Below are 56,321 nucleotides of genomic sequence, written 5' to 3' on the forward strand. Positions count from 1 at the left end.
CCTTGCAGTTTATGAGATAAGACCTGCACAAGCAGCGAAAGCCTCTTCCAAAGCACGCCGGCAGCCTGCTGATAATAAGCGCCGTGGCAATGAACTGGCCAAGGCCGCTCACTAAGGGCGTGCCTTAATCCTGCTGCGCCGCTGGCTGTCACTTTGTATGTATCTGTTTCAGACATAGGTTCGAGATATGAATGCTGTTCAAGCTTGGTGAGCGACGCTGAAATATCGCTTCTCGAACATTGCGCCGCCATTCCAAAGTATTTTGCAGTCTGAAATAAGCCGGCATCTTGAATGGTTTGTGACGATCTTTTGCCTTTGAATAGGTGAAAAACAGCGCTTCCCGACCGTTCTCCGTTTATTTTAAAAAGGCAATCGAGAACCATAATATCGAAGTAATTTAATGACAACCTATCCACCCACATTCTTCCTGACAAAAATCGTTGATTTGCTCTCTTTATTTTAACAGATTTTAAACAGAAATCGACGTTTAAAGTCATCATTAAGGGGGATGTTATGTAGATAACCCCTTATGTGATAAGCATTCTCAATCATTTTTCTGTTGAAATGTGGCAGCAACATCATTACAATAAGTAAGAGGAATAGGTGTTAAATTGATTAAATATAAAGATTGATCCATTTGTTCCACCAAGAACAATCTGGGAGGTTTTATTCATGGCAAAGTACACAATCGTAGACAAAGATACATGCATTGCATGCGGCGCTTGCGGTGCTGCTGCACCAGACATTTACGATTACGATGATGAAGGCATCGCGTTCGTAACGCTTGATGAAAACAAAGGCGTTGTCGAAGTTCCTGAGGTACTGGAAGAAGATATGATTGATGCATTTGAAGGATGTCCTACTGATTCCATCAAAGTGGCGGATGAGCCATTTGAAGGCGACCCGCTTAAATTTGAATAGAAGAAACAAAAAAAGCTCCCCTGCGGGAGCTTTTTTATTTAATGGATATGTGCGCGCTGCTGTTCAATCCATGGCTTAAGCTTGATGAAGATAAGTGAGAATACAATCGTAATCACAATGCCTTTTATGATGTTAAAAGGTAGGATACCAGCGACGACCGCTGTTTTCAGCGCGCTGTCAGATAATGCCGGCGAATGTAAAAACCACGTGTATGCCGGGAGAATCAGAACATAATTTAAAATACTCATCAAAATGGTCATTGCAGCTGTGCCTAGAAGCAGGCTGACAGCCAAGCCCTTTGCTGAGTTCAGTTTCTTAAATAAGAAAGCAGTCGGCAATATAAAGAGTGTTCCTGCGATAAAATTCGCAATTTGCCCTACAGGAACTCCGGCCATGCTACCCTGAATGATATATTGAAGAACGTTTTTTATCGCTTCTACGGCAATACCCGCCAAAGGTCCGTAAATCAGAATGGCAATAATAGCGGGCACGTCGCTAAAATCAATTTTTAAATAATCCGGAAGACCCGGAAACGGGAAATTCAACAGCATCAAAACAAATGCAATGCTGCTCAGCATACTGATCACAACTAATTTTTTTACTTTCACTTCACTCTCTCCTTTTCGATCACATCTTACTCGAAAACGGAAAGGTTCTTTTCCAGCCAATAAAAAAACCGCTTCATGTATAAAAGCGGGGTTTCGAAAATTAGGCTAGGCAAAGAAACGTTTTAAAATACAATTTCAAAACGCTTATGAACCTCCATCTTCTCCCATCCAGACTGTACTGTCGGCTCCGGAATCTCACCGAATCCTGCTGTAAAAACAGCTCGCGGGCTTAGAGCAATTGGCTCATCACCGCCGGTAGGGAATTTCACCCTGCCCCGAAGATTGATCATATGAATTTAGTTCCATTATAAACGATAACTGGTTGGCTGTATAGAGAATTGCTTCAAATTATATATAATACCTGAAAGCTATAAAAACATTGATTTTTAAGCTTTCCTTTTATCCTTTACTGCGTCAATACACGTTGACACTCTATTGAGAATATGTTAAATTATCAGATATTTAGTTTGTCAATTTAGGAGGAAATCTAACGATGTTTCGAGTATTGGTCTCAGACAAAATGAGCAACGACGGCTTACAGCCACTTATTGAATCAGACTTTATTGAAATTGTTCAAAAAAACGCAGCAGATGCAGAAGATGAATTACATACTTTTGATGCTCTTTTGGTGCGAAGTGCGACAAAAGTAACAGAAGACCTTTTCAAAAAAATGACTTCTTTAAAAATTGTCGGAAGAGCCGGTGTCGGTGTAGATAATATCGATATTGACGAGGCGACTAAACACGGAGTAATCGTGATTAACGCTCCAAACGGCAACACCATTTCGACAGCTGAGCATACATTTGCGATGATCTCTTCTTTAATGAGACACATTCCTCAGGCTAATATTTCAGTAAAATCCAGAGAGTGGAACCGCACAGCTTACGTCGGTTCAGAGCTTTATGGAAAAACGCTTGGGATTGTCGGATTAGGCCGAATCGGAAGCGAAATTGCACAGCGTGCGAGAGCGTTCGGTATGACCGTTCACGTTTTTGATCCTTTCCTAACTGAAGAAAGAGCGAAAAAAATCGGCGTAAACAGCCGTTCATTTGAAGAAGTGCTTGAAAGCGCGGATATTATTACCGTTCACACGCCTTTAACAAAAGAAACAAAAGGCTTATTGAACAAAGAAACGATTGCAAAAACGAAAAAAGGTGTTCGCTTAATTAACTGTGCGCGAGGCGGTATTATCGATGAAGCAGCGCTTCTCGAAGCTTTGGAAAGCGGACATGTTGCCGGTGCAGCGCTTGACGTTTTTGAAGTTGAACCGCCAGTAGACAATAAACTAGTTGATCATCCATTAGTCATTGCGACTCCTCACTTGGGAGCATCGACGAAAGAAGCTCAGCTGAATGTCGCGGCTCAAGTATCAGAAGAAGTTCTACAGTTCGCAAAAGGTCTACCTGTCATGTCAGCTATCAACCTGCCTGCCATGACAAAAGATGAATTCGCTAAAATTAAGCCTTACCATCAAATCGCAGGAAAAATTGGCAGCCTAGTATCCCAATGCATGAAAGAGCCGGTACAGGATGTTGCCATTCAATACGAAGGCACAATTGCCAAACTTGAAACATCGTTCATTACAAAAAGTCTTCTGTCAGGCTTTTTAAAACCGCGCGTGGACTCAACTGTTAACGAAGTCAATGCCGGGGGTGTCGCAAAAGAACGCGGCATCAGCTTCAGTGAAAAAATTTCCTCTTCTGAATCTGGATACGATAACTGCATCAGCGTAAAAGTGACAGGAGACCGCAGCACCTTTACTGTAACGGCTACGTATATTCCTCATTTCGGAGAACGTATTGTCGAGATCAACGGATTTAATATCGATTTTTATCCGACGGGTCACCTTGTATATATCCAGCACCAGGATACAACAGGTGTCATCGGCCGAGTAGGACGTATTCTCGGAGATAACGATATTAACATTGCAACCATGCAGGTTGGCCGTAAAGAAAAAGGCGGAGAAGCCATCATGATGCTTTCCTTTGACAGACATCTTGAAGATAAAATTGTGAAAGAACTAACAGATGTTCCTGATATTGTGTCTGTGAAGCTCATTGATCTTCCATAATCCCAAAAAACTCAAGCTTTATAAGCTTGAGTTTTTTTATTGTTCTATTTTCGTGTGTTTTTATGCAAAATCTCTAAGACATTCCTCAGCTCAGAAACAGGTATTTGACCAGGTGCCGATGCCTCTTCTCCCGCGCCAAAAGTGCAAGCTGATCCAAAAACCTCACCGCTCAGCCTGCTGATCAGCCCTGCATCAGCCATTGACATTGTAATAATCGGACGGTCTGCATATACTGTTTTCATTGTATACGTCGCATCAAGCAGCGTTAAGAGATCTCCTGTATCATTCGGCATGACAGCCATTTTTGGAATATGCGCCCCTAAATCCTGCATTTTCCGAAGTCTTGAAAGAATCTCATCTTTCGCAGGCGTTTTCTCAAAATCATGATTTGATATCACCACATAGACATTGTTTTCTTCCGCCAGTGATACTAACGCTTTGACATTTTCATCTCCTGAAAATAATTCAATGTCAATAAGATCGATGTCTTTTGTTTGGACTGCCGCTTCCAGCAAAGCAATGTATGAGCTTTCATCCATTTCCATGCTCCCGCCCTCTTTATGAGTTCTGAATGTGAATAGAAACAGCTTGTCCGCTAAAGACACCCGAAGCTTAGAAATCATCTTTGTGACGGCTTCTCTGTCATTTGCTTTTTCAAATACGTCGACTCGCCACTCTACAATGTCCGGATTGAGTAATTTTACAGCTTCTGCTTCGTTCAAAATTTGTTTTTCCGTTTTTCCCATCAGCGGAACGATGATTTTCGGCATCCCTTCTCCGATGGAAACTCCTTTGATTGTTAACACGTTCACTTGTCTCAAATCCTTTCAATCGTTACCTTGTTTTATTATACACGCACAACTATTTTTTTGAAAATTTCTATTATATGAATCACAACTAAAAAAGAGCCTGAAAAGGCCCTTTTTTAGTTTAAGGAAATCGGATTTGGAGCAGCTGGTACCGAAATTGCATCTGATACGTCATATCTGCCGATTTTTCTTGTTCTGGTTTCCGTAAAAGTCACTTCTGTAAAGCCAAACTCTTTAGCTGTTAAAAGAAGTCCCTCAAGCATTAAGATACCGGCAATAGAATCGTCAACTTCTGAGTCTTTTGAGAAACGGATATATAAGTGTTTCTGTTTCTTCGTTACAGATTGGACTGCACCCGCTTGAATTAGAGGTGTTGTCTCTTTTTGGCTGCTCGATTCCATATCCTTAATCGCTTCTTTTACTGTATCAAATGTTTTGTCTGACGGAACGAGAAAGTCTTGTCCTTGTTTATTTTGGTACAAGTAATAGGCTCTTTTCGACTGTTTTGGAATACGGATTTCCGTGTAAGTTCCATATGAGCCAATGATTGCACCGCCCTCATTTTGATCCGATAAAAATTTGACTTTTTCATAAGGACTCCATTTTAAGGATTCTTTCAACATTTTTTTTAACAGTGTATCATCTTTTACTGAAAAAGCCTCAATGGGCTGATGGACTCGTATACTTAATTCCTTTTGCCTTTGATTTTCCTTTACCTCCACTTCATCTATGAAGGAGGGGATCGTAATGGCATGATCAAGGATACCCAGTTCACCACTTTCAAACAGCATATCCTGTATCGTTTGGTCTGCGTTTGTTTTTTTGATGCTGATGGGTATAATTGCAGATGTTTCGGCATCAGCAATCGCTACAGTGATGTAATTGTTCTGTTCCTTTTCAGGAACAACAAATGAAGTCTGATCCAGGGATGAAGCAGCTTTTGGGCTGTCTGCTGTCTCAGTTTTCGTTACAGCGTTCTCTTGGGACGCTTCTTTTTGTTGAGGCTGTGCCTGGTCAAAGAAATGAGGAGAAATAATGAAGGCGATAAAAACCGCAATTGCAGCGGCACACGCGGGGCCAATCCACCTAACAGCGGGCTTTTTTTTGCTTTTTGCCATCGTCAGCCGCTTGTAAATATCCTGAGGCGAACGATGGTCTTTAACTGCCGGAAGTTGACTTAACAACTCCTTTATCTGTTCTTCGTTCCATTCTGACTTCATCATCCATTAGCTCCTCCCTCAAAAGCTCCATATGTTTCCGAAGTACTTTGAGCCCTCTGTGTTGGGTCGTTTTGACTTTGCTTTCCGAGAAGCGCAGAGCATTGGCTGTTTCCTGAATTGAATATCCCTGAATAAACCGCAAGATAATCACAGCTCTTTGATCGATCGTGCATTGATCAAGCGCAGCATAAATTTCCCGAACATTTTCATGTTGAACCGCAAGTTCGTCCGGAAGCAATTGCTGATCTCTGACATCTTGTGTATCCCAATCAAATGTGCCGAGTATACGCTGTCTGATCGTCTGCTGTTTACGGAACCAGTCTATCGCAACATGGCGCGCGATCGACAAAAGCCATGTTTTTTCACTGCTTCTTCCTTCAAACGTATGATAAGAATTTAATACCCGGATATAAACCTCCTGAAGAAGATCTTCTGCCTGGCTTTTATCCTTTACCATATAAAATAAAAATTGGTACAAATCTTGATGATATGTGTCATATAACAATTGAAAGGTTTCTTCCATTTGAAACCCCTCCGTTCACTTTTTTGTCGTATTAATAGCTTGAAAAGTTACATTACAACTATATTACGAGAAACTGGAATTTGGAAGGGAATTTATATTAACATATCCTTAAATTTTATTAATGTTGGCTTTTAAAAAAACACCCGCTCGATTAGCGGGTGTTTCTTATGGAACAAGATTCTTCGGCAAATTCAGACTCGATTTTATGGTTTTGTCGGAATATAAAATGTAAATGTCGTTCCTTTATCCATTCGACTGTGCACCGTAATCGATCCGTTGTGGGCTTCCACGATATTTTTAACGATAGCCAGCCCAAGCCCGGTTCCTGCTCTGCCTCTTGTTCGCGCTTTATCTGCTTTATAGAACCGCTCAAAGATAAATGGCAGATCTTCTTCCGGAATGCCGGATCCAGAGTCTTTGATATCAATTTTCAATCCATCCTTCACAGAATGGACTGCAATGGAAACACTGCCGCCGGATGAAGTATGCCGCAGCGCGTTATCGATCAAGTTGGTAAATACCTGTTCCATCTTGTCCTCATCAAACATAAATTCCTCTTCTGTGAGAGAAATGTCTTGATGTAAACTTATATTTTTTTCTTTAGCAACACCGGAAAACTTCCGAATGATCTTCTCTAAAAATTCATTGACATTGATTTTTTCATAATGCAAGCCTGTATGGCCTGATTCCATTCGGGCTAAATCAAGCAAATCATTGACTAGACGGCCCATTCGCAACGATTCGTCATAAATGATTTGAGCAATTTCTTTCCGATCTTCTTCGGAGCTTGCAATGTCATCGACAATTGCTTCACTGTATCCCTGGAGCATAGAGATCGGTGTTCTCAACTCATGGCTGACATTTGCGATAAAGTCCTCACGCAGCTTATCTAGGCGGCGTTCTTCAGTCATGTCGCGCAGCACGGCAACCGCCCCTCTGACATGCGATTCCGCATAAAGCGGCGACATCAAGAGCACCCATGATCTGCCTTGCAGTGTCATCTCAATCATTTGTTCTTTTTCAGTGCTGACAGCGTTTTGAAACAGCTCTTTTGCTTCAGGCGGAAGGTTATCGCCTTCTTTGATATTCATATTCTGCTCATAATACCAAGCCTGAAGAAAACGTTCAGCCGGAGGGTTTGTCACAAGAATTGTACCGTCGATATTAATGGTAATGACCCCGTCAGCCATACTGCTCAAAATGTTAGATAGCTGCTCTTTTTCTTGATTGAGCGCATTAATATGAAAGTTAAGCTGCCGGCCCATTTGATTAAAAGCGGTTGCCAGTTCACCGATTTCATCCTGGGTTAAAATCGGGATTTTTGTATCGAACTTGCCCTTCGCCAAATCCTGTGCGCCTTCTCTCATTTTTCGGAGCGGATACGTGACCCTGCTTGATAAGAAGAAAGCGAAAAACGTGGTCAGTACAATCGCAATCCCCGCGGCCAGGAAAATATAGCGGGTCGTGTGTTTTGTTGTATCTTTAACGGCAAGCAAAGACTGAGATAAAAAGACCATGCCTTTCTTTCCGTCTTTTTCATACGGGACACCTACAATCAGACGTTCATTATCCGTGTCTGTATCGCTCAACCCCGTTCGTTTGCTTACTTTTTTATGGTCTTGGAGAGCTTTATTTAAGTCTTTGTCATGCTGTATTTGTTCAACCGTAATGGACGACAGGCGATTTTTATCATTCGGAGAATACCAGTACTTTTTCTCATCCTGAATAATGGCAATGCTTGTTAAGTTATCAGCGAGCTCCCAAGTGATTGATCTTGCCAGTGCCTGATCCTCGTGATTTTCTAGGATGACAGCAACTTTATTCGCAAGCTGTGTTAAATCATTCTCGGCTTCTTCCACGTGATAATTCTCAATAAATTCCAGCAAAAGAACCGTTAAAATGAACAATACGATCAAGACAAGTGAAAGGATCGTAAACCACAGCTTGCCTACTACGCTTTTCCAAAATTTCATTCAGTGCCTACCTCGAATTTATAGCCCACGCCCCATACGGTGACAATTTTTTTCGCAGCTTCCGGAGATACCTTGTTCAGCTTCTCTCTCAGGCGTTTGACGTGAGTGTCTACTGTCCGCAGATCACCAAAAAACTCATATTGCCACACTTCTTTCAGAAGCTTTTCCCGATCATACACTTTGTCAGGTGTTTTTGCTAAGAAGTATAGGAGCTCATACTCTTTCGGCGTCAGGCTTACTTCTGTTCCATCAGCCGTTACGCGATGGGCATCATGGTCAATGGACAGATGTGAAAACACAAGCACATTTTTCGTCGGTGTATTGGCATTCAAATAAGAGGTTTGGGATGCTCTTCTCAAAAGGGCTTTTACCCGCAGCACGACTTCTCTCGGGCTGAACGGCTTGACAATATAATCATCTGTTCCCGCTTCAAATCCCTGCACCCGGTTTGCTTCTTCTCCTTTTGCAGTCAGCATGATGATTGGTGTCGCTTTTTTTTCCCGAACTTGCCGGCACACTTCAATTCCGTCAGTCCCCGGCATCATCAGATCAAGCAAAATTAAGTCATAATTGGCTTCAAGCCCTTTGGCAATGGCTTCATCACCATTTTCCGCTTCGTCTATGACGTAATTTTCACGTTCAAGGTACATTCTTAAAAGGCGGCGAATTCTGGCTTCGTCATCAACTACTAATATTTTGGTTTCGTTCGTTTGGTCCATCGTTTTCCCCCTGCTTTCCTTCTGTTACTTTCATTTTATCAAATCATGAGAAAGTTTGAGAACTGTGTCGCTTTCTAAGGACTATGCATAAGAATGAAGTCCGGCAAGCACTAGATTTACGAATATTAAATTAAACATAATAATAGCAAAACCGATTACGGCCAGCCATGCTGACTTCTCACCGTGCCAGCCTCTTGACAGTCTTAAATGCAAGTAAGCGGCATAGAACAAAAACGTGATCAGCGCCCATACTTCCTTCGGGTCCCAGCCCCAAAATCTGGTCCACGCGAGCTGAGCCCAAATCATCGCAAAGATCAGCGCGCCGAGCGTAAAGATTGGAAACCCGATTGAAACGGCCCTGTACCCAACCTCATCCACCAGATCAAGATTGACGTTTTTCACCAGCGGATGTAACAGAGCGCTGATTCTTTTTCTGATGATCAGACGAAGCGCGCCATACAAAACAAGCCCTGCTCCAAATGACCAAATGACGGTGTTCACCTTTCTGCCTGAGAAAAGGGCAGGCAGCTCAGCAAGCGGCTCCATTCTCCCCTCGGTCAAAAGCTCCCCCTGATGCGGGCCGACAAGCGCAGGCATTTCGTACACCATCACGCTTTTTTCTTTATTTTTATCCACCCAGTTAAACTCCGCTTCATAGCCTGCAATACGAAATGCTGATGTGATCGCAATAAAGGCGACAGTTGTGACCAGGATAAACATAATCGCTTCAAGCCAGAACGTTTTTTTGCTTGGTTTTGTCTGGTCTACATGCTTTAAAAGAAAGATGACACCTGCGACAAAGCTGATGGCAAGTATAGCTTGCCCAAGCGCGGCTGTTGTTACGTGAATATACAGCCAATTGCTCTGCAGTGACGGAATTAAGGGTGAGATATCCGTCGGAAACATGCTTGCATAAGCGATCAGCAATAAAGCGATTGACAGCGTAAACAGGCCCAATGAAGGCAATCTATAGATAAAATATAAAATAATAAACGCCAAAACAAGCATCATGCCAAAGGCGGTGGTGAATTCAAACATATTGCTGACAGGCGCATGGCCGCTGGCAGCCCACCTAGTGATGAAATATCCCAAGTGGCAGAGAAAACCGATAATAGAAAGAGTGATTCCAATATTGGCCCATCGGTTTGGCTTGCCCTTTTTATCTTTATTTCCGCGTATGGCCCCGCCGAAAATCGGGACAGCGATTAAATACACAAGAAAGGCCGCATAAAGAAAATTTCCGCTCAGCTCTGCCATGACATCACTCCCTTTTCGCCTATTTCTGTGTTTTGATTAATTCTTTTTGGTCTTCCGGTTCAGTGAGTCCGGAATCAGCCAATACAAAGGCTAAATCCTTCTTCAGGCCATACCAGTTTTTATTCGTATGCCCCGCCACCATGACTGCGCCGTCCTGCGAGTGCAGCCAGATTCTTCGGTGCTGCCAGTACATACCTTGAATGACACCGATCATAAAAATGGCTCCGCCGACGGCAAGCACCCAGAGTGTCAGATCCTTTCTGACTGTAAGTCCGGTAATGTTTTTCGTTTCAACATGGTCAAATTTCAGCTTGTATTTATTGCTGCCGGAGCCTTCGATCGTTTCTTGGATGGCAACAAAGCTTTTTTCCCCCTTCGGTTTGTCCGGCGTTATGATATTAAAGACAAAAGCCGGGTTGTTAGGGATTTTTGTTTTTGTGCTAGGCTCTCCATCCTGATTAAAATAGAAGTCTGGCAGGTAGCTGGCAATTTCAACTTTGTAACCGTTACCAAGATCATAAACCGAATCTGGATCCAGAAGGTTGATCTTCAAGCTCCCAAAGGATTTTTTTGTTTTTTTGTCTATTAACTGGAACACCATTTGATCAAGCTGATTCTCTTTATAATCCACCTGGTAAACGGAAAAGGAATCAAAACGCAGCGGCTGATTGACACGGATGTCCTCTTCTGTTACTTTTTTCAGCTTCGGTTTCTCGCCATAAACAATTTTTCCTTCTCTCTTGTAAAGTACGGCATCTGTTTGAAAGTTCTTTGCTACTCTCCCGTCCCCGACTCTGTCAATGGCATCTGCGAATACCTTTTTTTCTGTTTTACTGTTATAGGTCTCTACGCTGAATTGATTGTTTTTCAAATAATATTTTCCGTCTGTTCCCGGAATTGCTGCAGTTTCGCCTTCTCTGACCCAAAGCGTCTCATCGACGTACATGCCAGGCACAAATCTCAGCATCGCACCGATCAGAAAGATAATCAATCCAATGTGGTTGACATACGGGCCCCAGCGTGAAAAACGCCCTTTTTCGGCAAGAATGCTGCCCTCTTTTTCTCTGATTCTATAATGCTTTTTCTTTAAGAGAGCAGCAATCTTTTCTTTTGCTTCCCCGTCTAGTACAGTATCCGTTTCACTGAACAAGCGCTGCCTTCTTAAAAAAGCAGGACTCCTTCTGACACCTTGATTTTTTAACGCTCTGTACAATGGAATGACCCGGTCGAGGCTGCAAATCACAAGTGAAATGCCGATCGAGGCAATGAGCAACAGGTACCACCAAGATCCATATAAATGATGAAACCCGAGCAAATAATAAAGCTGGCCGAACGTGCCGTACTGCTCTTTGTAATAAGTATCAGCCTGTGCGCCCGGAGGCAAATAAGCTTCTTGGGGAAAAATGGTGCCGAACGCTGATGCGGCAAGGGTTATGACGATAAGCCATATTCCCACCTTAACCGAAGAAAAGAAATTCCAAATTTTATCGATGATGGTTTTGTTATAAGTTTGTGAACGTCTTGCACTTCCGTCATATCTCATATCAGCAAGCGGAGGCTGAGTTTCTTGGAGAGCTCTTCCGCACGATTCACATAGAACGGTTCCGACCGGGTTTACATGTCCGCATTCACATTTGACTTGCTTCATCCCGAAGTCTCTCCGGGTTTAATCAGATTCATATAATCGTGTATCATGCTTTCTGTCATAGTGCCGGTCACCACCTTGACAACTTTTCCTTCCGGATTGATTAAAAAGGTTGTCGGAAGCGGAGATACGTCATAGGCATCAAGCACTTGGCGATCTGTATCCAGAACAACCGGAAAATTGACTCCGTAGGATTTCATAAAATTATGTACTGCTATCTTTGACTCCCCAACATTTACCGCGACAATTTCAACACCTTGGTCTTTAAAATGCTTATATTGGTTCGCCATATAAGGAAATTCTTTTTTGCACGGTTCACACCATGTACCCCAGAAATTCAAAAAAACACCTTTCCCCTTTAAGTCACTGAGCTCGACACGTTTCCCATTCGTATCTTCTAGGACAAAATTCGGTGCATCGGACCCTTCGGATATACTCTCTTTACCGGCAAATACAGCGTTGTAAATGGTATAGCCAAGTGCACAGATTAAAACGAGAAGGATGCCGGTCCGAATGAATAAACGCCTTTTTTTCTTCATTGTCCACTGCCCCCTTCCCCCTATTGCAGATCCATTCAATTATATCATTGCACGTTCATTTCACATTTCTTACTTTTTGAAGGTTATGTGAAATTTAGAAAGCGTTTTTACCGTGATCCGCCAGCGCTCTGAGCCTTTTGACTTCATGCGGTGTTAGCTCTCTGGCATCTCCCGTGTGCAAGCCTCGCAGGTTTAAAAACGCGTATTCTTCACGCTTCAGCTTGATTACCTCATGCCCGATCGCTTCGAACATGCGGCGCACCTGTCTGTTGCGTCCTTCATGAATCGTCAGCTGAATAATGCTTGTTTGCTTTTTCTTATCCAAAGACAGCAGCTTCGCTTTAGCAGGCGCCGTTTTGCCTTCTTCAAGCCTGATGCCGCGCTCCAGCTTTCTGAGCAGCTCTTTAGGCGGGATGCCTTTCACCTTCGCCACGTATGTTTTGTCTATTTCATACTTAGGGTGCATCAGCTTATTGGCAAACTCGCCGTCATTGGTTAAAAGCAATAGACCGCTCGTATCATAATCCAGACGCCCAATCGGGTAAATGCGCTGCGGGACTTCTTTAAAAAAGTCCGTCACGACTTTGCGCCCTTTGTCATCTTGGGCTGCAGAAATAACGCCTCTTGGTTTATATAAGAGAAAGTAAACCGGCTCTTCGCGTTCAACCTTTAACCCGTTTACCTCAATCTGATCAGAACCGGTAACCTTTACACCAAGCTCTGTTACTACTTTGCCATTCACCTTTACTTTTCCTTCTTTAATCAGCTCTTCTGCCTTTCTGCGCGATGCAACTCCGGCATGAGCAATCACTTTTTGCAGTCTTTCCATGTCTTTCACCTCAAGTATTATCTTACTTTTTTCAACCTTAACAAACAAGCTTTTTCAAATTCCTATGCCAAATCCAAAAAAAACGCCGTTTTCAGGCGCTCCCAAATAATAACGTAACGATGATGATAGATGCAACTACGCCGATTAAATCAGCAAGAAGTCCCACCTTTAATGCATCCCCCATTTTTTTGATGCCGACCGCTCCGAAATACACAGTCAGTACGTAAAGCGTTGTATCTGTTGATCCCTGCATGACCGAAGCCAGCCTGCCGATAAAGGAATCGGGTCCGTATACTGCAATTAAATCTGTCGTCATGCCGAGTGCGGCCGTACCGGAGATCGGGCGGATCAGCGCAAGCGGCACTACCTCAGCGGGGATGCCGATAGCGGAGAAAACCGGTTTTAAAAGGTCCATTATAAAATCAAGCGCGCCTGATGATCTGAAAACAGTTATGGCGACAAGCATTCCGACTAAGTAGGGGATAATGGAAAAGGCGATTTCTATCCCTTCTTTTCCGCCTTCGACGAACGATTCATATGTGGGAACCTTTTTAATAGTTCCATAAAGAAGAATTCCGGCAATTATGATCGGAATCATGGCTAAAGACAGCCAGTTGATGATTTCCATCCGCTCACCTTCCCTTCTTTTTGCGGCGGTAATAAAAATACCGGTCAATGATAATGGCGCCGATTCCGGAAATAAGTGTCGCTAAAATACTAGGTCCGACGATATCTGTCGGCGTTTTGGAGGAATAAGCCATTCGAACAGCGATTACGGTTGTCGGAATGAGGGTGATGCAGGACGTATTCACCGCTAAAAAAGTAATCATCGACCGGCTTGCTTCCGTTCGGTTTCCATTCAGCTTTTTCATTTGCTCCATTGCTTTAATGCCAAGCGGAGTTGCTGCATTCCCGAGACCGAAGAAGTTCGCCATGAGATTCGATAAAATGTAGCCCATCGCCGGGTGATCCGGCGGTATATCAGGGAACAGCTTAGATATAAAAGGCCTGCACATCCGGCTGAAAATATCCAAAAGCCCTGACTGCTCGGCTATTTTCATTAAACCAAGCCAGAAAACAAGCACGCTCATCAGTCCGAATGAAATCGTAACAGCTTCCTTCGCACCCTTAAATACGGCTTCATTTACATCTTGCAGAGTTCCGTTGCACATCGCAAAAACAAGTCCGATCACAGTTAAGCTGACCCAAATTATATTGACCATTTTGCCCCGCCAGCCGCATTCAGAAAGATTGATTTAAACGTTTCAAAAAATTGTTTTTTCGGTTTTTGATGTCGTTCATTTTCATAATAGATCGGCACTTTTGCGATCGTTTCATCGTTGAACATGATCTTCATATGCCCTACGATGTCGGGAATTTTTGAGGCGTCTTTTTCCCATGTTTTTTTCGGCTTAAGGAGCGTGGTTTTAATGTTGACATCTTCTTTTTCCTCTTCGGTTAGCAAATAGGTGATATCACGTTTGATAAAAGCCTTCGATTCATAAAATGTGCCTTTCAGCTTTGGAATGTCCCCTTTTTTCGCGATTAAATAGGTTTGATAATGATCAAACACATAGTTAAACATCTTCATATGATCATCCCAATCGTTAGGGTCATTTATGGTGACGGCTATCAGGTCAATGCCGTCCTTTGAAGCTGTTGAGACCAGTGTCCGTTTTGCAAGTTTTGTATATCCTGTTTTTCCTCCTGTGCTGTATCGATAAAGCATGGTCAGCAGTTTATTTTTGTTTTTCCAGACGCTTTCCATCGTTTCTGCTTTGTATATTTTCGTACCAGAAATCTTTTGATAGTCTTTCAGCTTCATAGCGTATTTGGTTAAAATGGCCATGTCATAAGCTGTTGAATAATGATTTTCATGGTCGTCCAATCCGTGCGGGTTTTGAAAACGGGTACTCTCCATGCCAAGCTGCTCAGCTTTTTGATTCATCATATAAACAAATCCATCGAGGCTTCCACCGACATGTTCAGCAATTGCGACAGCGGCGTCGTTTCCCGATCTCAGCATCAGGCCATACACAAGATCTTTTAATTTCACTTTTTGCCCCTCTGTTAAATAAATGGCAGAGCCTTCTGTTCTGACAGCATTTGCGGACACTGTCACCGTTTCATCCATTTTGCCGGATTCGATGGCGAGAACGGCCGTCATGATTTTTGTGATGCTTGCAATCCGCCTTTTTTCATGCTCATCCTTGGCAAATAACACTCTGCCTGACGCTCCGTCAATAACGATCGCGCTTTTTGCACTGACATCTATAGCAGCATGTGCTGTGTTCACATTTACATTTGCAATAAGAAAAGAAATCATGACCATGAATACTGCTTTTTTGAAAATGCGCATGTTTGCTCACGTCCTTGTGGTGGTTTGTACAAGTTTATGCGCATGTCCACCAGTTATGAATAACAATTATATATCTGCAGGTAAACATAAAAAAACTCTCCCTGAAAAAGGGAGAGTAAAAGTTATCTGATTGGAGCCATGCTTGATCCGGACGTTTCGTAATGGGCCAGCTCTTCCCTCATCTTCAGAAAGGCTGCGCTCAGCGGCAATAATAATTGCTCAAGCGACGCAGGAACAGCATGGTAAAACTCAATTGCGCTGACCCCGGTATAAGATGCCCGGCTATTTTCACACCACGTGTCTTTTTTCGGCATAAAGAACTCTTCGATGCATTGGTGATACACATTATAAAGTGTTTTTTCCGCTCTGGCTTCCTGAAAAGGCTCCTGCATCAGGAGACGGCGGCACGCTTCTGCGCCTCCTTCACAAAATACTGTCATTCTTCTCAGAGTGCTCAGCACATCACAGCAGTATCCTTTCTCAGTAGGCAATTCAGCCTGTAAGGACTCCAGCGTCGTTTGATTTAGGTAATCGTTAACGGTATTGACAACCATTGATAAGAATTCGCCTGTTTTTTGAGTCTGCGCTCGCACAATCGAATGTCCCATTTCGTTTGGTATCTTCCCCTCATGTCTTTGTCTCTCACATTTTGCTTCTTTCATGATAGCTTCTTCCTTATATCTTATGATGATGAAAAAGCGCGATTCATTAAACTTCTATTTTATATCTTCGAAGGTTTGGTTAAAGTTTTCAAAAAATAAATCTGCTTCTTCTTGAAGAACGTCTTCTTCCGCATTTTCGGGCAGCGGCGGAAGCTCGTCCAGCGTTTTCAGACCAAATTGTTCAAGAAAAGTCGGCGTTGTGCCGTATAAAATAGCCCGGCCCGGACCGTCAGCCCGTCCGACTTCACACAATAGCGCCTTCGCGACAAGGCTGTGTAAAATCCGCTCTGATTTTACACCTCTGATTTCTTCAATTTCTGCTCTCGTAATCGGCTGTTTATATGAAACAATGGCCAACACTTCTAAAGATGCTTGAGAAAGGCCCTTTGATGGCACTTCAATCAGTTTTTTCAAGTATGGCGCAAAGTCTTTTTTAGTAGAGAGCATGTACGTATCTGCATATTCAATAAGTTCAATGCCCCTTGTATCCCCGCGGTATTCGTCCGCCACATCCGCCATGATGGTGTTCAGTTCTGGCTCTTCGATTTCAAGCACTGTTAACAGCTGCTTTTTTGTGAGCCCTTCATCGCCTGCCGCATAAAGAAGGGCCTCCACAATAGCTTTCCAATTCACGATATCAAGCCCCATGAATGGATTCACTCCCCGTAATGTAAATATCTGAAAAATTGTGTTCCTGTTCAATGAGAACCAGCTGATTTTTCATCAGCTCGAGAACGGCTAGAAAAGTCACAACCAAATGGTCTTTTTGCTCAAATGGAAACAGGTCCATAAAGTTGATTCTCGTTCCTCTTGATTTCAGGCTGTGCACGATTTCGTTCATTCTGTCTTCGATTGGTATTTCCTGTCTGGTAATTGTTGTTTCCATCGGCCTAGTTATTTTTTTGCGTTTCAGCACTTTTTGAAAAGCCCCGATCATATCATAGACCGTGACAGAGAGCTTTTGCTCAGACTGTTTTACTTCTTTTGCATATTCGCTCAAATCACTCGGCGGTTTTGTGAACGATTTTTGTCTTTCTTCTTCCCGTTCTTTTAAATCCTTCGCCGCATCTTTATATTTTCTATACTCGATCAGCTTTTCAATCAATTCTTCCCGTGGATCTTCTTCTTCAAGTAATTCATCTTCAAAAAGCTCCTCCTCTTGCTTCGGGAGCAGCATTCTGCTTTTAATGCTGAGCAGCGTGGCAGCCATGACCAAATATTCGCTGGCAATATCGAGCTCAAGCACACGCATCGTATGTACATATAATAAATATTGTTCAGTGATCTTCGCCACAGGTATATCATATATGTCAATTTCAAGACGATTGATTAAATGAAGCAGAAGGTCCAATGGGCCTTCAAACGTATCAATTTTCACTTGATATTCTTCCATCATCTCACCATTTTCAAGTATCACTCTCATTGCCAGATAAACTGGCTATCCTTTAGTATAAGCCACCAAAAAGCTCTCGTCCAATACTATTTCATTTCCTGTTTTAAAGCGGTTTGTACAGAATATTCAAAACAAAAAAGGCGTTCGCTCAGACTATAACAAAGGAGGCAGGAGAAAAAAGTCTTAGCGGCGGTTCCCCTTTCAATGTCGGGCTAAGCGTTCTTTTTCCTTCTCTCCTTCCTGTGTTACACTAAAGGCAGATTAAAGGAGGAAGCATCTTGTATCCGAAAGCTTATATCGATTATCTCGTTGAATTTCACGCGACACGGGATTATTTTGAATGCCATGAAATATTAGAAGAATATTGGAAGGAAGATCCGCCAAACAATCGAAAAGTTTATTGGGTCGGCTTTATTCAGCTTGCGGTTGCTTTGTATCATCACAGAAGGCAAAATACAGCCGGGGCAAAAAGACTGATGGCGAACAGCATCCGAATTCTTCAAGCGGAAAAACAAGCGGTCGAAGGCTTGGGGCTTGATCATAGTCGCTTACTCGAGCTTATGCAGTCGGTTTACGAACAAATTGAAACGGGCTCTTCCTATGAAAGCATTATGCTGCCGATCAAAGATGAGAAGCTGGAGGAAGCATGCCGAATTGAATGCAAGAAAAAAGAGTACACATGGGGGCAGCCCAGCACACTCACCGATACGTTTCTTATCGACAAGCACCGTTTGCGGGATCGGACTGACGTCATCCTTGAACGTGAAAAAGAAATAGAACGGAGAAAAAAAAGCAGAGGCTGATTTCAGCCTCTGCTTAATTATTGTATGAAATGTCTTGATCTTGCTGACCTTGACAACGTTCGAAAAAGCTCTGCGTTAATTCATTTGGAACCAGTACCTGCGTTTTGAATAAATGCTTTAAAGCATCCATCATCTGTTTTCCGATTCCTTGATGGCGATGAGAAGGATTTACACTGATATGCCGGATCTCAACTTCAGAATCCTTTTTTTCGACTCCGATTGCTCCGACGATATCCTCGTCCTCTTTCCAAAGAAAGAGCTGGCGGTCTGTATCCGTTTCGTAGTCCTTAATTGTCTGCTGAAGCTGCTTAAGGTCTTTTTCATTCGGCATGAACGAAAGAAGTCCCATCGCAATCTTTTCAAACGATTTTTTATAACGAATTAACATAAAAACCCCTCTATATCAAAATGTCCAGTCTGCTATTAACGGATACGAATAGGTGATCCGTTTTCTCACATTATATCATTTTCGCCATATTTTTAAACTGTTTTCAGCAAATTATTCAAATGAACGGTTTAAATTTGCCATTTCTATGGCAGAAACAGCACAATCTACACCTTTGTTGCCCGCTTTTGTGCCGGCACGCTCGATCGCCTGTTCGATATTTTCAGTTGTCACAATACCAAAGATGACAGGTACACCAGTAGTGTTTGCTGCTTGCGCGATGCCTTTTGCAGCTTCATTGCAGACATAATCGTAATGTGTCGTCGCGCCTCTGATGACAGTGCCCAATGTGATAATAGCGTCATATTTTTTTGTTTCCGCCATTTTTTTCGCAGCAAACGGAATTTCAAATGCGCCTGGAACCCAAGCCACATCGATATCATTTGTGTCTACACCGTGTCTGAGCAACGCATCTTCTGCACCGCTCAGCAGCTTGCTTGTAATAAAATCATTAAATCTTCCTACTACGATTCCGATTTTAAGACCTGTACCAACTAAATTTCCTTGTATGATATTCATATGATTCCCATCCTTTTTTGTGATATTTGTGATTAGAAATGAAGTAAATGACCCAGCTTGTTCATTTTGGTTTGCAAATATTTTTTATTGTGCTCTTTTGCTTCCATTTGAAGAGGCACTCTTTCTGAAATGCTGAGCCCATAGCCTTCAAGGCCGGCGATTTTTCGCGGATTATTCGTCAAAAGCTTCATATTCCGCACACCGAGGTCGCGTAACATTTGTGCACCGATGCCATAGTTGCGAAGGTCAGGCAAGAATCCAAGCGCCTCATTGGCTTCTACGGTGTCATAGCCTTGTTCCTGAAGCTTATAAGCTTTTAATTTATTGATTAAACCGATGCCTCGGCCTTCTTGGCGCAAATACAAGAGCACTCCCCGGCCTTCTGCGGCAATTTGCGTCAGCGCGGCGTGCAGCTGCGGGCCGCAGTCACAGCGATGAGATCCAAACACGTCACCTGTGAGACATTCTGAATGCACCCGGACCAATACCGGTTCTTCACCGAACGGCACATCTCCCATCACAAATGCGACATGCTCTTTTCCGTCTACCTCATTTGTGTATCCGTAAACCTTGAATGTGCCAAAATCAGTAGGCAGCGTAATGTCGACTTCACGCTCGACAAGTGTTGTTAGATTGTAACGGTATTGAATCAAATCTTTAATGGTGATCATTTTTAATTGATGCTTTTTCGCAATTTCAATGAGCTCAGGCACTCTCGCCATCGTTCCGTCTTCATTCATAATTTCACAAATGACGCCGGCTCCTTGAGATCCGCAGGCTTCGGCAAGATCAACAGCAGCTTCTGTATGACCCGCTCTTTTCAGGACACCTCCTTTTTTCGCAATCAGCGGAAAAATGTGCCCGGGACGCTGAAAATCAGACGGCACGGATTTGCTGTCCAGCAATGCTTGAACGGTAAAGGATCTTTCTTGAGCGCTGATACCCGTTTTCGTTTTACGGTGGTCAATGCTTACCGTAAATGCAGTATGGTGAGAATCTGTATTATGCTCAACCATAGGGTGAAGATCAAGCTTGTCTGCGATTTCCTCACTGAGCGGCGTGCAAATCAGCCCTCTTCCGTGTGTCGCCATAAAGTTAATGACTTCTGGAGTTGCATGCTCGGCAAGAGCCACAAAGTCTCCTTCATTTTCTCTGTCTTCATCATCTACAACTATGATGACTTCGCCTTTTTTTAAAGCATCTAGTGCTTCTTCTATCGGATGAAACATGCAAATCTTCCTCTCTAAAAGCCGTTTTCGCTTAAGAAGGCTTTTGTTATGGTTTGTTGGGTCTTATTTTCATTGGATTTATGCAAAAATCGATACATGTATTTTCCGATCATATCGCATTCGATATTCACTTTAGAGCCGATCGTTTTTTCTGAAAAAATCGTTTCGCTGATCGTATGCGGTATTAAAGAAATTGTCACTGTGTCTTCTGTCAGCCCGAATATGGTTAAGCTCACGCCGTCCACGGTAATTGATCCTTTTAAGACCAGTGTTTTTGTTAAAGACGGGTCCATCTTTAAATCATAGTAAACAGCGTTGCTTTTCTCATCAATTCGTGCAATTTCAGCAGTTCCGTCGACATGCCCTGAGACGAAATGGCCTCCGAAACGGCCGTTTGCCGCCATCGCTCTTTCCAGATTTACTTTGCTTCCTTTTGATAAATCATTTAGTGACGTAGCTTTGACTGTTTCAGGCATAACATCCACTGTGAATTGATTTCTTGTAAAATCAGTGACAGTCAGACAAATGCCGTTCACCGCAATGCTATCGCCCAGATGAACATCCTCTAAAATCTTTGAGCATTTGATTGTTAAGGCCATTGAATGCCCTGCTTTTTTCATGGATTCGATTGTGCCTGTTTCTTCAATAATTCCTGTAAACATGGTCACCATCCTACTCGTTTATCGGTTTTGCCGTCAGTTTGATATCACGGCCGATTTGGGTTATATCAGTGAATTGTAATAAGGGGACATCTTTCATTGATTGAAAACCTTCACCGGAGATTAAGCTGGGAGCATGCGTTCCTCCGATTAGTTTAGGGGCAAAATAGAAGATGATTTCTTGAAAACAGCCTTCTTTTACAAAGCTTCCGTGAACAGCTGAACCGCCTTCCACGTACACCGACATGATGCCTTCTTCCGCAAGGATTTTCAAAACATCGGGAACTTGAATGCGCTCAGTTTCAAGCGTAAATATGTTCACACCTAAAGCTGAAAGCCGTTTTTTCTTTTCCTCGTCTGCGCGCGTTGTTGTAAAAATCCATGTCGGCGCTGCTTGATCGCAAATCACTTGAGTGTCCTCAGGAATCGAGAGTGCGGTATCAAGTATCACCCGAACCGGCTGTTTTGTCACATCCGGCAGCCTGCAAGTTAAACTCGGATTGTCAGCTATCACAGTGCCAACTCCGACTAAAATGCTTTGGTGTGTTTTCCTGTATTGCTGAGCATCCTGTCTTGCAGCCTCTGACGTGATCCATTTGCTGTCGCCCGTGCTGGTAGCTGTCTTTCCGTCAAGGCTTGCGGCAGCTTTTAGTGTGACGTAAGGAAGGCCTGTCCTCATGAAGTGCAGAAATTTTTCATTCAGCTTCTCCGCCTGGTCAGCCAGGATGCCTTCCTCTACTGCAATACCGGCTTTTTCAATCATGCTGATCCCTCTTCCGGCCACAAGCGGGTTAGGATCTCTCATCGCCACGAACACTCTTTTGATGCCAGAGTTGATAATCAGTTCTGCACATGGCGGTGTTTTTCCGTAATGGCTGCACGGTTCGAGTGTAACGTAAATATCCGCACCCTTTGCATGGGATCCGGCCATATGGATGGCATGAACTTCTGCATGAGCTTCGCCATATTTTAAATGGGCGCCCATTCCGACAATTTGTCCGTCCTTTACCACAACAGCGCCGACGAGCGGATTGGATTCGGTCTGTCCTTCGCCCTGCTTCGCAAGATCTAATGCCAGCTTCATATAATACTCTTCCATTTGTTTCCCTCCCCTCTTTTGTTATTTACCGTCAAAAAAGCCCCGAATTTATGAAAAATCCGGGGCTTTAGGTATTTTACGCAATAGGAAATAACACTATGCATTTTTGATACAATTGCATAGCGGCTCATCATCCTTCTCCCATCCAGACTTTCACTGTCGGCTTCAGCTTAAACTGAATCCACCGCGCGCTTATGCACACGGGTCACGGGCTCTAAAGCGAATTCGCTTTACCACCGCCGGTCGGGATTTCCACCCTGCCCCGAAGGATACAATCTTTATTCATTTGTCCTTATTGGCTATTATAGCGATCCTTTTTAAAGTACGCAATGAAATAAACTTACAATTTGAGAAAAACAAAACATCACCCTTCGATCCGAAAGGTGATGTTTTGTTAATCATTCACTTTGGCAACCTTGATTAAACCATCGATCCGCTTTGATTTGCTGAAGTATGCCTTAATCTTGTCGCCTTCTTTTATATCAGACAAATCCTGATTTAATTTTTTTCCGTTGAAGATGATTTTCGTGCCGTTTTCTGCTTCGCCATGATACTCTGAGCCGTCAATTTCCGTCACTTTATATTCCTGGATGGTGTATTCCTCTTCTTCCGAGGACAAGGTTTGTCCAATTGCTGTCGGAACATCCTTCAGCTCTACATCATTTATGTACATATAACCGCCTGCAAGTAAAAGCAAAAGCACTAACAGAATGGTAATCTTGGTTTTTATTCTTCCCATTTTTAAACCTCCAGCCAATATGAATCTATTCATTCATATGAGTTATTCCTTTTTTTCATGAATAAAAAACCGTAAAGTCTCGTAAATTATTAATATAACGATGCATAACGGGAATATGTTTCACATTTCTGCAAAAAATTCTTTTCTATAGTTATACGAATTTATGTTCTGGTTTTGGGGGATGAACGAAAAAAAGAAATAAAAAAAAGCAGCCTCCTGTTCAGGAAGCTGCTTGATCCTAATTTGTTTTGCGCATTTCGTTAAACGGGAAGAAAACAAACTTAGACTTGCCCGCAATTTGTTTTTTCGTGAAGAGGCCAAGCCCGTTTCGGCTGTCCATTGAGTTCCGCCGGTTGTCACCCATCACAAAATACTTGTCATCAGGCACTTTAACCGGGCCGAAATCATCGGTCAAATGGTCATAACCGTCCTGCTTCGCTCTCTTTTTATTGGCTGCCAAATAAGGTTCGGACACCTTTTTCCCGTTGATATAAAGCTGGTCGTTCTTCATTTCAACAGTATCTCCAGGCAGGCCGATAATCCGTTTGACATAGTGAACATCATCCCCGTTTAATACGACGATGTCTCCTCTATCAAACTCGCCGATGTATTTGACTGTCATATTGACAAAAACCCTTTCACGGTCATGAAGTGTAGGATACATAGAGTCTCCGTCAACGACATACGGCGCAAAAATAAAATTGCGGATGAGCAGAGCGAGGACGACAGCAATCACAATTGCTTTTGCCCATTCTAACATTGTTTTTTTCTTCGAAACATTTTCTGATTTCAACTGATTTCCTCCAATAAACAACGATCTTCAATTTATGTTATCACGAATCAAAAAGAAATCCCATCAGGACCATTGAAGTGATTTTACAATCTGTTCATCTTCATCTTCTGCCCAAATCATGCTTATCTTTTTCTTGTCGATCACAACCAGTCCTGCATCAAATGTCGCTTGGGAAATTGGACTCCAGCAGTTTAGTTCAACATAACCGGACTGAACATCATATCAGCATTCGTATCATACACAGGATCATCAGAAAAATAACGAAAGAAATAATCGCATAGTTCAGAAGCGATGGGCTCGGAAGAAAGAGAGTACTCGTATGCTAAATCTTTAGATCGTATATAAGTCATGAGGTTACGGGCAGTCTGTTCATCTACTGCATTCCATTGATCGCCCAGTCCATGATACCCATGGCGCTTGACAAAATGATTCACGTCATGAAGGTTACTGGAATGTTTGCGGCAGCCTATTTCACAGGTAACATAACCGGCATCCCTTTTTGCTTTCATGATATATTTAAAATCATTGAAGCCCGAAAACATGGATCAGCCTCCAAAAAACAAATCCAATATATTGCCGGCGGTTGAAGATTCTTTATTATAAAACTCTGAATATCCGCAATTCTTACAGTACACCACAAGAAAACGGTTGTGCTGCACATCAAACAACTTCGATAATCCCGTACCGGTTGTGGCTATTTCTTTTTGTCCCGCTTCAGTACTTCCGCATTTTATACAGCCTTTGTTGTTCATAACGCCAAGCTCCTTTTCATAACATCACGTTTGTTTTGATTCATTTTACTACAAAATCCCATTTCCAATGAACCATGTAACTTTAAAGTTTTCTTAATTTTATATATGAAGTCCACAGAAATAAAAGCCAATTCTGCCTGCTTGACTTGACGTGACTGGCTAAAAAAGATGCAATGATTGAAGAATCTACCCCTTTTCGTGACATCATATAAAAGATAAGTATTTTTACCAATAAGTTTACGCTTATTGACTCTAGCAATAATACATATAAAAAATAGTGAATTTGAAAGGAGACTCCGTAAATGATTGATTATCCTATTAATATAAACAACGTTTCCGGGAACAGTGTAGTAAACGTAGGTGGTGCTTTTACGATCAGTCCATTAACTGTGTCCAAATCTGTGTTTGGTTCCGGCGGCTCGAATACGGGAATTGTCATTGAAAACAATTTTGTAAGCCAATCCAAAATGATTAACAGTCAATTTTCCGATCAGAATGTGACTAAAATATTGTAATTCCTGTCTGCTTTTAAGTGAGACAAAACTCTCCTCTTTAACCGGATAAATGTCTTTTTGTTCACCGCCTCTAGCACTCAGGCGGTTTTCTATTGGATCATTTTTTGCAAATAAAAAAGCTTCCCCGAGATGGGAAAGCCTTCTGCCTGCCTATTAGCCTTCTACACGAACTTCTTTCATGACGTCGCCATTAGACATGTTTTTCGCGAATTCTAATCCGCTTGTTACTTTACCGAATACAGTGTGAACACCGTTCAAATGAGGCTGCGGCTCATGGACGATGAAAAATTGGCTGCCGCCAGTGTCTTTTCCAGCGTGTGCCATAGAAAGTGCGCCCGCTTCATGTGTATGCGGGTTTCCTTCTGTTTCACATTTGATTGTGTATCCCGGACCGCCTGTGCCAGTTCCGTGAGGGCAGCCGCCTTGGCTCACGAAGCCTGGAATCACTCGGTGGAATGTAAGCCCGTCATAAAAGCCTTCGTTCGCAAGCTTTTCAAAGTTTGCGACAGTACCCGGTGCAGCTTCAGGATAAAGTTCAAATTCAATTTTGTTGCCATCTTCTAATAAAAAGTAACCTGTTTTCAATTGTATGCCTACTTTCTTTATTTTAATTTTCAAAGGAGATTATGTATGATAGGTTATAGCCTGTCTCTCCTTGTCGCGGCTATTATACCACACCTTTCGGGGGAAAACGAATCTCCCGGCTTTACAAAAAATAAAAATGAAACCTGGATCTCTTTATCTCCGTCTAACCTAACGGAACTGTATTTTCATCATGATTCAGGTCCTCGCAAAGCAGCTCTATCCAGCTGCTTGTGAAATTGAAGGAGGTCAAACTGCTTTGAAAAAAATATGGATTGGAATGCTGGCGGCGGCCGTTTTGCTGCTGACGATTCCGAAAGTCAGTCTCGCGGATGCCGCAGTTGGAGATGTCATTGTAACACTAGGTGCTGATTTATCAGAATCTGATAAACAAAAAGTGCTTGATGAAATGAATGTCCCTGATAATGCCACAACGGTAACTGTGACCAATAAGGAAGAACATGAATATTTAGGAAAATATATATCGAGCGCTCAAATCGGATCAAGAGCGATTTCTTCATCATCGATAACCATTGCCAAAAAAGGCTCTGGACTGAATGTTGAAACACATAATATCAGCGGCATTACAGATGAAATGTACCTGAATGCGCTGATGACTGCCGGTGTTAAAGATGCGAAGGTGTATGTTACAGCACCGTTTGAAGTATCCGGGACTGCGGCTTTAACTGGATTGATTAAGGCGTATGAAGTTTCTTCTGATGAAGCGATCTCGGAAGATGTTAAGCAAGTAGCCAACCAAGAGCTTGTTACGACATCAGAGCTTGGAGACAAAATCGGTAACGAAAATGCAGCTGCGCTGATTGCAAAAATCAAAGAAGAGTTTGCTAAAAACGGTGTGCCTGACAATAAAGCTGACATTGAAAAACAAGTGGACGATGCAGCTTCTGATTTAAACGTCACACTTACAGACAGCCAAAAAGATCAGCTTGTCTCCCTATTCAATAAAATGAAAAATGTTGACATCGACTGGGGACAGGTCGGTGACCAGCTTGATAAAGCGAAAGATAAGATTACGAAATTCATAGAATCAGATGAGGGCAAAAACTTCATCCAGAAAGTCATTGATTTCTTCGTATCTATCTGGAATGCGATTGTTTCTATATTCAAATAAGAAAAAGCGCCGAGAAATCGGCGCTTTTTTATTGCTTTACACTCGTTTTAAAGGGCAGGTCAAGTTTCACAATATCCTCGTATGTTTCTCGCTTCACGACTAAGTGATCCTCGCCATTTTCTACAAATACAACGGCAGGTCTCGGAATTCGATTGTAATTGTTGGCCATGCTGTATCCGTAAGCGCCTGTACAAAAAACAGCAAGAAGATCGCCTTCTTTTACTTCTGGCAGGTCAATATCCCAAATCAGCATATCGCCGCTTTCACAGCACTTTCCGGCAATCGAAACCGTTTTGTCATGCGCTTCTCCGATACGGTTGGCTGTCGCAGCTTCATACTTAGCCTGATAAAGTGCAGGACGAATATTGTCGTTCATGCCTCCGTCTACAGCTACATACTGGCGGACGCCCGGCACTTCTTTTTGAGAACCAACCGTATAAAGGGTTGTGCCCGCGTCACCCACGAGAGAGCGTCCCGGTTCGATCCAAATTTCCGGAATGTTAAAACCATAACGGGCAGCATTTTCTTTCACAGCTTCGATAATTTTTTCAACGTATTCAGTTGCGTGGAGCGGTTCATCGTCTTCCGTATAACGGATGCCAAAACCTCCTCCAAGATTCAATACCTTGGATACAAACGTATATGATTCTCTCCACTCGTCCAGTTTTTTGAAGATTTTTTCCGCGGCTAACACAAAACCGGCCGTATCAAAAATTTGCGAACCGATATGGCAATGGACACCGAGCAGCTGAATGTGTTCTGATTGCAATACTTGCTCAATCGCCCGTTCAGTTTGTCCGTTATGAAGGTCGAAACCGAACTTTGAATCTTCCTGACCAGTTGTAATGTAGTCATGCGTATGCGCTTCTACTCCGGGTGTGATCCGAAGAAGAACATCGATGGAATGTCCCGTTTCTTCACATAGGTCTTCCAAAAGCGAAATTTCATAGAAATTATCCACCACAATGCAGCCGATGCGATGCTCAAGTGCCATCCGCAGTTCTTCTCTGCTCTTGTTATTCCCATGAAAGTGAATGCGTTCTGCCGGAAAGCCCGCCGCAACAGCTGTATAAAGCTCTCCCCCGGACACAACATCTAAAGAAAGTCCCTCTTCCTCAGCGAGCTGAATCATTGCAACTGATGAGAACGCTTTGCTCGCATATGCCACCTGTGCTTTCAGCCCTGCAGTAATAAATGCCTGCTTAAAGCTTTTAGCACGCTCACGTATTAAAGCCACATCATATACGTAAAGAGGTGTGCCATATTTTTCTGCTAAATAGAGAGCGTCCACACCTCCGATTTCTAAATGCCCATGTTGATTTTGTCTGCTTGTGCCATGTAAGAACAATGTCATTCCCTCTTTCTCCGCTTATGGGTGAAAAGGACAGTTTTATGGACTGTCCCTTCATAATTAAGACATACATTATCATACTCTTCAGGCAGTTTCAATGCGATTATGAATTGGTAGGCTGTCTTAAGCGATTTCTTGGGTGAACGATACTTGGTCTTACTTTTGCACCAGGTTTCGCTGTACGGATCAGCACCTGCCACAGCGCCTTGCCGTTAAAGGGAATCAGCGGCCACAAGTACGGTGTCTGGAGAGATTTGATGCTGGCCATGGCAATAATTAACACTGTAAATCCGATAACGAGCCCTTTTACATGAAATATAGCAACGAGTATCATGAGAGTGAGACGGCCCATTTTGTTTGCCAAACTTAATTCATAACTAGGCGTGGCAAAGGTTCCAATTGCTGCAAGTGAAACGTAAAGAATAACCTCTGGCGAAAACAGGCCGACCTCAATGGCAATTTGTCCGATCAGCACAGCGGCAATGATACCCATCGCCGTGGATAAAGCTGTCGGGGTATGAATGGCAGCCATTCTGAGAAACTCGACCCCTAAATCAGCTAAGAATATCTGCAGGATGATCGGAATATGCGTATTCTTATTCAAACCAATAAATTCCATATTCTCAGGAAGCAGGTCCGGCTGCAGGACAAAGAGAAACCAAATCGGAAGAAATATAGTGGATGCAATGATACCGAAGAATCTTACCCATCTTAAAAAAGTGCCGACTGCAGGCGCCTGCCTGTATTCTTCAGCATGCTGAACATGGTGGAACAAAGTCGTCGGGGTGATAATCACACTCGGTGATGTATCAACCATAATGATGACATGGCCTTCAAGTACATGATTAGCCGCCACATCCGGCCTTTCTGTATAGCGGACGAGCGGGTACGGGTTGTAGCTTTGTTTAATGATAAATTCCTCTACTGTTTTGTCTGCCATTGTTAATCCGTCAACATCAATGGCAGCAATTTCTTTTTCCACGATGTCAACCAGATCCGGATCTGCAATATCTTCTATATAACAAATACTCAGGTCCGTTTTTGATCGCTCGCCAACCTTTGTCATCTTGATGCGAAGACGTTCGTCTCTGATCCGCCGTCTGAGAAGCGCCGTATTGACAACGATGTTCTCAACAAATCCGTCTCTGGCTCCCCTGACCACCTTTTCTGTATCAGGCTCTTCCGGATTTCTGCCCGGATAGCTTCTGACATCAATAATAAATGCGAAGCCTGCGCCTTCAACAATGACTGCAACTAATCCGGACAGCACTTGGTCAGTTGTTTCATCCAGCGTTTTTACTTTTTCAACCTGGGCATTAAGAAGCCTGTTTTCGACAATATCAACCAGATTATCTGGATCCTCATCCCGATTGTTAATGAAAACAAGTTCTCTCATTAAATGAATGATATAAGCGGTGTCGGATAATCCATTCAGATAGTAAAGCTGTATTTCCTTGTCTAAGATATTAAGCTTGCGAACCCCCACATCATAGCTAATTCCCATTCCGACCCGATTTTTAAAATACGCTTCATTTTTGGCTGGATCTCGATAAACCCGGATTTTCTCTTCCTTTTGGTCCGGCATGATACCCGCTCCTTTCTAAAATAAACTCGACCGCTTTCATGGTGATTGGCGACCCTTTTGAGATATCGTCTTTTCTGCCCATTTTGCCGATATCCCCGATACCGACAATAAGCGGGAGATCAAGTTTATCAAGGCAATAGACAGTATCTCCGCTCATTCTGTGTTCATCAAATTCCCTTTCTCCGACTTTATCCACGCCGTATTCTGTTATTTCTCCATTGCGGTCAATGCTTACATCAACTCTGGTCCATTCAGCCTGATGTGTTTTTGACGCGACCGCAATCACACCGAGCACTTCAATTGACGGATGGGTGGCGACATAGGTAAGAGCGGCTTCTCCCGGACCCTCACCTTGAAGGCCTGAGTCGTCAAACATGACAAAGACAGGATCATACGGTGCAGAGGTGATCAGCTTGACAAGCTCCGCGCCGCTGCGGATGGAAGGGTTGCCTTTTGATTGTGAAATACATCGGCCTCCCACTTGGCTTGCGGCGTATTCAATTGTTTTAGCGGCATACACGTCCCCGTCTGTTACCAGTATGACCTTTCGCTTTGTCGTCATGTTGACATTATCCTTTCGGTTTGAAAATAACAGCTACGAGAAAGGCGAAGAGAATGGCGGCTGAGATACCGGCAGATGTCAGCTCAAAAATCCCCATGCCGATCCCGATAAATCCGTGTATATGCGCCTGATGCATGGCACCATGCAGAAGACTGTGGCCAAAGCTGACGATCGGAACAGTGGCGCCCCCTCCGGCAAATTCAATAAATTTATCGTAAATGCCGAAACCATCTAAAATCGCCCCTATAACGACAAAGGACGTCATGACGTGGGCTGGCGTCAATTTAAATACGTCTAACAGCAGCTGGCCAACAATACAAATGGCCCCGCCGCATACAAAAGCCAAAAGGTAGTCCATGTTAAGATGCACCTCCTGCACGCTCAAATACAACCCCGTGGGCGATGGTCGGGATGGTTTCTTTTTGCTGGACCATTGTCGGGCTTAACAGCGCCCCGGTCGCCACGACAAATACACGGTTTAATTTTCCTTCTCTCAGCTGCTTAAAAATGTGAGAGTAAGTAACGACCGCTGAACATGCGCAGCCGCTCCCTCCGGCAAAGACCTGCTGATCCGGCGTATAAACCAGAAGTCCGCAATCATCATGCTTTGTGCCGACCGGATAGCCATCTTCTTTTAAGATGTCTTTTACGATGGGAGATCCGACGCCGGATAGGTCACCTGTCAGGATCAGATCATAGTCATCCGCTGTCCGGTTGAGGTCTTTAAAGTGCTGCTTAATCGTATCAGCTGCAGCCGGAGCCATGGCCGATCCCATATCAAACGGATCTGTAATTCCTAAGTCAGAAACCTTTCCGACAGTCGCGCTTGTGATTTGGATATCACCCGGTGTCTGGCTGATGACAACTGCTCCGCTTCCGGTGACAGTAGAGGTGGCAGTGTCCGGTTTTTGGCCTCCGTATTCTGTGGGATAGCGAAACTGTCTTTCCGCTGTGGCATTATGACTGCTGGTGGCAGCGAGCGCCCTCTTCGCAAACCCGCCGTCAACTAGGGCTGATGCGACAGCCACTGTTTCCATTGATGTTGAACAGGCGCCAAACATACAAAGAAACGGAATGTTCAAGTGTCTTGCCACATAGTTGGCCGTCACGTTTTGATTCAGCAAGTCGCCTGCCAGCAATAGATCAATATCATCTTTTGTCAGATTATTTTTTTGAAGCGCTGAAGTAATAGCATCTTCCATTAACTGGCGTTCAGCCATTTCCCAGCTTTTTTGATTACAGTGCATCTCGTCATAGGTTTTATCATATAAAGAGCCGAGCGGCCCGTCTTTTTCCTTTGGTCCGGCTGCCGTTCCCGCCGAGTTGACAAATAAGGGATGTTCAAATACCCAGGTTTGCTTTCCTGTTAATTTCATTTTCTTCTCCTCCTATGACATCAGTTTCTCAAAAGCAAACCGAATCATTCCGACGATGTAAGCAGCCACAACACCAAAAACGATGACATTTCCCGCCAGTTTAAACATATTTGTCGCTACTCCGAGCACAAACCCTTCGCTTTTATATTCAAGAGCCGCGCTTGCCATACTGTTGGCAAAACCTGTGACCGGTACAGCTGAACCGGCGCCTGCAAACTGTCCGATTCTGTCATAGATACCGAACCCGGTAAGCAGGGCTGAAATTAATATCAGTGTTGCCGCCGTTGGATTTCCCGCTGTTTTTTCATTGAAATCAAAAAAATGGATATAAAAATTCTGCAGACCTTGCCCGATCGCACAGATCAGACCGCCTACCAGAAAGGCTTTTACACAGTTCCAGACGTAAGGCGGCTTAGGCTGATATGTTTTCACTTTTGATTTGTAGTTTTCTTTTATGTTTGTCATCTTGAAACCTCCTTATGAATGATCAATAAAATACAGCCAGTGAAATAAAGATCCCGCGATTTTCCCGATCACGATGGCCATTAAGAGAATAATGATTTTACTTCTGAGTCCGATTCGTTTTGCTAAAATCGGCAAGACATTTAAAACCTCTGTAAGGGCAGCTGCAAGCATCCCGACAAACAAACCTGCCAGCAGCCCGACCGGCACGGCAATCCATTTTGTTAAAAAAAGATGGTTCATATGAAGCGTCTCCCATCCCCCGCATACCGCGCCAAGAATAACAGCCGCTTCATAAGCTTGAACAAATCTCATCGTTTTGGTGAGCTGCATCAGCCGCGGAATGATTCCCATTACGGTTAAAAAAGCAACGAAGCCAGCCCCTACCGTGATGCCTCCGCCGAGCCCGACAAAAATAATGAATAATACACTAACGATCATGCAAGTCCTTTATTGTTTCTTGATTCTCATGCATGGCCACATATTGGTCGAGATCAAGCTGGTAGTTAAACATCTCAACCTCCAGCGGGCTAGGCTCTTCATTAAGGCGCTTTTTAAATATATGGTTAAAAAACACAATCATCCCCAGTCCCAAACCGATGCTGTATGGGATTTGAAGCAAATATGGATAGTCATTTCTCTCTCCGGTTATGATTTCATATAGTGCGATATGAACATCTCTCATGCTTACATCCTCATGAAAGTTCATAATGGCAAGACACGATCCGATAAACAGAAGCAGCCAGACACCGATAAACAGAACCGTTGATAACTGCCGTTTCCGATACTGAATTTCAACAATGGTTTCTGCTCCTCCTACCGTTTGAACATCAAGTGTCGGATCTTGTAAATGAATGGCTTTGAGGACTTGTATGATATCCAGAATTACAATATTTTTATCTTTTTCGCTCACCTGATAAAGCGGCATAGCCGACAGTTTTTTTTTCAGCTGAAGCTGTCCTTCAATTTGCGCGGCATCTCCAACCGTGATGATATCTCCCGGATGGGCCAGCACCCTGTGGCGAAGTCGGATAAATATACGTCGTTCCATCATTGATCACCATCTTTCGGTGGTTATATATGTAGTATGTGGTTCGATTTTGTTCTCATTCATCTGCTCGAAAAGACCATAAATTACCATGCTTTTGCACACAAAAAAGCTAGCCTGCATTGCAGACTAGCTATCCGTATGATCCATTTGAACCTTGATCTGTTTTAATATTTTCTTTTCAAGCCTGGAAACCTGAACTTGAGAGATCCCAAGCCGCTCAGCCACCTCGGACTGCGTCTGGTCTTTATAATATCTGAGATAGACGATTAGTTTTTCCCTTTCCTCCAAATCGCTGATCGCTTCTTTCAGCGCAATCTTCTCAAACCATTTTTCTTCTGAGTTGTCAGCGATTTGATCAAGCAGGGTAATCGGATCTCCGTCATTCTCATAAACGGTTTCGTGAATCGAAGACGGAGCCCTTACCGCCTCTTGGGCGAGTACGACATCTTCTGCTTCAATTTCCAAATGGTCGGCGATCTCCTGCACCGTCGGCACTCTGCCTAGTGTTTTTGAAAGCTCATCCTTCGCGCGCCGGATTTTGTTTCCGAGCTCTTTTAATGACCTTGACACCTTTACGGTTCCGTCATCACGAATAAAACGCTGGATTTCACCGATAATCATTGGCACTGCATACGTTGAAAAACGCACATCATAGGTTAAATCAAATTTGTCCACAGATTTTAACAGCCCGATGCAGCCGATCTGAAAGAGATCGTCAGGCTCGTATCCTCTGTTTAAAAACCGCTGTACGACAGACCAAACAAGACGCATGTTTTTTTCTATGAGGAGGTCTCTTGCCTGCTGGTCGCCATCTTGGCTTTGTTTGATTAATTCCTTTACTTCATGATCCTTCAGCTGAGCGTTTTTGCCGTTTTTCTTAACCTCCACATCCATAACAAATCTCCTTAATTACAAAGCGCTTTGCTTTTTGATAAGTGCTTTGTTAAGCGAATCGTTGTGCCCATCTCAGGTGATGAATCGATACTGACATCATCCATGAAATTTTCCATAATAGTAAAGCCCATTCCAGAACGCTCAAGCTCAGGCTTAGTCGTGAATAAAGGCTGGCGGGCTTCTTCAAGATCTGTAATGCCCCTGCCTTCATCACGAATGGTCATATATACGACATGATCTTCCAGCGTCACTGAAATGTAAACTTTTCCGTCACAGTTCTCTTCATATCCATGGATAATAGCATTCGTCACTGCCTCTGACACGACTGTTTTGATTTCAGTCAGTTCGTCCATTGTCGGGTCAAGCTGGGCAATAAACGAAGCAACTGTGACACGGGCGAACGATTCATTCTGGCTGAGGGCAGAAAATTCAAGATGCATTTCGTTTTTCATGATGCCACCCCCAGCGTCAGCAGCGCCTGCTGCTCAGATTGTTCAAAACGGATAATTTTAAACAGACCCGACATATCAAACAGCCGCTTCACCGCAGGAGAGATAGCGCAAACGACCATTTCCCCGCCAATTTGCTTAATTTGCTTGTATCTTCCTAAAATGACGCCAAGCCCCGAGCTGTCCATAAAGGAAAGGTCCTCCAGGTTCAGCACGATATGGCGAATATCATCCTTCTCCAATGATTGAGTCACTTTTTGTTTCAGGGTTTCAGCCGTGTGGTGATCGAGTTCGCCTGTTAATCGAATACAAAGCACAGATTCTTTGACATGCATGTCAATTCCAAGGCTCATGCTCATTCCTCCTTGATATGATCGGATAATGAGTGTTTCGATTTCGACGGAATGAATTCCTTCACCGTGACAAAACTAGTGATCATTCGGCATAATTATTTAAATTTTGTCCAGTCTCCCATCGTCCGCTTCAAGAATGTTATGAACCCGGCTTTCTTCATATCTTCTTTAGCAGCAACAGGACTTTCAGCGAGCACTTCTCCATCCTTTTTCAGAACGAGCGTCCCAAGCTCTTGGCCTTTTTGAACAGGTGCACTTACATTGTCATTCAATTTGATTTCTTTTTTCACATTTTTCATATCCTCGCCTTTTTTCGTCAATATTGAAATCGGCTCAGAAGTAGTGAGTTCGATAAATTTTTGTTTGCCTTTTTTGACCTTTACTTTTGCTACTATTTCATTTCGTTTATATAAAGGATGTGTTTCATATTGACTAAAAGCGAAATCAAGCATCTTTGTCACTTGCGCGTTTCTATCTTTAGGTGTGCTCGCTCCGAACACAACCGCAATGGCCCGCATGTTTCCTTTTTTAGCTGAAGCTGTCAGACAATATTTGGCCTCTCCTGTATAGCCTGTTTTTACACCGTCTACGCCAGGATAAAATTTGATAAGCCGATTCGTATTGACAAGCCAAAACTTTTTATCTGTATTTTCGCGCAAATAGTCTTCATACGTGCCGGTAAACTTCGTTATTGATTCGTATTTCAATAATTCCTTAGCCATGATTGCCATGTCATACGCAGAGCTGTAGTGTCCTTCCTCGGTCAGTCCGGTCGGGTTTTTGAAGGATGTATTTTTCAAGCCCAGCTCTTTTGCTTTTTTATTCATTTTCTTCACAAATTCTTCTTCAGAGCCGGAAATGAATTCAGCCATCGCAACGGAAGCGTCATTTCCCGATGCGATTGCGATGCCTTTCAGCATTTCTTTGACAGTCATTTCCTCACCGGGTTCAAGGAAAATCTGCGAGCCTCCCATTGAAGCCGCGTGCTCGCTCGTACGGACCTTATCACTCATTTTGATTTTGCCTTCATCTAAAGCTTCCATAATTAAAAGCATCGTCATAATTTTCGTCATGCTTGCAGGCGCCAGTCTCTCATTACTGTTCTTGTTGTAAAGCACTTTTCCCGTGTCACGTTCTATCAGCACCGCAGACTTCGCTTCATGAGCAAGCTCCGATGTGCCTTTTCCGTCTTGTTTTGCAAATGCAGACGGTGCAAATGTAAGTAGCATTATACCAATCAACAAAGTGGATAAAAGACGTTTCATCTCAAAAGCCCTCCATTTCATAATCCTTTTTATTTTTTCCAAGCCGGATGGTTTTATACGCCACTGATGGAAAATGTTTCGTATCTTTTTTGGGCATAAAAAAAGACAGCTGCGTCATATCAGACACAGCTGTCTTTTGATCTTGCTATCACTCAATTTTTATTCGTACTGAGCGACGACTGCTTTTACAAGCTGCAAGAATCCTGCTTTTACTTTTTCCGTCACTTCCATTACTTCATCGTGACTTAAAGGCTGATCCAGAATTCCGGCTGCCGCATTAGAGATGCAGGAAATGCCAAGGACACGCATTCCTGCATGATTCGCCACAATGACTTCCGGAACAGTAGACATGCCGACTGCGTCAGAACCCATTGTTCTTAAGAAACGGACTTCTGCCGGTGTTTCGTAAGATGGTCCTGTCACAGCGGTATAAACGCCTTTTTGAATTGGAATGTTAAGGTCTTTCGCAATTTTTTCAGCCAAGCTAGAAAGGTCTTTGTCATAGGCTGAAGACATATCTGGAAATCTGGCGCCGAAATCGGCTTCATTTGGCCCGATCAGCGGGTTTGTTCCCATAAAGTTGATATGGTCAGTAATGATCATTAAGTCTCCCGCACGGAATTCAGTATTGACACCGCCAGCGGCATTTGTCACGATCAATGCTTCCACGCCGAGCGCTTTCATCACGCGTACAGGGAAAGTGACTTTCTCCATCGAATAGCCTTCATAAAAATGAAAACGGCCCTGCATAGCTATGACGGAAACTCCTTCAAGGGTGCCAAGCACAAGCTGGCCAGCATGTCCCTCAACAGTGGATACCGGGAATTCAGGTATGTCTTCATATTTCAGCTTGACCGGATTTTCGATTTCATCCGCCAAAATACCAAGACCTGAGCCTAAAATAAGGCCGATCTTCGGAGATTCCGGCAGGTTTTTCTTAATAAAAGCGGCTGCGCGTTCGATTCTGTCTTTCAAGAAACAGTCCCCCTATTGTAATAAAGATAAAAAGCTTTTCCCGTATTTCGGTTTATTCGTTTGGAAATTATCAGCGATCGTTGCGCCGATATCAGCAAATGTATCTGCAAGCGGCAGCATTTGCGCTTTCTTATGTTTTTTGCTGTAAGCAAGAATCGGCACGTACTCGCGTGTATGGTCTGTCCCGTGATGAATCGGATCATTGCCGTGGTCAGCTGTAATGATTAACAGATCGTCTTCTTTCATTTTCTCAAACACTTCCGGAAGACGTGCATCAAATTCTTCAAGCGCACGTCCGTAGCCCTCTGGGTCACGGCGATGTCCGAATAAAGCGTCAAAATCAACAAGGTTCGCAAAGCTCAGACCAGTAAAGTCTTCTCCCAGCGTATCGATCACCTTGTCCATTCCGTCCATATTGGAAACTGTTCTCCGTGAAGATGTAATGCCTTCTCCGTCATAAATATCAGAGATTTTTCCGATTGAGATCACATCTAAGCCGCTGTCTTTCAATTCATTCATGACAGTGCGGTCAAACGGCTTAAGCGCATAGTCATGACGGTTTGGTGTCCGTTTAAATTGTCCCGGCTCTCCGACGAACGGCCGTGCGATAATGCGGCCTACCATATATTTCGGATCAAGCGTCAGCTCTCTCGCCGTTTCACAAATGCGGTACAGCTCTTCAAGCGGCACAACCTCTTCGTGAGCGGCAATTTGCAGAACAGAGTCAGCAGATGTGTATACAATTAAAGCTCCTGTCTCCATGTGCTCCTGGCCAAGTTCATCCAAAATCGCTGTGCCGGAAGCCGGCTTATTTCCGATAATTTTGCGTCCAGATCTCTTTTCCAGCTCCTGAAGCAGTTCATCAGGAAAGCCTTCCGGGAACACTTTAAACGGTTTATCAATATACAAGCCCATGATCTCCCAATGGCCAGTCATGGTATCTTTACCGTTAGACGCTTCTTGCATTTTTCCAAAATACGCAAGCGGATATTCTGTTTTTTCTACACCTTTGATATCTCCGATGAGACCAAGGCCGAGTTTTGCCATATTCGGCATATGTAATCCATTCATATGCTCGGCAATATGCCCGAGCGTATTGGCGCCTTCGTCATTAAAGTCAGCGGCATCCGGCGCTTCGCCGATTCCGACTGAGTCCATCACAATTAAAAACACACGATTATATTTGTATGCAGGCATCTCCTGAAAGCCTCCTTTTTTTCTATACGTCTATTGTATCGCTAAGAGGTCAGACAACTCAAGTATAAACCGTTTTCATTCCCGTTGACAATGCATTCGGAAATAATGAGAAACTTCAATATTTTCTGTCGCCCTAAACAAAAAAGCCGCAGCCACCTGCGGCTAGGCGCGCGGATGAAATTGCTTGTACACATCCTTCAGCCTTGTTTTCGTCACATGCGTATAAATTTGCGTCGTGGATATATCCGCATGGCCGAGCATTTCCTGCACCGCTCTAAGATCAGCACCGTTCTCAAGCAGATGGGTCGCAAAGGAATGCCTGAGGGTATGCGGGGTCAGCTCTTTTTTGATCCCAGCTTCCAGCGCGATTTTCTTCAGGTTTTTCCAAAATCCCTGGCGGCTGATCTGTTTGCCGTGATGATTTAAAAAGAGAGCGTCAGACACATTGTTCTTTAACAGTTTTCCCCTGGCTTTTGTCATATATTCCTCAATAGCGGAAGCGGCGGCTTCTCCGATTGGCACAATCCGTTCTTTTCTTCCTTTCCCGAAGCAGCGGACAAAACCCATGGATAAATGAACATCTGCCGTTTTCAATTCAATCATCTCACTGACTCGTATGCCTGTCGCATAAAGCAGCTCTAGCATCGCTTTATCCCGATAGCCGAAAGGGCTTGTCAGCTTAGGCGTGTCCAATAATCGCTCGACCTCATTGAGCGCGAGCACCTTCGGAAGCGCCCGTTCGGTCTTTTGTGTTTCGATATGAACGGAAGGATCCTTGTCCGTCACCTTTTCCCTGAGCAGAAATTGGTGAAAAGAGCGAATCGATGCCAAATGCCGCGCCGATGTCTTGCCGGATTTCCCCGAGTCCTTCAAGTGCTTTAAATATTGGATAATATGTATGCGGGTTACGTGATTCCAATCTGTAACATGAAGGGTTTCTGTTAAATAGAGAGAATAGCTTTTCAAGTCACGTTCATAGGATACCACCGTGTTTTGGGAAAGCCCTCTCTCTACCATGACGTAGTGGATGAAATCCTTTATTTGATCTTTCACTCTTGATCTACTCCCCGTTTTGGTAAAAAAAGATCAACCGGTCGAACCATCCGCCTTTTTCATCCTGATCCATTTCAACAACTTTTACAGCGGAGCCTTCCGGTTTATCGTACCGATGATAGTTTTCATACTCTTGATTCACCCATATCATAGCATAATAGAACAGAGCGGTAAAACCGGTAAACAGGATGAAAACTTTCAATGCATCGAGAGCTGTTTTTAGGAATCTTCCCATGTCCTAATCGATCCTTTCCCTATGGTTCCAGTTATTTAAACCATATGCCAAATCAGAAAGGTTTTATACATAGAAACAGCAAAAAACCCTTTCCCCATGAGAAAAGGTTCGCGCTCGGCACCGTTTATTCAGTTTCTTTTCCGTTACAGCGGTGGCATATGCCGTGAAACGTCAATCTATGATCTTTAATCTTAAATTTCCAATCACGTTCAATGATTTCTTCCACGTCTTCAAGCAAATCTTCTTCAATTTCATCAACGGCTCCGCACTCCATGCACACCAAGTGGTGATGAAAGTGAGCTGCGCCCTCTTTCCGAAGGTCGTAACGGGACACGCCGTCTCCAAAGTTAATTTTATCAACGACTTTTAATTCAGTTAATAATTCAAGCGTACGGTATACTGTTGCGAGACCGATCTCAGGAGATTTCTCTTTTACGAGGAGGTATACATCTTCTGCGCTTAAATGGTCTTCTTCGTTTTCAAGCAGCACTCTTACTGTCGCTTCACGCTGAGGCGTAAGTTTGTAGCTGGATGAGTGCAGTTGTTTCTTAATTCGATCAATACGGTTTTCCATGTCTTTCCCTCCTACGCCGCATTCCATGACTCATTATAACAAAATACGCGCAGAGTTCCAACTATAATTATTATAAACTGATAAATAAAACGATTTTCTCTTAATAATCATTTTAAAAAAGTCTCGATGTAAGCTTTTCCATTAAAACTGGAGATAAATATGCTTCAAAGAGTGATGAGATCAGCGCTAAAAACAGAATGACCAGAAGCACAAAGGCATACCGCCCGAACCACTGAATCGGCGCGTCATGAAGGCTTCGTTTCACGAACAGCTGCCTGATTAACTTTAAAGAAAACGCAATCGCACACGTGCCCATAATGAGATAAGCCGGAATCAGCAGCACATTTTGGGGCAAAACGGAGACAAAGGATAAGAAAAAACCGCTGACTCCCATCTGATTGACAAGGAACCCGACAGTAAAGCCGACGACGATGCCTTTTAGAAAGATCATGATAAAAATAATCGGCATCCCAATAACGGAAATTCCCAATATCCACATCAACCCTAAATACTTTGCATTATGAAAGATACTTTGCCCAAACATATCAGATGAACTTGCCTGTTTTCCATCCGAAAGCTGTCCGAAAAATTGGCTTAAATAGTAGTATAAATCTTCTTTCTGGCTGATGGTCATGCTGTTGACAATAATCGCGCCAAAGATGACACCCATGAAAAACAGGACTGAGACAAATATATAAAGAGAGAGATGATCTTTGACATGTCGGAGAAACATGTCCTTATAAGAGATTTTTCGCATACCGTTTCCTCCCGCCTGCTCTAGTGATTTGATTTAATAGATTGTATGAAAGAAACGGAAAAACATGCCCTTTTTCAAAAAAGAAACGATAGAGAAGAATGCTAGGCGGCTTTTTGGAGCACAAAAAAATCCTTATCATCAACTGCCGTATGATCATAAGGATTCATATGCTTCCGTTTATTCAAAATCTCTTTTTTGCTTTTTGCCATTCTTTCATGTGTGCTGAACGATGGTGTACTGCCTCTTGATAATATGACGTCACGTCCGCCATTTCTAAGCAGATGCTCCCGCTTCTTTTTCGCTCGGCTTTTTGCCATTCTGATCACTCCCTTATTTATTTTCACAACAATTATAGCAAAGATCATCATATGATGAGAAAAAACAGCACCTGTTTATGCCAGGTGCTGTTTTCCTTCATTTATTTTACTGCTGTAAGAGCGGCGTGCTCAACCGCAGCCGCTACCTCATGATGGACTTTTGAATCAAGCGGCTGAGGGACTACATCGCCTTGTTTTGTGCAGGCTGCGATGGCCTCTGCTGCTGCGACAAGCATATCATGATTAATCTCCTTGCTTTTTGCGTTGAGCGCTCCTCTGAAAATCCCCGGGAAACCGAGTACATTATTAACAGAACGCCCGTCAGCTGCATATGCGGCGCCAGCCTGCAGCGCAGCCTCCGGCTCAATTTCCGGCTTCGGATTCGATAAAGCCAAAATCACCTGGCCAGAACGCACAAATGCTGGTTTAATTAATCCCGGAACGCCCGTTGTGGCAATGACAATGTCACATGTTTCCATGAGCTTCTCAATGCTGGCAACTGCCTGTCCGCCGTATTGTTCGAGACGGTTCATTGCTGCCTCTGATTTGTCTGTTCCGTACACTGCTTTCACGCCGTAGGCCATAAACATCCGGCAGATGGCAACGCCTGCTGCGCCCAGGCCGATTTGTCCCACTTTCGCTTCTTTCAGGTCAACACCCGCACTCCTGCATGCCGAGATGGCAGCTGCCAGCGTGACAACAGCTGTACCGTGCTGATCATCATGCATAACAGGGATGTTCAGCTCCTCTTTTAGGCGGTCCTCGATTTCGAAGCAATGCGGCGAGCCGATATCTTCAAGCAGGATGCCGTTAAAACCCGGAGAAATATGCTTTACCGTTTTGATGATTTCTTCAGGATCACTCGTATCCAGCAATATCGGAATACCGCTAATACCCGCCAGCTGATCAAACAGAGCAGCCTTTCCTTCCATGACAGGCATGCCTGCCACAGAGCCAATATTCCCAAGACCGAGAATTGCCGTTCCATCCGTTACAATCGCCACAGAATTGCTGATCGTTGTATAAATAGACGCTTTTTCAGGTTCTTTTTCGATCAGCCTGCACACGTCTGCCACACCTGGTGTATAGACACGTCCGAGCTCTGCCAGTGAGCGGATCGGCATTTTGCTTTTCATTTGGATTTTTCCGCCTTCATGTGCGGACAGGACTTCATCAGATACGGTGTGAAGCCTGATCCCTTCTCCCAAGGCCTGTACAGCCGCGATCACTTCCTGAAGCTGTTCTTCATTCTCCACTTGAACGGTAATATTCCGCATTGTGTAATTGGGTCCGACTTTTACCGTCTCCACTTCACCAATATCCCCGCCCAGAAGGCCGATTGCCGTAGCTACCCTTCCAAGATTTCCGGGAACCGAAGGCGTTTCGATCATCAGTGTCCGAATCATGTGTTTCGCTATCATTCAGTGATCCTCCCCTATTAGCCTAGTTTTTCGGCTTTAACTGTATTGTTTTTCGTATACCATATAAATTTTCCTGTATAACCATAGATAATAGCAAGACCTATTGCAACAAAACTGAGCCACATAAACGGCAGATAAGAGAAGGTAGAAACTCCTAGTATCCCCGCCATGTAAATACCGTTATCAGACCAAGGTACCATACCTGAAGTTAATGTTCCTCCGACCTCTGAATTACGAGATAGCACTCTTCTGTCGAGATTTAATCGATCATAGCTGTTTTCCATAATCTTCGGTGTCAAAATAAGAGAAACATACATCGCACAGCCGAAGATGTTCGCTAAAAACGCTACAATCAGCGTAGATAAAGTGACGTTGCCCGGTGATGTTAATTTCTTTTCAAACATAGAGACGATCACTTTTAAGACGCCAAGCTTTTCAAGCAGTCCGCCAAATCCGAGACCAAAGATAATGACGACAAGGGAACCGAGCATTCCAACGATGCCTCCACGATTTAACAGGCCGTTCAAGAATTCAACATCTGTTTTAATCGAGAATCCGTTGTAGGCAGTTGCAATCGCATCCGCTGGATTCATGCCTTGGAAAACAACAGCCCAGACAGCGCCAAGCAAAGCGCCAATTACGATAACCGGCATTGACGGCTTTTTCATCGCCAATAAGATAATCACGACAACAGCTGGGATCAGCATCCAAATATGAATGTCAAACGTATTTTGCAGAGATGATTTCAAGAAGTCAACTTTATCAAGATCAATATTTTTCCCGCCGTACATAAAGCCGGTAATTGTAAATAAAATTGCTGTAATCACATATGCTGGCACAGATAAAAAGAGCATTGCTCTGACATGATCTAAGACATCCACTTTAGATAGTGAAGAAGCCAGAACTGTGCTGTCAGACAGAGGAGACAGCTTGTCCCCGAAATAAGCGCCTGATAGAATAGCTCCAGCTACAAGAGGAAGCGGAAGGCCTAATCCCTCTCCAATTGCGATCATGGCAATGCCGGCAGTTCCGACTGTTCCCCATGACGTTCCTGTTGCTACAGACATAATTGAACAAATAATTAACGTTGCAAGTAAAAAGATGCTAGGGTGAATAAATTCTAAACCATAGTAAATCAGAGTCGGTACAATCCCTCCGGCGATCCATGTTCCAATAAGTGCTCCTACTGAAACAAGAATCAGAACGGCTTCAAGACCGTTTGATATTCCATTCAGGATGGCATTTTGCATATCTTTATAAGAATAACCGAGTCTGATTCCGAGAATCATTGCGATAAACCAGGAAATGAAGAGCGCGAGCTGTATCGGCAAGTCTAAAAAGACTGTAAACGACATGACAAGTGCTAAAAATGATCCTAGGACAATAATAATTTCGAATAGTGTTGGCAGTCTTACATCCTTCAAAAGAAGTCCCCCTTCATGTAAAAAGCTAAAACGCTTTCAATAAATAGTGCAACACGTATACTATACTTCCTCATCCCTATGTTGTAAACAGCTTATTCATCCGGGCTATACGGAGATGAATAAGCTGTATTTTGTTTAAATTTTATTTTTCTAATAGTTCTTTCCCTGCAATACCTGGTTTTGTCATCTCATATGGGTTTAAAATAAGATCTAACTCTTCTTCTGTCAGCACATCATGCTGCAGGCATAGATCACGGACTGATTGGCCTGTCATTATTGCTTCCCGGGCAATTCGGGCTGCCGCTTCATACCCAAGGTGCGGATTGACTGCAGTGATCACTCCTGCGCTTTTTTCCACGTATTGTTTCAAGCGTTTTTCGTTGGCTTCGATGCCTTTTAAGCAATAGTCAGTGAACGAACGGAAGCCGTTGTTCATGATGCTGATGGATTGAAGCAAGTTAAAGACAAGCACTGGCTCCATAACGTTCAATTCAAGCTGGCCGGCTTCTGAAGCAAGGCAGATTGTATTATCGTTTCCAATGACCTGGAATGCAATTTGGTTGATTAGCTCGGCCATAACCGGATTGACTTTCCCCGGCATAATGGATGATCCCGGCTGGCGTGCTGGCAGAGAAATTTCCGCAAGTCCGGCGCGCGGGCCTGATGCCATCAAGCGAAGGTCGTTTGCGATCTTAGACATGTTCATCATGCAGACCTTTAATGAAGCCGATACCTCTGTATAGGCATCTGTATTTTGTGTCGCATCAACGAGATGATCAGCTCCGACAAGGGGAAGACCGCTGATATCAGCAAGGTGCTTTACAACCTGTTTGATATATTCAGGATCGGCGTTCAGGCCTGTACCTACAGCAGTTGCGCCCATGTTGACTTCATACAGGTGCTGGCGTGATTGCTTGATCCGTTTGATATCACGCTCCAGAACACGGCTGTACGCTTCGAATTCCTGGCCAAGACGAATCGGAACAGCGTCTTGAAGGTGTGTCCGGCCCATTTTAATAACAGAATCAAATTCCTGTGCTTTTTGTTTGAACACACTATGCATATCTTCCATTGTTTTCAGCAGTTTTTCCAACAGCTTCAATGTAGAAATATGAATAGCGGTCGGGAATACATCGTTTGTAGACTGTGACATATTCACATGTGTGTTTGGGCTTAAATGGATATAGTCTCCCTTTTTGTGTCCCATGATTTCAAGCGCCCGGTTTCCGATAACCTCATTCGCATTCATGTTCATAGAAGTTCCGGCACCGCCCTGAATCGGATCGACGATAAACTGATCGTGCCATTTGCCTTCCAGAATCTCGTCAGCTGCTTGTACGATAGCTTGGCCAATTCCTTCATACAGCCGTTTCACGTCCATGTTGGCAAGAGCCGCAGCTTTTTTTACAATCGCCAGCGCGTTAATCATTTCTTCATGGATCTTGTATCCCGTAATCGGGAAGTTTTCAGAAGCACGGAGCGTCTGGATTCCGTAATAAACATCAGCTTCAATTTGTTTTTCTCCAAGGAAGTCTTTTTCCACGCGGTATTCTTTTTGGCCGTTTAACATAATCTTTAACCCACTTTCTCTTTGTTGGTCATAGTTTCTGTGATTTTACAGGACAACGTCATCAGCAATCGGTGTTTCCATAATTTTCTTGACGACTGGAAGATCCGAAGACTGGCCGAGTGCCCACATCAATTTTGGCACGATTGCTTCTGTGTTCATATTTCTGGATCGGATAATTAAGTCTTGGTTGACTCTGCGGCCGACCTCGTAAATGCTCATGTCTTCGCCTTCTTCCAGACATTGAGTTGTGATCACGACGACAATGCCGCTTTCGATCAGTTCATTCACTTTTGACAAAATGTCTCTGCCTTCAAATGGCACGCCCCCGCTGCCATAACTCTCAATGACAATTCCTCTGTACATGCTTTTCAGGGCATCAAACATTTCAGGCTTTAAGCCTGGATGCAGCTTCAGCAGACATACATCAGTGCATAGTGAAGTATCAACTGTGAAGGTGTCGTTCTCAGGTTCCGTTACTTGTTTGTTGTATTCGATCCCGTCTTCATTGATAAAAGCGATATATGGGTAATTGATGCTTTCAAATGCGTCGTAGCTTTTCGTTCTTAATTTGATCGCACGCGTTCCTTGGATGACTCTGCCGTCAAACACAACATAAACGCCGCCCACGCCTTCACAGGCAAAGCGAATCGCGTCTGTAATATTTTTTTTGGCATCAGTTTTTTGGAATGTGATCGGAATCTGCGAGCCGGTGATGACAATCGGCTTTTTGGCATGCTGCAGCATATATGAGAGTGCGGCAGATGTATAGGCCATTGTATCTGTACCGTGTGTAATAACAAATCCGTCATAGGCATCATAATTTTCCTTAACGGCTTCTGCTATTTCCACCCAGTATTCAGGCTGCATATTGGTGCTGTCTATATTCATAAGTGACTGAGTTTCCATCGTGTAATCGTTATCAAGTTTTGATACGTAACTTAATAATTCATCAGCCTTGACTCCGGGAGCCAGCCCATTTTCCCCTTCAACTGAAGCAATCGTTCCCCCAGTTGTCAACATCAATAATTTTTTCATACCATGCACCTCTTCACTGTATCTAAAGATGGGTTGCGAGAAGGCATTCGCTTTTCGCATACTTTTAATGCAATTATAGACACGGAAAATAAAATACGCAAGACATTATTATTCAATTCGCGTACACTTCCTAATACCTATATGATATAATCAGCTCAAGGTGAAAAAGGAGCGGAAGTTCATGAATCTAGATCGTTTAACTGAATTGAGAAAAAAGAAAAATTGGTCGCTTCAATATACAGCTGACCTTCTGGGTATCGCAAAAAGCACATATGCCGGCTACGAGTCAGGCTACCGCCGGCCTTCGCTTGAGGCACTTGCCATGCTGGCTGACCTCTTTGACACAACCTGCGATGAACTTTTGGGCCGCGAGAAACAAAAGCAGACTGCTCCTCAGACCATTGAATTGACCACGTGGAGCAGCCTTGACTTTAACATTTCTGTTGATGGCAAGCCGCTAAGTGAAGACGAAATCATCCAGCTGATCACCTTTATCCGGACAAAAAGAAAAGTACAGGAGGAACTTAGTTAATCTTTAACTCACCGTTTAACTTTCCCGTAGGTTCCTCCTCCTCCGGCTTTCAACTCCAGCTTTCCGGATCTCGCTTTTACAATAAGAGCCGCGGTTTTCGGCGGGACAACGCGAGCCAAATCTTCTTCTGCAGCCTCATGAAGAACAGCCATTTCTGTTCCGAAGGCTTTTTTTAGTTTGTCCAGCGTTTTCGGACCGACACCCGGAACAAATTGCAGCGGGATCTGATGAACATATCGCGGACGCGAGACGCGAACTTCAGTCTGATCACTCAATTCACGCAATCTTTCGCTGACTCCCTTAGTAAATCTGGCATTTCCGCAATTCGCGCACGCCGTTTCCCCGCTCACAGCAGGTTCTCCGCACGCTTCGCAAGCCGTCTGATAATATTTCCCCAATAGCGGGTCCAAGCCGTAATTTGCGGTAATTGTCCTTTCACCCTGCCCCCTTAATGCAAGAGCAAATTCAGTAAAATCAGCTGACTGTACATATAGTTCATTATATTCTCTGCCGATTTTGGCTAACGAATGTGCATCAGAATTTGTTAAAAAAGTATACTGATTCAACTCAGATACGTGTGAAGCCATGTCTGTATCACAGCTTAATCCGAGCTCCACCGCATCTATCATAGAGGGATCAAAAACCTCGGTTAAACTTGATTTAACCCCTTTTCCATATAAGCTTTTATGCGGTGTAAAGATATGGGCGGGGATAAACAGCCCGCCCATTTCCTTCACTTTTTTTTGCAGCTTCAAGCCCGTTTCATAAATCCGTTGTGAGCTTAAGTGAATATTTTTCAGCCGTGCTGACAGCCAGTTTGAAAACAGCTTCATATCAGCCAGCGTCGGCATAAAGACGAGCACATGGATCGGCCCGCTGCAGGCTTCATCATAAATCTCCAGTTCGCTTCCTAATAAAAGAGTCGTGCTGCGATAACGAATCCCCCCGCCGTCAAGCTCGTGATATCTTCCAGATGAAATGCCTTCCTCAAGCTCTAGGATGACTTCCGGAGAATGACAGTCGATAATACCAAGAAGTTCAATTCCTTTATGTTCACTGGCTTCAACCAAAATTCGGTCTAGCGTTAGCGTTTTGGCGCCTGTTATTTTGACAGCCCTTCCTGTAAAGGTCCGGCCGATATGAATGTGCAAATCCGCGTAAATCTTTTTCATTTTTGTGCTTGAAGCGCTTCTTTCAGCTGAAGATACTGAATCGCATAGGCTGTTTTAGCATCATATACTTCACGCGACTCAACCAGCTTCAGCGCATCTTCAAGCGTCACCTCCATCACTTCAACAAACTCGTCCTCATCAAGCTCCCGTTTTTCTTCGAGTACAGAAAGCTCTTCAGCAAGAAACACGTGGACTATTTCATCAGCAAAGCCGGGCGATGTATAAAACGCAGTGATTTTTGTCAGTTTTTTCGCTGTATACCCCGTTTCCTCTTCAAGCTCCCGAAGTGCCGTGTACTCCGGCTCCTCCCCTTTTTCAAGCTTTCCGGCAGGAATTTCAACGATCATCCGCTCAAGCGGCTTGCGGAATTGTTTCACCATGATGATTTTCCCTTCATCTGTGACAGCTAATATGGCTACAGCTCCAGGGTGTTTCACAATTTCACGTTTACTCGTTTTCCCGTTTGGCAGCTCAACGTCCTCTACATAAAGATCAATGACTTTACCTGAAAAGATCTGTTCTTTGGCAATTGTTTTTTCTTCTAATGATTTCATTTCTTCATCTCCCGTTCTGTCTCTATATGATGCCCCATACATTTTATCATACTAGAAAATAGGGGGCTTCTTCGTGAAAGTGCACCGCATGCCAAAAGGTGTTGTCTTAGTCGGAAAAGCATGGGAGATTCGGGCGAAGTTAAAGGAGTACGGACGCACATTCCAATATGTGAAGGATTGGGTCTCTAAGCCGTAAAAGTTGAAACTTTAGCTCCTTTATATTACGGTCAATACAAAGCCTAAAAAAAGGAGTGTGCACATGAGAAAACGCAAACTGGGTACATCTGATTTAGAAATAAGCGAAGTCGGACTCGGCTGTATGTCTCTTGGAACTGAAAAAAACAAAGCCTTGTCCATCCTGGATGAAGCGATCGAGCTTGGCATCAACTATTTGGACACAGCGGATTTGTATGACCGCGGACGCAACGAAGAAATCGTCGGTGATGCGATCCAAAACAGACGCCAAGATATTATTTTGGCAACGAAAGCGGGAAACCGCTGGAATGACGAAAGCGAAGGCTGGTATTGGGACCCTTCAAAAGCTTACATAAAAGAAGCCGTAAAAAAGAGTCTTGCACGGCTGAAAACGGATTATATCGACCTTTATCAGCTTCACGGCGGCACGATAGAGGACAACATTGATGAAACGATCGAAGCGTTTGAGGAATTAAAACAAGAAGGTGTGATCCGTTACTACGGTATTTCTTCCATCCGCCCAAATGTGATAAAAGAATATGTGAAAAAATCAAACATCGTCAGTATTATGATGCAGTTCAGCCTGTTTGACAGACGCCCCGAGGAATGGCTTCCGTTTTTAGAGGAACATCAAATCAGCGTAGTCGCCAGAGGTCCGGTTGCCAAAGGGCTCTTAACTGAAAAACCGCTTAAACAAGTGGCGGACAGCATCAAACAAAACGGGTACTTATCCTATTCGTTTGAGGAATTGACAAATGCCCGCAAAGCGATCGAGAATGTCGCGCCCGATCTGTCCATGACAGAAAAGTCGCTGCAATATCTGTTAGCACAACCGGCTGTCACCTCAGTCATTACAGGCGCCAGTAAGATTGAGCAGTTACGGGAAAACGTTCAGGCTGCAAACGCACGGCGTTTAAGCGAAGAAGAAATCAAAGCGCTCCAATCTCATACGAAACAAGACGTTTACGAAGCACACCGCTCATAACAGAAAAACCAGCACCTGTATGGGTGCTGGTTTATTTATATTGATGCCAATCTATTTGGCTTTCATTAAGGAGCTCTTCAAAGCTTTTGTTTTTTTCTATCTCTTTTTTCTTTCTGATCTGTTCTGCTTTTTCTCTTTCTTGCCTCTTTTCATCCTCTTCCTTCAATTGGCTCTTCATCTCCATAAGCTTTGCTTTGATGTCGGATTGAAGGTCGTCTTTTAACTGATGTTTGTCAGTGGATGTTTGTTTTTTCATGTACGCTTCCCCCATGTTTTGTTTTGAGGCCAGTTTATCACGGAGCATATAGACCGAACAAGCGGACTCTCTTCTGAAACCTTTTTTGATCAGCACAGCACTGTTTAGGTATAATGATTCCAAGTATAAATTTCCTGTATTTAGTTGAAAGGTGCTGTGACTTTTGAAGAAAATCCTTTTGGCCATTGGCGCTCTCTTAACCGCTGTTATCGCAATCGGAATTGTTTTTTCAAATATCATTCTCTTTATCAAGAAAAAGACAGATGAAGACATTATCAAAAGAGAGACAGACGACGGACATGATGTGTTTGATTCCTTTGAACGAATGAAGAAAACCGCTTTTGTGATACCATCCGCTTACGGGTATGATATAAAAGGCTACCATGTCGCACCACATGACACACCAAACACCATCATTATCTGCCACGGGGTGACGATGAATGTGCTAAATTCTCTTAAATATATGCATTTATTTCTTGATCTCGGCTGGAATGTGATTGTTTATGACCATCGCCGACACGGACAAAGCGGCGGAAAGACGACTAGCTACGGGTTTTATGAAAAGGATGATCTCAGCGAGGTTGTCAGCTGGGCCAAGAATAAAACAGGCCATCGCGGATTGATTGGAGTTCACGGTGAATCAATGGGAGCTGCGACTGCCCTGCTTTACGCTGGTGAACACTGTGATGATGGCGCTGATTTTTATATAGCCGATTGCCCCTTCGCACGTTTTGATGAACAGCTTGCCTATCGGCTAAAAACGGAATACAGGCTCCCGTCTTGGCCGCTGCTCCCCATCGCCGACTTCTTTTTGAAGCTGAGGGGCGGCTATCGCGCACGCGAAGTATCTCCGCTTGCTGTCATTGAAAAAATCAAAAAACCGGTCCTCTTTATTCACAGTAAGGATGATGACTATATTCCCGTTTCTTCAACCGAGCGGCTTTATGAAAAGAAACCCGGACCGAAGGCACTGTATATTGCCGATAACGGTGAACACGCCATGTCGTATACGAAAAACCGGGACACATACCGAAAAACGGTGCAGGAATTTTTAGACAAAATAAAAATGCCCAAATCTTAGGCCCTACCTAGTTTTTTCAACAAAAAATGAGGCCTTTCTATAAAAAATAGGGCTCACTTTTTTTACTCCGCTTAACGTGTGAGGAGATGTTGACCAATATCCCGGCTGAAATCAGCATGAACATTAACGAAGAACCGCCATAACTGACAAACGGAAGAGGAATTCCGGTAATGGGGAGAAGGCCTAAAACAGCGCCAAGGTTAAATAACGCTTGAATCATGATCTGGAAGGTAAGGCCGATCGCCAGCAGCTTTCCAAACGGATCATTGATTTGCACAGCGATCCGCACGCCTCTGAACATCATTAACAGGTAAGCCCCGATGATCATCAAGAGCCCGGCCCCGCCGAGTTCCTCGGTAATGACCGCCATAATAAAGTCCGTATGGGCTTCAGGAAGAAATCCCAGCTTTTGAACGCTGTTCCCCAATCCATTTCCCCAGAACCCGCCCGAATCGATGGCAAGGTAGGAATTGATTAACTGGTAGCCGTCTCCGTTTTCATCCTGAAAAGGATCCCTGAACGATGTCAGCCTTCTTAACCGGTACGGCGCCGTCATAGCAAAATATGCGATGCCGGCCCCGGCCATTGTCCCGAGAAGCAATAAATGCCGTTTTCTGATGCCGGCGCACAGCAGAACAGCTCCGCAGCTTAATAGGATCGAAACGGCGGTGCCCAAGTCCGGCTGTTTTAAGATTAGAAAGAACACGGCCGCCAAAATGAGCAGCGGGGGCATGACGCCCTTTCCGAAATTGGCGATGTATCTCTGCTTTTTTGCATACACGTAAGCAAAATAAATAACCATCACAAGCTTCACGGCCTCAGACGGCTGTACGATGAGCGAACCGAAATGAATCCACCTTTGAGAATTGTTTTTCTCCACCCCAATCCCCGGCAACAAAACGAGAATCAGCATCAAAAAAGAAAGCTTCACTAAAAACCGGATGAGTTTGCCGTAAGCTTTATAAGGGAAAAAGACGGCAGCCGAAAAAAAGGTCAAACCGATGAGCAGCCATTGCAGCTGCTTCACAAAAAAATAGCTGCCATTACCGTACTTTATATATCCGAGGGGGTAGCCGGCGCTGTAAACCATCAGCAAACCAAGCGAAGATAAAAACAGAACCGATGCGATCAAAACATAATCAAGCTTTTTTAGATGGGAAAGAATCACCCTAAGCACCTTCAATCCCACCCCCTGCCGAACATATACTGCTTAGATCTGATATTCACACTGAAAACGAGACCTAAAGCAATCATATTGGTCAACAGCGCACTGCCGCCATAGCTGATAAACGGAAGAGCGAGCCCTGTCACCGGCATTAATCCGATTGTCATCCCAATATTTTGAAACACTTGGAATATAATTAAACCTGCAACCCCCGCAGATATATAAACACCGAACAGACTGTTGGATCGCATTGCAATCCTAATAATTCTGTAGATCATCAGAAAATACAGACAGATTAATGTTACGGCGCCCAAAAAACCGAACTCTTCACCAATCACGGCGAATATAAAATCGGTATGAGCCTCCGGAATTTTCCCTCCTTGAACTTGGACTCCATGGGTAAAGCCGCTTCCTGTCAGCTGACCCGATCCTATCGCCACTAACGACTGCGTCAGCTGGTATCCATATGTAGATGCATGTTCATGAGGGCTGAGCCAGCCGTATATCCTGTCAAGCTGATGAGGTTTAATGATCTTTGAAAACATCTCAAAGTAATAATTATGCAAAAACGTCAAAAAGGCGATTAATGCTATGAATCCAAGTGACAGGGACATGATCATTCTGCCCGAAATCCCCGAGACCAGCATTAACGTGAATGCAATCGACAAAATCACCAATGCAGAGCCTAAATCAGGCTGAATCAATATGAAGAAAAACGGAATCATTGTGTACACCATGATTTTACACGTCGGAATGATACTCTCTGTGAAGGAGAACCTTTTATGCTGATATTGATTGAGCACCGAAGCCAACAGAAGAATCAAAATAATCTTCATAAATTCTGTAGGCTGGATTTCTAACACCCCGAAGCTTATCCACCTTTGTGAACCATTTTTATACGTTCCAAAAAAATGAACGAGAATGAGGAGAAAAACAGTTCCTACAAATAACCTGAGCGCCAATCGTTCGAGCAGCTCGTAATCGATATAAGCTGTTCCTGCCATTATGCCAAACCCGACAAGATACCAAATGACCTGCCGTTTGGCAAAATAAAAAGGGTCCTGTGTTTCATACTGCCCCGATCCGCTGTAAACAGCCAGTAAACTGATACAAAACAGACTAAATAAAATGAGCAGAAGACTGATGTCAATGTTGGTTTGTTTTTGTTTCATCTTTAACATGCTCCATTATGATTTAGGTGACAATTGGTTGAAGACGAGTTGAATCGCTGCGGCGTCATCGATATAGCCAATCGGAAAAATATAATCCGGTATAACATCAACAGGAGCAATGAAATACAGCAAAGCACCGCCTATCAGCAGCATTTCACGCGGCGTCCCGCGACCCGTAGTAAATCTGAAATACATGTCTTGCAAACGGGTCAGGAAAGGACCGATGCCGCTGACTTTCTCGACTTTATGTTCAAACTCGTCCTGAATCGTACGCTTCCCTTCCTCTGTCTGAGAATATTGCTGGTACTCAGTCAATTTGCTTTTCAGCTCTTCCATCGTAAAAGACCGGTCATAGACATTTGAGGTTTGCAAAACGTCTTCAATTTCATTAATTGATGAGTGAATATCCGGACGGTCGTTATCCTGCCTCTTCTCCATTGTATAGCCAGCAGCTGTCATCAGCTCATCAAAAGAAACGCCAAGACTGTCTGAAAACCTTTGTAAATGGTTCAGGTTTGCTTTTCTTTTGCCATTGATGATTCTCGAAATGGTCGCTTTATCAATTTGTGTGCGTTCGCTCAATTCTCTTAATGATAAAGACCTTTTTCGTAAATGCTCTTTCAGCAGCACTCCTAGCTGATTTTTCTTTTGTTCCTCCACAATCCTGTTCTCCTTTCACACTAAAAACTTATCAATCTATCAGCCTAAAGACTAAGACGGTATAATGATATAGAATCGTTGTCATAATGTCAACGAATAACCATAACAGCCCGTAACACCTAGTGTTTCCCACTATGAAGTTGTTGACAATTAAACAAAAAAAGAGCGAGCCAGAACTCTCACTCCTTCCTCTATAACGTCAAAACCCTCTTAGTTTTTTACGACACTCCAATGATTTTTCTTCTTTTGGCAGAGTGCCCATGAACATATGGATGTGGCTTTGCACGCTGTTACTTCGATAATCTCGACAACTTTTCTTTCACAACTCCTACGGCAGATATTTTGGTTGGCTAAGCAAACATCGCTAGCACCACGCTGGAAGCTACTCGGAACCTTAGACCTAGCCCGGGGTTTTCTTTCCATAATAAAAAAGCGAAAGGCCTCTTCGGGCTCTTTCGCTTTTTTATTTCACAAAACGTCGGTAATGCCATCCATATTTTCTCTGATCCATTCAATCGCAAGATCTATCGTTGTAAACTCCTGCGTTTCGAATGTCATTTCATCCTGCAATAGCCAAACATCTTTTTTGACGGATTCTGCTCCTCCAATTGACCAGTGGAGCAAAGTATAGGGATGGTTTTGATTTAGGAAGGATACCCACGTTTTATTTTGTGCTGTGTTCTTCATTGCCTTCAGCTTTTGTTCCACGTTTCGTGTCTCCCTACTTTACTAATATGCTCATTCTGGGGCTGAGCATTTCAGCTGGGCTTTTCAGCGCCAGTGTTTTGGCTTTTTCATTGTAATCGATCGTCATTTGATCGTCAAAAAACACTTTTTGCGATGATTGGATATACAGCGGGATGCCATTCGTTTCCAGCTGCTCGCACTGTCCCGTTAATTCTTCAGCCAGCCAGATTGTCGGTACACCGCTTACCGCACAGCCGCATCCTTCTGCATCGTAACGAAGCTGGGCTTTTTTTCCCGGGTTGGCGTCAAACGCCTGCTGCAGTGCCTGTTTTGCTGCATCTGTCACATGTATGTTCATAAGGTGAGACCCCCGTTTTCATCATTTTCGCAATTGTAGCATACAACGCTTCCATTCGCATTGTTTCTGCCTTCTTTCCATCGCTTTGCATGTTCTTCTGCAGTCTTGATCCAATCATCTTTCCCTTGTATGTATAGATTGATGCAGTCCGGATGCTGGGCAGCCAGCTGTTTTTTGAGAACGGCATATTCTTCCGCTATTTCTGGATGAGCTCTGAGATAATCTCTGAATAACAGGTGCCTTTCAATAGCAGGGTTTCCCTTTTCGTACATATGGACATGATGAGTGCGTTTATTTCCACCCTTTTGGAAATAACGTCTGCCAGCTATGCCGTTTTCTCCTCTCGGTGTATAGCCGATAGCCTTCATTAGTGTATCATATTGGCTCACCGCTTCAATGCTTCTGACTTCAATTAATATATCAATGATTGGCTTTGCTGCCATGTTTGGGATTGATGTGCTTCCGATATGATGAACAGCAATGATCTCCGGTCCGAACACAAGCTTCAGCCGTTCTTTTTCTTCATCGAAACATTCCGTCCATTTTTCATTGTAGAGAACGACTTCAACTTTTCGTTCCGGATACAAATGAAAGACAGACAGCAATAGACCCTCCGCGGCTTTGACGGTTTCTGCCTTTTGAAATCCCGCCTGTGTATAGAGCGATACAGCCGGTGTATTTTTCTCAGCTGTGACTACTTCGATTTTCTCAGCGTCTTCGTTTTGATCGATGACAAATTGCAGAAGTGCTCGTCCAATCCCTTTTCTGAAACCGTCGGGATGCACTACAAGCCTGCAAATGGT

The 56,321-nt window shown here is 43.6% G+C and carries 67 protein-coding genes, 1 pseudogene and 2 riboswitches (2 of these 70 running past the window's edge); of the genes and pseudogenes, 10 read left to right on the top strand and 58 right to left on the bottom strand.

Features of this window, described 5'->3' with window-relative positions; translation table 11 throughout:
- Window positions 1-407, bottom strand: partial view of a YpbB family protein gene (locus GYO_RS33685; protein WP_014114237.1) — the 5' end (the start) only. Its footprint begins 652 nt before the window's first position; 407 of the gene's 1,059 nt are visible here — the first part of the coding sequence; its start codon is at window positions 405-407; its stop codon lies off the left edge, out of view.
- Between the two features lie 265 nt (window positions 408-672).
- On the opposite strand from GYO_RS33685, the gene GYO_RS33690 reads away from it, so the two are divergent.
- Window positions 673-921 carry a ferredoxin gene (locus GYO_RS33690; protein ID WP_003225461.1) on the top strand — a complete coding sequence of 83 codons (249 nt, stop codon included), beginning with the start codon at window positions 673-675 and terminating at the stop codon, window positions 919-921.
- Between the two features lie 38 nt (window positions 922-959).
- On the opposite strand, the gene fmnP is transcribed toward GYO_RS33690, so the two are convergent.
- Window positions 960-1,529 (bottom strand): riboflavin transporter FmnP, encoded by a 570-nt coding sequence (gene fmnP, locus GYO_RS33695; RefSeq protein ID WP_014114238.1) that lies wholly within the window; start codon window positions 1,527-1,529, stop codon window positions 960-962.
- Between the two features lie 152 nt (window positions 1,530-1,681).
- Window positions 1,682-1,816, bottom strand: a riboswitch (FMN riboswitch).
- A gap of 206 nt (window positions 1,817-2,022) precedes the next feature.
- On the opposite strand from fmnP, the gene serA reads away from it, so the two are divergent.
- Window positions 2,023-3,600, top strand: a complete 1,578-nt coding sequence (gene serA / locus GYO_RS33700) for a phosphoglycerate dehydrogenase (RefSeq protein ID WP_014114240.1) — start codon at window positions 2,023-2,025, stop codon at window positions 3,598-3,600.
- A 44-nt stretch (window positions 3,601-3,644) separates the two neighbouring features.
- On the opposite strand, the gene aroD is transcribed toward serA, so the two are convergent.
- From aroD to GYO_RS33775, 15 genes are all read right to left on the bottom strand, one after another.
- Complete coding sequence (aroD, locus tag GYO_RS33705) at window positions 3,645-4,412, bottom strand: type I 3-dehydroquinate dehydratase (protein WP_014114241.1); 768 nt, start codon at window positions 4,410-4,412, stop codon at window positions 3,645-3,647.
- 113 nt (window positions 4,413-4,525) lie between these two features.
- Window positions 4,526-5,632 (bottom strand): RsiX family anti-sigma factor, encoded by a 1,107-nt coding sequence (locus GYO_RS33710; protein WP_041520988.1) that lies wholly within the window; start codon window positions 5,630-5,632, stop codon window positions 4,526-4,528.
- Complete coding sequence (gene sigX / locus GYO_RS33715) at window positions 5,568-6,152, bottom strand: RNA polymerase sigma factor SigX (protein ID WP_003223881.1); 585 nt, start codon at window positions 6,150-6,152, stop codon at window positions 5,568-5,570. The genes GYO_RS33710 and sigX overlap by 65 nt, the downstream gene beginning before the upstream one ends.
- 203 nt (window positions 6,153-6,355) lie before the next feature.
- Entirely contained in the window at window positions 6,356-8,125 is a 1,770-nt protein-coding gene (gene resE / locus GYO_RS33720; protein ID WP_014114243.1) for a sensor histidine kinase ResE, read from the bottom strand.
- Window positions 8,122-8,844: a DNA-binding response regulator ResD gene (resD, locus tag GYO_RS33725; RefSeq protein WP_014114244.1), complete on the bottom strand. Its 723-nt coding sequence runs from the start codon at window positions 8,842-8,844 to the stop codon at window positions 8,122-8,124. The genes resE and resD overlap by 4 nt, the downstream gene beginning before the upstream one ends.
- 81 nt (window positions 8,845-8,925) lie before the next feature.
- Window positions 8,926-10,101, bottom strand: coding sequence for a cytochrome c biogenesis protein ResC (gene resC, locus GYO_RS33730; protein WP_014114245.1), 1,176 nt, complete (start codon window positions 10,099-10,101; stop codon window positions 8,926-8,928).
- A gap of 19 nt (window positions 10,102-10,120) precedes the next feature.
- Window positions 10,121-11,749, bottom strand: coding sequence for a cytochrome c biogenesis protein ResB (gene resB, locus GYO_RS33735; RefSeq protein WP_014114246.1), 1,629 nt, complete (start codon window positions 11,747-11,749; stop codon window positions 10,121-10,123).
- Window positions 11,746-12,285: a thiol-disulfide oxidoreductase ResA gene (gene resA, locus GYO_RS33740; protein WP_014114247.1), complete on the bottom strand. Its 540-nt coding sequence runs from the start codon at window positions 12,283-12,285 to the stop codon at window positions 11,746-11,748. The genes resB and resA overlap by 4 nt, the downstream gene beginning before the upstream one ends.
- Before the next feature lie 94 nt (window positions 12,286-12,379).
- Window positions 12,380-13,114: a 23S rRNA pseudouridine(2605) synthase RluB gene (gene rluB / locus GYO_RS33745; RefSeq protein WP_003223894.1), complete on the bottom strand. Its 735-nt coding sequence runs from the start codon at window positions 13,112-13,114 to the stop codon at window positions 12,380-12,382.
- Between the two features lie 91 nt (window positions 13,115-13,205).
- Window positions 13,206-13,742, bottom strand: coding sequence for a spore maturation protein SpmB (gene spmB, locus GYO_RS33750; protein ID WP_003223896.1), 537 nt, complete (start codon window positions 13,740-13,742; stop codon window positions 13,206-13,208).
- A 4-nt stretch (window positions 13,743-13,746) separates the two neighbouring features.
- Window positions 13,747-14,337: a spore maturation protein SpmA gene (gene spmA, locus GYO_RS33755; protein ID WP_014114249.1), complete on the bottom strand. Its 591-nt coding sequence runs from the start codon at window positions 14,335-14,337 to the stop codon at window positions 13,747-13,749.
- Window positions 14,325-15,473: a D-alanyl-D-alanine carboxypeptidase DacB gene (gene dacB, locus GYO_RS33760; protein ID WP_014114250.1), complete on the bottom strand. Its 1,149-nt coding sequence runs from the start codon at window positions 15,471-15,473 to the stop codon at window positions 14,325-14,327. The genes spmA and dacB overlap by 13 nt, the downstream gene beginning before the upstream one ends.
- Before the next feature lie 122 nt (window positions 15,474-15,595).
- Complete coding sequence (locus tag GYO_RS33765; protein WP_014114251.1) at window positions 15,596-16,135, bottom strand: YpuI family protein; 540 nt, start codon at window positions 16,133-16,135, stop codon at window positions 15,596-15,598.
- Window positions 16,136-16,189: 54 nt separating this feature from the next.
- A complete protein-coding gene (scpB, locus tag GYO_RS33770) occupies window positions 16,190-16,783 on the bottom strand; it encodes an SMC-Scp complex subunit ScpB (protein WP_003223904.1) in 594 nt (197 codons plus the stop codon).
- Window positions 16,773-17,528: a segregation/condensation protein A gene (locus GYO_RS33775; RefSeq protein ID WP_041521175.1), complete on the bottom strand. Its 756-nt coding sequence runs from the start codon at window positions 17,526-17,528 to the stop codon at window positions 16,773-16,775. The genes scpB and GYO_RS33775 overlap by 11 nt, the downstream gene beginning before the upstream one ends.
- 278 nt (window positions 17,529-17,806) lie before the next feature.
- On the opposite strand from GYO_RS33775, the gene GYO_RS33780 reads away from it, so the two are divergent.
- Entirely contained in the window at window positions 17,807-18,331 is a 525-nt protein-coding gene (locus GYO_RS33780; RefSeq protein ID WP_014114253.1) for a DUF309 domain-containing protein, read from the top strand.
- A gap of 13 nt (window positions 18,332-18,344) precedes the next feature.
- Here the strand turns inward: GYO_RS33780 and ribT are convergent, their stop codons facing one another.
- The 7 genes from ribT to sipS all read right to left on the bottom strand — a co-directional run bounded on the left by ribT (window position 18,345) and on the right by sipS (window position 23,814).
- Window positions 18,345-18,719: a GNAT family N-acetyltransferase RibT gene (ribT, locus tag GYO_RS33785; protein WP_003223910.1), complete on the bottom strand. Its 375-nt coding sequence runs from the start codon at window positions 18,717-18,719 to the stop codon at window positions 18,345-18,347.
- A gap of 111 nt (window positions 18,720-18,830) precedes the next feature.
- Window positions 18,831-19,295: a 6,7-dimethyl-8-ribityllumazine synthase gene (gene ribH, locus GYO_RS33790; RefSeq protein WP_003223915.1), complete on the bottom strand. Its 465-nt coding sequence runs from the start codon at window positions 19,293-19,295 to the stop codon at window positions 18,831-18,833.
- Between the two features lie 32 nt (window positions 19,296-19,327).
- Window positions 19,328-20,524: a bifunctional 3,4-dihydroxy-2-butanone-4-phosphate synthase/GTP cyclohydrolase II gene (locus tag GYO_RS33795; RefSeq protein WP_014114254.1), complete on the bottom strand. Its 1,197-nt coding sequence runs from the start codon at window positions 20,522-20,524 to the stop codon at window positions 19,328-19,330.
- 14 nt (window positions 20,525-20,538) lie between these two features.
- Window positions 20,539-21,186 carry a riboflavin synthase subunit alpha gene (gene ribE, locus GYO_RS33800; RefSeq protein ID WP_014114255.1) on the bottom strand — a complete coding sequence of 216 codons (648 nt, stop codon included), beginning with the start codon at window positions 21,184-21,186 and terminating at the stop codon, window positions 20,539-20,541.
- A 10-nt stretch (window positions 21,187-21,196) separates the two neighbouring features.
- Entirely contained in the window at window positions 21,197-22,282 is a 1,086-nt protein-coding gene (gene ribD / locus GYO_RS33805) for a bifunctional diaminohydroxyphosphoribosylaminopyrimidine deaminase/5-amino-6-(5-phosphoribosylamino)uracil reductase RibD (protein WP_014114256.1), read from the bottom strand.
- Window positions 22,283-22,411: 129 nt separating this feature from the next.
- A riboswitch (FMN riboswitch) is annotated at window positions 22,412-22,556 on the bottom strand.
- 120 nt (window positions 22,557-22,676) lie between these two features.
- On the bottom strand, window positions 22,677-23,021 hold the full coding sequence (locus GYO_RS33810; RefSeq protein WP_003223922.1) for a hypothetical protein: 345 nt from the start codon (window positions 23,019-23,021) through the stop codon (window positions 22,677-22,679).
- A 238-nt stretch (window positions 23,022-23,259) separates the two neighbouring features.
- Window positions 23,260-23,814: a signal peptidase I sipS gene (gene sipS / locus GYO_RS33815; RefSeq protein WP_014114258.1), complete on the bottom strand. Its 555-nt coding sequence runs from the start codon at window positions 23,812-23,814 to the stop codon at window positions 23,260-23,262.
- A 365-nt stretch (window positions 23,815-24,179) separates the two neighbouring features.
- Between sipS and GYO_RS43410 the strand changes: the two are divergent.
- Window positions 24,180-24,417 (top strand): annotated as a pseudogene (locus GYO_RS43410) (hypothetical protein).
- Here the strand turns inward: GYO_RS43410 and GYO_RS33825 are convergent.
- A complete protein-coding gene (locus GYO_RS33825; RefSeq protein WP_003223929.1) occupies window positions 24,360-24,566 on the bottom strand; it encodes a zinc ribbon domain-containing protein in 207 nt (68 codons plus the stop codon). The pseudogene GYO_RS43410 and the gene GYO_RS33825 overlap by 58 nt on opposite strands.
- 302 nt (window positions 24,567-24,868) lie before the next feature.
- On the opposite strand from GYO_RS33825, the gene GYO_RS33830 reads away from it, so the two are divergent.
- Entirely contained in the window at window positions 24,869-25,081 is a 213-nt protein-coding gene (locus tag GYO_RS33830) for a spore germination protein (protein ID WP_014114261.1), read from the top strand.
- A gap of 153 nt (window positions 25,082-25,234) precedes the next feature.
- On the opposite strand, the gene GYO_RS33835 is transcribed toward GYO_RS33830, so the two are convergent.
- Complete coding sequence (locus GYO_RS33835) at window positions 25,235-25,666, bottom strand: peptidylprolyl isomerase (RefSeq protein WP_003223931.1); 432 nt, start codon at window positions 25,664-25,666, stop codon at window positions 25,235-25,237.
- A gap of 256 nt (window positions 25,667-25,922) precedes the next feature.
- On the opposite strand from GYO_RS33835, the gene GYO_RS33840 reads away from it, so the two are divergent.
- A complete protein-coding gene (locus GYO_RS33840) occupies window positions 25,923-26,795 on the top strand; it encodes a DUF1002 domain-containing protein (protein WP_014114262.1) in 873 nt (290 codons plus the stop codon).
- A 28-nt stretch (window positions 26,796-26,823) separates the two neighbouring features.
- On the opposite strand, the gene lysA is transcribed toward GYO_RS33840, so the two are convergent.
- From lysA to ansA, 23 genes are all read right to left on the bottom strand, one after another.
- Window positions 26,824-28,143, bottom strand: coding sequence for a diaminopimelate decarboxylase (lysA, locus tag GYO_RS33845; RefSeq protein ID WP_014114263.1), 1,320 nt, complete (start codon window positions 28,141-28,143; stop codon window positions 26,824-26,826).
- A gap of 106 nt (window positions 28,144-28,249) precedes the next feature.
- Window positions 28,250-29,731, bottom strand: a complete 1,482-nt coding sequence (locus GYO_RS33850) for a spore germination protein (RefSeq protein WP_041520989.1) — start codon at window positions 29,729-29,731, stop codon at window positions 28,250-28,252.
- Window positions 29,676-30,293: a stage V sporulation protein SpoVABEA gene (spoVAEA, locus tag GYO_RS33855; protein ID WP_041520990.1), complete on the bottom strand. Its 618-nt coding sequence runs from the start codon at window positions 30,291-30,293 to the stop codon at window positions 29,676-29,678. The genes GYO_RS33850 and spoVAEA overlap by 56 nt, the downstream gene beginning before the upstream one ends.
- Window positions 30,294-30,300: 7 nt before the next feature.
- A complete protein-coding gene (gene spoVAE / locus GYO_RS33860) occupies window positions 30,301-30,651 on the bottom strand; it encodes a stage V sporulation protein AE (protein WP_003236718.1) in 351 nt (116 codons plus the stop codon).
- Window position 30,652: 1 nt separating this feature from the next.
- Window positions 30,653-31,669, bottom strand: a complete 1,017-nt coding sequence (gene spoVAD / locus GYO_RS33865; protein WP_014114264.1) for a stage V sporulation protein AD — start codon at window positions 31,667-31,669, stop codon at window positions 30,653-30,655.
- 12 nt (window positions 31,670-31,681) lie between these two features.
- A complete protein-coding gene (gene spoVAC, locus GYO_RS33870; protein ID WP_014114265.1) occupies window positions 31,682-32,134 on the bottom strand; it encodes a stage V sporulation protein AC in 453 nt (150 codons plus the stop codon).
- A gap of 12 nt (window positions 32,135-32,146) precedes the next feature.
- Window positions 32,147-32,572, bottom strand: a complete 426-nt coding sequence (gene spoVAB / locus GYO_RS33875) for a stage V sporulation protein SpoVAB (RefSeq protein WP_014114266.1) — start codon at window positions 32,570-32,572, stop codon at window positions 32,147-32,149.
- The gene (spoVAA, locus tag GYO_RS33880) at window positions 32,562-33,182 is read right to left on the bottom strand and encodes a stage V sporulation protein SpoVAA (RefSeq protein WP_003223950.1); all 621 of its coding nucleotides are present in this window, start codon (window positions 33,180-33,182) and stop codon (window positions 32,562-32,564) included. The genes spoVAB and spoVAA overlap by 11 nt, the downstream gene beginning before the upstream one ends.
- A gap of 126 nt (window positions 33,183-33,308) precedes the next feature.
- Window positions 33,309-34,076 (bottom strand): RNA polymerase sporulation sigma factor SigF, encoded by a 768-nt coding sequence (sigF, locus tag GYO_RS33885; protein WP_014114268.1) that lies wholly within the window; start codon window positions 34,074-34,076, stop codon window positions 33,309-33,311.
- A gap of 11 nt (window positions 34,077-34,087) precedes the next feature.
- Window positions 34,088-34,528 carry an anti-sigma F factor gene (gene spoIIAB, locus GYO_RS33890; protein WP_003223955.1) on the bottom strand — a complete coding sequence of 147 codons (441 nt, stop codon included), beginning with the start codon at window positions 34,526-34,528 and terminating at the stop codon, window positions 34,088-34,090.
- Complete coding sequence (gene spoIIAA, locus GYO_RS33895) at window positions 34,525-34,878, bottom strand: anti-sigma F factor antagonist (RefSeq protein WP_003223957.1); 354 nt, start codon at window positions 34,876-34,878, stop codon at window positions 34,525-34,527. The genes spoIIAB and spoIIAA overlap by 4 nt, the downstream gene beginning before the upstream one ends.
- Window positions 34,879-34,973: 95 nt before the next feature.
- Window positions 34,974-36,143 (bottom strand): D-alanyl-D-alanine carboxypeptidase DacF, encoded by a 1,170-nt coding sequence (gene dacF / locus GYO_RS33900; protein WP_041520991.1) that lies wholly within the window; start codon window positions 36,141-36,143, stop codon window positions 34,974-34,976.
- A 159-nt stretch (window positions 36,144-36,302) separates the two neighbouring features.
- The gene (locus tag GYO_RS33905) at window positions 36,303-37,118 is read right to left on the bottom strand and encodes a purine nucleoside phosphorylase I, inosine and guanosine-specific (RefSeq protein WP_014114270.1); all 816 of its coding nucleotides are present in this window, start codon (window positions 37,116-37,118) and stop codon (window positions 36,303-36,305) included.
- 12 nt (window positions 37,119-37,130) lie between these two features.
- On the bottom strand, window positions 37,131-38,315 hold the full coding sequence (gene deoB / locus GYO_RS33910; protein WP_014114271.1) for a phosphopentomutase: 1,185 nt from the start codon (window positions 38,313-38,315) through the stop codon (window positions 37,131-37,133).
- Window positions 38,316-38,477: 162 nt separating this feature from the next.
- Window positions 38,478-39,368 (bottom strand): site-specific tyrosine recombinase XerD, encoded by an 891-nt coding sequence (gene xerD / locus GYO_RS33915; RefSeq protein ID WP_003236743.1) that lies wholly within the window; start codon window positions 39,366-39,368, stop codon window positions 38,478-38,480.
- A 7-nt stretch (window positions 39,369-39,375) separates the two neighbouring features.
- A complete protein-coding gene (locus tag GYO_RS33920) occupies window positions 39,376-39,603 on the bottom strand; it encodes a YqzK family protein (protein ID WP_003223970.1) in 228 nt (75 codons plus the stop codon).
- Window positions 39,604-39,727: 124 nt separating this feature from the next.
- Window positions 39,728-40,177 (bottom strand): ferric iron uptake transcriptional regulator, encoded by a 450-nt coding sequence (gene fur, locus GYO_RS33925; RefSeq protein WP_003223972.1) that lies wholly within the window; start codon window positions 40,175-40,177, stop codon window positions 39,728-39,730.
- Between the two features lie 112 nt (window positions 40,178-40,289).
- Window positions 40,290-40,934: a stage II sporulation protein M gene (gene spoIIM, locus GYO_RS33930; protein ID WP_014114272.1), complete on the bottom strand. Its 645-nt coding sequence runs from the start codon at window positions 40,932-40,934 to the stop codon at window positions 40,290-40,292.
- 101 nt (window positions 40,935-41,035) lie between these two features.
- The gene (gene brfA / locus GYO_RS33935; protein WP_014114273.1) at window positions 41,036-41,251 is read right to left on the bottom strand and encodes a ribosome rescue factor BrfA; all 216 of its coding nucleotides are present in this window, start codon (window positions 41,249-41,251) and stop codon (window positions 41,036-41,038) included.
- A 101-nt stretch (window positions 41,252-41,352) separates the two neighbouring features.
- Window positions 41,353-42,672 carry a malic enzyme-like NAD(P)-binding protein gene (locus GYO_RS33940; protein WP_014114274.1) on the bottom strand — a complete coding sequence of 440 codons (1,320 nt, stop codon included), beginning with the start codon at window positions 42,670-42,672 and terminating at the stop codon, window positions 41,353-41,355.
- Window positions 42,673-42,689: 17 nt separating this feature from the next.
- Entirely contained in the window at window positions 42,690-44,096 is a 1,407-nt protein-coding gene (mleN, locus tag GYO_RS33945) for a malate-H+/Na+-lactate antiporter MleN (RefSeq protein WP_014114275.1), read from the bottom strand.
- Window positions 44,097-44,238: 142 nt separating this feature from the next.
- Entirely contained in the window at window positions 44,239-45,666 is a 1,428-nt protein-coding gene (gene aspA, locus GYO_RS33950; protein WP_014114276.1) for an aspartate ammonia-lyase, read from the bottom strand.
- Window positions 45,667-45,711: 45 nt separating this feature from the next.
- Window positions 45,712-46,701 (bottom strand): asparaginase, encoded by a 990-nt coding sequence (ansA, locus tag GYO_RS33955; RefSeq protein ID WP_014114277.1) that lies wholly within the window; start codon window positions 46,699-46,701, stop codon window positions 45,712-45,714.
- A 181-nt stretch (window positions 46,702-46,882) separates the two neighbouring features.
- Between ansA and ansR the strand changes: the two genes are divergently transcribed.
- Window positions 46,883-47,233 carry an HTH-type transcriptional regulator AnsR gene (ansR, locus tag GYO_RS33960; RefSeq protein ID WP_014114278.1) on the top strand — a complete coding sequence of 117 codons (351 nt, stop codon included), beginning with the start codon at window positions 46,883-46,885 and terminating at the stop codon, window positions 47,231-47,233.
- A gap of 8 nt (window positions 47,234-47,241) precedes the next feature.
- On the opposite strand, the gene GYO_RS33965 is transcribed toward ansR, so the two are convergent.
- Together GYO_RS33965 and nudF are read right to left on the bottom strand one after the other, a co-directional pair.
- A complete protein-coding gene (locus GYO_RS33965; protein WP_014114279.1) occupies window positions 47,242-48,405 on the bottom strand; it encodes a TIGR00375 family protein in 1,164 nt (387 codons plus the stop codon).
- The gene (gene nudF, locus GYO_RS33970; RefSeq protein WP_014114280.1) at window positions 48,402-48,959 is read right to left on the bottom strand and encodes an ADP-ribose pyrophosphatase; all 558 of its coding nucleotides are present in this window, start codon (window positions 48,957-48,959) and stop codon (window positions 48,402-48,404) included. Before nudF ends, GYO_RS33965 begins: the two co-directional genes overlap by 4 nt.
- Window positions 48,960-49,032: 73 nt before the next feature.
- On the opposite strand from nudF, the gene mciZ reads away from it, so the two are divergent.
- Together mciZ and GYO_RS33980 are read left to right on the top strand one after the other, a co-directional pair.
- Window positions 49,033-49,155 (top strand): Z-ring formation inhibitor MciZ, encoded by a 123-nt coding sequence (gene mciZ / locus GYO_RS33975; protein WP_014114281.1) that lies wholly within the window; start codon window positions 49,033-49,035, stop codon window positions 49,153-49,155.
- Between the two features lie 63 nt (window positions 49,156-49,218).
- Window positions 49,219-50,139, top strand: coding sequence for an aldo/keto reductase (locus tag GYO_RS33980; protein ID WP_014114282.1), 921 nt, complete (start codon window positions 49,219-49,221; stop codon window positions 50,137-50,139).
- 31 nt (window positions 50,140-50,170) lie between these two features.
- Here GYO_RS33980 and GYO_RS33985 read toward each other — a convergent pair whose 3' ends face one another.
- Entirely contained in the window at window positions 50,171-50,395 is a 225-nt protein-coding gene (locus GYO_RS33985; RefSeq protein WP_041521176.1) for a YqkE family protein, read from the bottom strand.
- A gap of 163 nt (window positions 50,396-50,558) precedes the next feature.
- Here GYO_RS33985 and GYO_RS33990 point away from each other — a divergent pair, with 163 nt between their 5' ends.
- Window positions 50,559-51,476, top strand: coding sequence for an alpha/beta hydrolase (locus GYO_RS33990; protein ID WP_014114284.1), 918 nt, complete (start codon window positions 50,559-50,561; stop codon window positions 51,474-51,476).
- A gap of 37 nt (window positions 51,477-51,513) precedes the next feature.
- On the opposite strand, the gene ftsW is transcribed toward GYO_RS33990, so the two are convergent.
- The 6 genes from ftsW to GYO_RS34020 form a co-directional block, all read right to left on the bottom strand.
- Window positions 51,514-52,659 carry a putative lipid II flippase FtsW gene (gene ftsW / locus GYO_RS33995; protein WP_014114285.1) on the bottom strand — a complete coding sequence of 382 codons (1,146 nt, stop codon included), beginning with the start codon at window positions 52,657-52,659 and terminating at the stop codon, window positions 51,514-51,516.
- Entirely contained in the window at window positions 52,656-53,813 is a 1,158-nt protein-coding gene (rodA, locus tag GYO_RS34000; RefSeq protein WP_014114286.1) for a rod shape-determining protein RodA, read from the bottom strand. Before rodA ends, ftsW begins: the two co-directional genes overlap by 4 nt.
- Window positions 53,814-53,828: 15 nt before the next feature.
- The gene (locus GYO_RS34005; RefSeq protein ID WP_014114287.1) at window positions 53,829-54,473 is read right to left on the bottom strand and encodes a helix-turn-helix domain-containing protein; all 645 of its coding nucleotides are present in this window, start codon (window positions 54,471-54,473) and stop codon (window positions 53,829-53,831) included.
- A gap of 468 nt (window positions 54,474-54,941) precedes the next feature.
- The gene (locus GYO_RS34010; protein ID WP_003226554.1) at window positions 54,942-55,181 is read right to left on the bottom strand and encodes a YqkC family protein; all 240 of its coding nucleotides are present in this window, start codon (window positions 55,179-55,181) and stop codon (window positions 54,942-54,944) included.
- A 13-nt stretch (window positions 55,182-55,194) separates the two neighbouring features.
- On the bottom strand, window positions 55,195-55,518 hold the full coding sequence (locus tag GYO_RS34015; RefSeq protein WP_003226552.1) for an iron-sulfur cluster biosynthesis family protein: 324 nt from the start codon (window positions 55,516-55,518) through the stop codon (window positions 55,195-55,197).
- Window positions 55,515-56,321, bottom strand: the 3' portion of a protein-coding gene (locus GYO_RS34020) for a GNAT family N-acetyltransferase (protein WP_014114288.1). 225 nt of this gene lie beyond the right edge of the window; 807 of the gene's 1,032 nt are visible here — the last part of the coding sequence; its start codon lies beyond the right edge, outside the window — the gene reads right to left on this strand; its stop codon occupies window positions 55,515-55,517. The genes GYO_RS34015 and GYO_RS34020 overlap by 4 nt, the downstream gene beginning before the upstream one ends.

Source organism: Bacillus spizizenii TU-B-10, from assembly GCF_000227465.1.
In the GTDB taxonomy this organism is placed as follows: Bacteria; Bacillota; Bacilli; order Bacillales; family Bacillaceae; genus Bacillus; species Bacillus spizizenii.

Coding starts and splice junctions, on each gene's coding strand:
- nudF (WP_014114280.1), bottom strand. CDS start 48,959: ATGAAATCATTAGAAGAAAAAACAATTGCCAAAGAACAGATCTTTTCA.
- GYO_RS33775 (WP_041521175.1), bottom strand. CDS start 17,528: ATGGAAGAATATCAAGTGAAAATTGATACGTTTGAAGGCCCATTGGAC.
- ribE (WP_014114255.1), bottom strand. CDS start 21,186: ATGTTTACAGGAATTATTGAAGAAACAGGCACAATCGAATCCATGAAA.
- resB (WP_014114246.1), bottom strand. CDS start 11,749: ATGAAGCAAGTCAAATGTGAATGCGGACATGTAAACCCGGTCGGAACC.
- serA (WP_014114240.1), top strand. CDS start 2,023: ATGTTTCGAGTATTGGTCTCAGACAAAATGAGCAACGACGGCTTACAG.
- GYO_RS33795 (WP_014114254.1), bottom strand. CDS start 20,524: ATGTTTCATCCGATAGAAGAAGCACTAGATGCTTTAAAAAAAGGCGAA.
- brfA (WP_014114273.1), bottom strand. CDS start 41,251: ATGGCAAAAAGCCGAGCGAAAAAGAAGCGGGAGCATCTGCTTAGAAAT.
- spoIIM (WP_014114272.1), bottom strand. CDS start 40,934: ATGCGAAAAATCTCTTATAAGGACATGTTTCTCCGACATGTCAAAGAT.
- resD (WP_014114244.1), bottom strand. CDS start 8,844: ATGGACCAAACGAACGAAACCAAAATATTAGTAGTTGATGACGAAGCC.
- resE (WP_014114243.1), bottom strand. CDS start 8,125: ATGAAATTTTGGAAAAGCGTAGTAGGCAAGCTGTGGTTTACGATCCTT.
- spoVAD (WP_014114264.1), bottom strand. CDS start 31,669: ATGAAATTAACAGGAAAGCAAACCTGGGTATTTGAACATCCCTTATTT.
- fur (WP_003223972.1), bottom strand. CDS start 40,177: ATGGAAAACCGTATTGATCGAATTAAGAAACAACTGCACTCATCCAGC.
- spmA (WP_014114249.1), bottom strand. CDS start 14,337: ATGGTCAATATAATTTGGGTCAGCTTAACTGTGATCGGACTTGTTTTT.
- sigF (WP_014114268.1), bottom strand. CDS start 34,076: ATGGATGTGGAGGTTAAGAAAAACGGCAAAAACGCTCAGCTGAAGGAT.
- spoIIAA (WP_003223957.1), bottom strand. CDS start 34,878: ATGAGCCTTGGAATTGACATGCATGTCAAAGAATCTGTGCTTTGTATT.
- spoVAC (WP_014114265.1), bottom strand. CDS start 32,134: ATGACAAACATAAAAGAAAACTACAAATCAAAAGTGAAAACATATCAG.
- dacB (WP_014114250.1), bottom strand. CDS start 15,473: ATGCGCATTTTCAAAAAAGCAGTATTCATGGTCATGATTTCTTTTCTT.
- GYO_RS33765 (WP_014114251.1), bottom strand. CDS start 16,135: ATGAAAGAAGCAAAATGTGAGAGACAAAGACATGAGGGGAAGATACCA.
- GYO_RS33825 (WP_003223929.1), bottom strand. CDS start 24,566: ATGAACAACAAAGGCTGTATAAAATGCGGAAGTACTGAAGCGGGACAA.
- GYO_RS33980 (WP_014114282.1), top strand. CDS start 49,219: ATGAGAAAACGCAAACTGGGTACATCTGATTTAGAAATAAGCGAAGTC.
- GYO_RS33920 (WP_003223970.1), bottom strand. CDS start 39,603: ATGGGAAGATTCCTAAAAACAGCTCTCGATGCATTGAAAGTTTTCATC.
- ribT (WP_003223910.1), bottom strand. CDS start 18,719: ATGTTAATTCGTTATAAAAAATCGTTTGAAAAGATTGCGATGGGACTT.
- resA (WP_014114247.1), bottom strand. CDS start 12,285: ATGAAGAAAAAAAGGCGTTTATTCATTCGGACCGGCATCCTTCTCGTT.
- aspA (WP_014114276.1), bottom strand. CDS start 45,666: ATGTTAAACGGCCAAAAAGAATACCGCGTGGAAAAAGACTTCCTTGGA.
- ansR (WP_014114278.1), top strand. CDS start 46,883: ATGAATCTAGATCGTTTAACTGAATTGAGAAAAAAGAAAAATTGGTCG.
- deoB (WP_014114271.1), bottom strand. CDS start 38,315: ATGCCTGCATACAAATATAATCGTGTGTTTTTAATTGTGATGGACTCA.
- GYO_RS33965 (WP_014114279.1), bottom strand. CDS start 48,405: ATGAAAAAGATTTACGCGGATTTGCACATTCATATCGGCCGGACCTTT.
- sigX (WP_003223881.1), bottom strand. CDS start 6,152: ATGGAAGAAACCTTTCAATTGTTATATGACACATATCATCAAGATTTG.
- spmB (WP_003223896.1), bottom strand. CDS start 13,742: ATGGAAATCATCAACTGGCTGTCTTTAGCCATGATTCCGATCATAATT.
- GYO_RS33710 (WP_041520988.1), bottom strand. CDS start 5,632: ATGATGAAGTCAGAATGGAACGAAGAACAGATAAAGGAGTTGTTAAGT.
- ribH (WP_003223915.1), bottom strand. CDS start 19,295: ATGAATATCATACAAGGAAATTTAGTTGGTACAGGTCTTAAAATCGGA.
- GYO_RS33940 (WP_014114274.1), bottom strand. CDS start 42,672: ATGATAGCGAAACACATGATTCGGACACTGATGATCGAAACGCCTTCG.
- ansA (WP_014114277.1), bottom strand. CDS start 46,701: ATGAAAAAATTATTGATGTTGACAACTGGGGGAACGATTGCTTCAGTT.
- rluB (WP_003223894.1), bottom strand. CDS start 13,114: ATGGAAAGACTGCAAAAAGTGATTGCTCATGCCGGAGTTGCATCGCGC.
- dacF (WP_041520991.1), bottom strand. CDS start 36,143: ATGAAACGTCTTTTATCCACTTTGTTGATTGGTATAATGCTACTTACA.
- resC (WP_014114245.1), bottom strand. CDS start 10,101: ATGGCAGAGCTGAGCGGAAATTTTCTTTATGCGGCCTTTCTTGTGTAT.
- spoVAB (WP_014114266.1), bottom strand. CDS start 32,572: ATGATCGTTAGTGTATTATTCATTATTTTTGTCGGGCTCGGCGGAGGC.
- ribD (WP_014114256.1), bottom strand. CDS start 22,282: ATGGAAGAGTATTATATGAAGCTGGCATTAGATCTTGCGAAGCAGGGC.
- spoIIAB (WP_003223955.1), bottom strand. CDS start 34,528: ATGAAAAACGAAATGCATCTTGAATTTTCTGCCCTCAGCCAGAATGAA.
- GYO_RS33810 (WP_003223922.1), bottom strand. CDS start 23,021: ATGGGAAGAATAAAAACCAAGATTACCATTCTGTTAGTGCTTTTGCTT.
- GYO_RS33830 (WP_014114261.1), top strand. CDS start 24,869: ATGATTGATTATCCTATTAATATAAACAACGTTTCCGGGAACAGTGTA.
- GYO_RS34015 (WP_003226552.1), bottom strand. CDS start 55,518: ATGAACATACATGTGACAGATGCAGCAAAACAGGCACTGCAGCAGGCG.
- GYO_RS33850 (WP_041520989.1), bottom strand. CDS start 29,731: ATGCCGGACCAAAAGGAAGAGAAAATCCGGGTTTATCGAGATCCAGCC.
- GYO_RS33690 (WP_003225461.1), top strand. CDS start 673: ATGGCAAAGTACACAATCGTAGACAAAGATACATGCATTGCATGCGGC.
- GYO_RS33985 (WP_041521176.1), bottom strand. CDS start 50,395: ATGAAAAAACAAACATCCACTGACAAACATCAGTTAAAAGACGACCTT.
- spoVAE (WP_003236718.1), bottom strand. CDS start 30,651: ATGGACTACCTTTTGGCTTTTGTATGCGGCGGGGCCATTTGTATTGTT.
- rodA (WP_014114286.1), bottom strand. CDS start 53,813: ATGAAACAAAAACAAACCAACATTGACATCAGTCTTCTGCTCATTTTA.
- spoVAA (WP_003223950.1), bottom strand. CDS start 33,182: ATGGAACGACGTATATTTATCCGACTTCGCCACAGGGTGCTGGCCCAT.
- scpB (WP_003223904.1), bottom strand. CDS start 16,783: ATGGGGCTTGATATCGTGAATTGGAAAGCTATTGTGGAGGCCCTTCTT.
- spoVAEA (WP_041520990.1), bottom strand. CDS start 30,293: ATGACGACAAAGCGAAAGGTCATACTGGTAACAGACGGGGACGTGTAT.